Annotated in this window: 38 protein-coding genes; 21 read left to right on the forward strand and 17 right to left on the reverse strand. The window is 43.9% G+C overall.

From position 1 onward, the window contains the following. The first annotated feature begins 171 nt into the window (after positions 1-171). Positions 172-1,071 carry a DMT family transporter gene (locus tag HGJ91_RS03680; RefSeq protein ID WP_291346346.1) on the forward strand — a complete coding sequence of 300 codons (900 nt, stop codon included), beginning with the start codon at positions 172-174 and terminating at the stop codon, positions 1,069-1,071. A 183-nt stretch (positions 1,072-1,254) separates the two neighbouring features. On the opposite strand, the gene HGJ91_RS03685 is transcribed toward HGJ91_RS03680, so the two are convergent. From HGJ91_RS03685 to HGJ91_RS03705, 5 genes are all read right to left on the reverse strand, one after another. Then, a complete protein-coding gene (locus HGJ91_RS03685; protein ID WP_291346347.1) occupies positions 1,255-2,055 on the reverse strand; it encodes a dihydropteroate synthase in 801 nt (266 codons plus the stop codon). 29 nt (positions 2,056-2,084) lie between these two features. After that, a complete protein-coding gene (locus HGJ91_RS03690; protein ID WP_291346348.1) occupies positions 2,085-2,717 on the reverse strand; it encodes a corrinoid protein in 633 nt (210 codons plus the stop codon). An 11-nt stretch (positions 2,718-2,728) separates the two neighbouring features. After that, positions 2,729-4,150, reverse strand: coding sequence for a trimethylamine methyltransferase family protein (locus HGJ91_RS03695; protein WP_291346349.1), 1,422 nt, complete (start codon positions 4,148-4,150; stop codon positions 2,729-2,731). Positions 4,151-4,237: 87 nt separating this feature from the next. Beyond that, complete coding sequence (locus tag HGJ91_RS03700) at positions 4,238-5,743, reverse strand: BCCT family transporter (RefSeq protein ID WP_291346350.1); 1,506 nt, start codon at positions 5,741-5,743, stop codon at positions 4,238-4,240. A gap of 276 nt (positions 5,744-6,019) precedes the next feature. Next, positions 6,020-7,519 (reverse strand): sigma 54-interacting transcriptional regulator, encoded by a 1,500-nt coding sequence (locus tag HGJ91_RS03705; RefSeq protein ID WP_291346351.1) that lies wholly within the window; start codon positions 7,517-7,519, stop codon positions 6,020-6,022. A 187-nt stretch (positions 7,520-7,706) separates the two neighbouring features. Between HGJ91_RS03705 and HGJ91_RS03710 the strand changes: the two genes are divergently transcribed. Next, complete coding sequence (locus HGJ91_RS03710) at positions 7,707-8,498, forward strand: hypothetical protein (protein WP_291346352.1); 792 nt, start codon at positions 7,707-7,709, stop codon at positions 8,496-8,498. A 21-nt stretch (positions 8,499-8,519) separates the two neighbouring features. Here HGJ91_RS03710 and betA read toward each other — a convergent pair whose 3' ends face one another. Genes betA through HGJ91_RS03730 form a run of 4 tightly spaced genes read right to left on the reverse strand, consistent with a single transcriptional unit; the run spans position 8,520 to position 12,956 of the window. After that, on the reverse strand, positions 8,520-10,172 hold the full coding sequence (gene betA / locus HGJ91_RS03715) for a choline dehydrogenase (protein ID WP_291346353.1): 1,653 nt from the start codon (positions 10,170-10,172) through the stop codon (positions 8,520-8,522). A 21-nt stretch (positions 10,173-10,193) separates the two neighbouring features. Then, the gene (locus HGJ91_RS03720; protein ID WP_291346354.1) at positions 10,194-10,784 is read right to left on the reverse strand and encodes a TetR/AcrR family transcriptional regulator; all 591 of its coding nucleotides are present in this window, start codon (positions 10,782-10,784) and stop codon (positions 10,194-10,196) included. Further along, entirely contained in the window at positions 10,765-12,609 is a 1,845-nt protein-coding gene (locus HGJ91_RS03725; protein WP_291346355.1) for an aldehyde ferredoxin oxidoreductase family protein, read from the reverse strand. Before HGJ91_RS03725 ends, HGJ91_RS03720 begins: the two co-directional genes overlap by 20 nt. After that, entirely contained in the window at positions 12,606-12,956 is a 351-nt protein-coding gene (locus HGJ91_RS03730; RefSeq protein ID WP_291346356.1) for a 4Fe-4S dicluster domain-containing protein, read from the reverse strand. Before HGJ91_RS03730 ends, HGJ91_RS03725 begins: the two co-directional genes overlap by 4 nt. 404 nt (positions 12,957-13,360) lie before the next feature. On the opposite strand from HGJ91_RS03730, the gene HGJ91_RS03735 reads away from it, so the two are divergent. The 7 genes from HGJ91_RS03735 (at position 13,361) to HGJ91_RS03765 (ending at position 19,867) form a co-directional block, all read left to right on the forward strand. Next, a complete protein-coding gene (locus HGJ91_RS03735) occupies positions 13,361-14,074 on the forward strand; it encodes an ABC transporter ATP-binding protein (protein ID WP_291346357.1) in 714 nt (237 codons plus the stop codon). After that, positions 14,064-14,771 carry an ABC transporter ATP-binding protein gene (locus tag HGJ91_RS03740; RefSeq protein WP_291346358.1) on the forward strand — a complete coding sequence of 236 codons (708 nt, stop codon included), beginning with the start codon at positions 14,064-14,066 and terminating at the stop codon, positions 14,769-14,771. Before HGJ91_RS03735 ends, HGJ91_RS03740 begins: the two co-directional genes overlap by 11 nt. 72 nt (positions 14,772-14,843) lie before the next feature. Next, complete coding sequence (locus tag HGJ91_RS03745) at positions 14,844-15,716, forward strand: branched-chain amino acid ABC transporter permease (RefSeq protein WP_291346359.1); 873 nt, start codon at positions 14,844-14,846, stop codon at positions 15,714-15,716. Between the two features lie 4 nt (positions 15,717-15,720). Next, positions 15,721-16,722, forward strand: a complete 1,002-nt coding sequence (locus HGJ91_RS03750) for a branched-chain amino acid ABC transporter permease (RefSeq protein WP_291346360.1) — start codon at positions 15,721-15,723, stop codon at positions 16,720-16,722. A gap of 61 nt (positions 16,723-16,783) precedes the next feature. Then, positions 16,784-18,004 carry an ABC transporter substrate-binding protein gene (locus HGJ91_RS03755; protein ID WP_291346361.1) on the forward strand — a complete coding sequence of 407 codons (1,221 nt, stop codon included), beginning with the start codon at positions 16,784-16,786 and terminating at the stop codon, positions 18,002-18,004. A 108-nt stretch (positions 18,005-18,112) separates the two neighbouring features. Beyond that, a complete protein-coding gene (locus HGJ91_RS03760; RefSeq protein ID WP_291346362.1) occupies positions 18,113-18,307 on the forward strand; it encodes a hypothetical protein in 195 nt (64 codons plus the stop codon). Between the two features lie 39 nt (positions 18,308-18,346). Further along, positions 18,347-19,867, forward strand: coding sequence for a DHA2 family efflux MFS transporter permease subunit (locus HGJ91_RS03765; RefSeq protein WP_291346363.1), 1,521 nt, complete (start codon positions 18,347-18,349; stop codon positions 19,865-19,867). A gap of 21 nt (positions 19,868-19,888) precedes the next feature. Here the strand turns inward: HGJ91_RS03765 and nadE are convergent, their stop codons facing one another. Genes nadE through HGJ91_RS03780 form a run of 3 tightly spaced genes read right to left on the reverse strand, consistent with a single transcriptional unit; the run spans position 19,889 to position 21,806 of the window. Then, on the reverse strand, positions 19,889-20,668 hold the full coding sequence (gene nadE / locus HGJ91_RS03770) for an NAD(+) synthase (RefSeq protein WP_291346364.1): 780 nt from the start codon (positions 20,666-20,668) through the stop codon (positions 19,889-19,891). Positions 20,669-20,728: 60 nt separating this feature from the next. After that, a complete protein-coding gene (locus HGJ91_RS03775; RefSeq protein ID WP_291346365.1) occupies positions 20,729-21,304 on the reverse strand; it encodes a TrmH family RNA methyltransferase in 576 nt (191 codons plus the stop codon). A gap of 4 nt (positions 21,305-21,308) precedes the next feature. Then, positions 21,309-21,806: a MarR family winged helix-turn-helix transcriptional regulator gene (locus tag HGJ91_RS03780; protein WP_291346366.1), complete on the reverse strand. Its 498-nt coding sequence runs from the start codon at positions 21,804-21,806 to the stop codon at positions 21,309-21,311. A 223-nt stretch (positions 21,807-22,029) separates the two neighbouring features. Here HGJ91_RS03780 and HGJ91_RS03785 point away from each other — a divergent pair, with 223 nt between their 5' ends. The 5 genes from HGJ91_RS03785 to HGJ91_RS03805 all read left to right on the forward strand — a co-directional run bounded on the left by HGJ91_RS03785 (position 22,030) and on the right by HGJ91_RS03805 (position 27,469). Next, positions 22,030-22,989: an ABC transporter permease gene (locus tag HGJ91_RS03785; protein ID WP_291346367.1), complete on the forward strand. Its 960-nt coding sequence runs from the start codon at positions 22,030-22,032 to the stop codon at positions 22,987-22,989. Between the two features lie 13 nt (positions 22,990-23,002). After that, positions 23,003-23,821, forward strand: coding sequence for an ABC transporter permease (locus HGJ91_RS03790; protein ID WP_291346368.1), 819 nt, complete (start codon positions 23,003-23,005; stop codon positions 23,819-23,821). A gap of 14 nt (positions 23,822-23,835) precedes the next feature. Continuing rightward, positions 23,836-25,452 carry an ABC transporter ATP-binding protein gene (locus HGJ91_RS03795; protein WP_291346369.1) on the forward strand — a complete coding sequence of 539 codons (1,617 nt, stop codon included), beginning with the start codon at positions 23,836-23,838 and terminating at the stop codon, positions 25,450-25,452. A 42-nt stretch (positions 25,453-25,494) separates the two neighbouring features. Beyond that, positions 25,495-27,087 (forward strand): ABC transporter substrate-binding protein, encoded by a 1,593-nt coding sequence (locus HGJ91_RS03800; protein WP_291346370.1) that lies wholly within the window; start codon positions 25,495-25,497, stop codon positions 27,085-27,087. Between the two features lie 85 nt (positions 27,088-27,172). Next, the gene (locus tag HGJ91_RS03805; protein ID WP_291346371.1) at positions 27,173-27,469 is read left to right on the forward strand and encodes an MTH1187 family thiamine-binding protein; all 297 of its coding nucleotides are present in this window, start codon (positions 27,173-27,175) and stop codon (positions 27,467-27,469) included. Here the strand turns inward: HGJ91_RS03805 and HGJ91_RS03810 are convergent. Continuing rightward, positions 27,466-28,365 (reverse strand): exopolyphosphatase, encoded by a 900-nt coding sequence (locus HGJ91_RS03810; protein ID WP_291346372.1) that lies wholly within the window; start codon positions 28,363-28,365, stop codon positions 27,466-27,468. The two genes, HGJ91_RS03805 and HGJ91_RS03810, sit on opposite strands and share 4 nt — an antisense overlap. 262 nt (positions 28,366-28,627) lie before the next feature. Here HGJ91_RS03810 and HGJ91_RS03815 point away from each other — a divergent pair, with 262 nt between their 5' ends. The 5 genes from HGJ91_RS03815 to leuD all read left to right on the forward strand — a co-directional run bounded on the left by HGJ91_RS03815 (position 28,628) and on the right by leuD (position 34,093). Beyond that, complete coding sequence (locus HGJ91_RS03815; protein WP_291346373.1) at positions 28,628-30,913, forward strand: ATP-binding protein; 2,286 nt, start codon at positions 28,628-28,630, stop codon at positions 30,911-30,913. 34 nt (positions 30,914-30,947) lie between these two features. Continuing rightward, positions 30,948-31,598, forward strand: a complete 651-nt coding sequence (locus HGJ91_RS03820; protein ID WP_291346374.1) for a YigZ family protein — start codon at positions 30,948-30,950, stop codon at positions 31,596-31,598. Positions 31,599-31,670: 72 nt separating this feature from the next. Then, the gene (locus HGJ91_RS03825; RefSeq protein ID WP_291346375.1) at positions 31,671-32,255 is read left to right on the forward strand and encodes an XRE family transcriptional regulator; all 585 of its coding nucleotides are present in this window, start codon (positions 31,671-31,673) and stop codon (positions 32,253-32,255) included. A 15-nt stretch (positions 32,256-32,270) separates the two neighbouring features. Then, positions 32,271-33,566 (forward strand): 3-isopropylmalate dehydratase large subunit, encoded by a 1,296-nt coding sequence (locus HGJ91_RS03830; RefSeq protein WP_291346376.1) that lies wholly within the window; start codon positions 32,271-32,273, stop codon positions 33,564-33,566. Between the two features lie 2 nt (positions 33,567-33,568). Continuing rightward, the gene (gene leuD / locus HGJ91_RS03835) at positions 33,569-34,093 is read left to right on the forward strand and encodes a 3-isopropylmalate dehydratase small subunit (RefSeq protein WP_291346377.1); all 525 of its coding nucleotides are present in this window, start codon (positions 33,569-33,571) and stop codon (positions 34,091-34,093) included. Between the two features lies 1 nt (position 34,094). On the opposite strand, the gene HGJ91_RS03840 is transcribed toward leuD, so the two are convergent. The 3 genes from HGJ91_RS03840 to polA form a co-directional block, all read right to left on the reverse strand. Next, entirely contained in the window at positions 34,095-34,922 is an 828-nt protein-coding gene (locus tag HGJ91_RS03840) for an NAD(+)/NADH kinase (protein WP_291346378.1), read from the reverse strand. 143 nt (positions 34,923-35,065) lie between these two features. After that, the gene (locus HGJ91_RS03845; RefSeq protein WP_291346379.1) at positions 35,066-36,961 is read right to left on the reverse strand and encodes a PAS domain-containing sensor histidine kinase; all 1,896 of its coding nucleotides are present in this window, start codon (positions 36,959-36,961) and stop codon (positions 35,066-35,068) included. Positions 36,962-37,027: 66 nt separating this feature from the next. Then, positions 37,028-39,709, reverse strand: coding sequence for a DNA polymerase I (gene polA, locus HGJ91_RS03850; RefSeq protein ID WP_291346380.1), 2,682 nt, complete (start codon positions 39,707-39,709; stop codon positions 37,028-37,030). 85 nt (positions 39,710-39,794) lie between these two features. Between polA and HGJ91_RS03855 the strand changes: the two genes are divergently transcribed. Together HGJ91_RS03855 and purN are read left to right on the forward strand one after the other, a co-directional pair. Further along, positions 39,795-40,016, forward strand: coding sequence for a hypothetical protein (locus tag HGJ91_RS03855; RefSeq protein WP_291346381.1), 222 nt, complete (start codon positions 39,795-39,797; stop codon positions 40,014-40,016). A gap of 21 nt (positions 40,017-40,037) precedes the next feature. Then, positions 40,038-40,757, forward strand: a complete 720-nt coding sequence (gene purN / locus HGJ91_RS03860; protein WP_291346382.1) for a phosphoribosylglycinamide formyltransferase — start codon at positions 40,038-40,040, stop codon at positions 40,755-40,757. Positions 40,758-40,813: 56 nt separating this feature from the next. On the opposite strand, the gene HGJ91_RS03865 is transcribed toward purN, so the two are convergent. Continuing rightward, a complete protein-coding gene (locus HGJ91_RS03865) occupies positions 40,814-41,968 on the reverse strand; it encodes a TraB/GumN family protein (protein WP_291346383.1) in 1,155 nt (384 codons plus the stop codon). Positions 41,969-42,124: the final 156 nt, after the last annotated feature.

Genomic DNA, 42,124 nt, shown 5'->3' on the forward strand with positions numbered 1-42,124 from the left:
GTTCAGCATTTTGCCGGCATGAAGACGTCTAAGGTTATTGTGGCCATTAATGAAGACAAGGATGCCCCTATTTTTTCCAAGTGTGATTATGGCATTGTGGGAGATATTTTTGATGTTGTTCCGGTGCTGACTGAAAAACTTTAATAATGTGAAATCTTAATGACGCTGCAGATGAATGAACGGCTCGGACGAATAAACGGATCAGCTGCCGGCGCTGCTTTGGTTGTCGCAGCTGCGGCTTTCTGGGGTATGTCCGGCATCTTTGTGACCATTATTCTGGAAAACTCGAACGGTACTTCAGTCTCCCTGGCTTTCTGGCGGGACACGGCAGCATTTGCCACCCTGTTTTTGTTCACCCTTTTGACCCGTCCGCAGAATCTGAAAATAGAGAGAAAGGATTTGCCCTGGCTTGTGGGCATGGGATTTTTTCTGGGCGGATTCCACATTTTTTACAATGAAAGTGTTGTGCTCAACGGTGCTGCCGTTACCACAGTGATGCAGGCAGCCATGCCTGCTGTGGTGACAGTGGCGGCTTTTTACCTTTGGAAAGAAGAATTAACCCGGGAAAAGATCGGGTCCATGATGATTATTTTCATGGGGACTGCCATGGCCTCGGGCATAAATATTTTTTCTTTGGAACAGACAAATACGGCCGGACTGATGGCGGGGTTTACCGTGCCGTTTTTCTATGCCGGCTGGAGTCTTTGCGGTAAAAACATGGTGTCAAAATACGGAGCAACTGCCTGTCTTTCCATTGCCTTTGGCGTTGCATCCATTATGCTGCTGCCCCTCCAGCCCTTTACAAACCAGCCGTTTCCATTGAATTCGACAATGGCCTTTGCATTTTGTGGATTGATCGCCATCTCCACCTTTGGCGCTTTTACCCTGTATCTTCTGGGAATGAAATATATCCAGGCCGGGATTGCCAGTATCCTTGTCATGTCCGAGATTCTTTTTGCAGGGGTCTATGCCTGGTTTCTTCTGGGAGAACGGCTCACGCCTGTTCAACTGGTGGGAACCCTTCTTGTGATCGCAGGTGTTGTCTGGCTTTCATACCGCCAGAGCAAATAGCAGAAAGGCTGAATTCTTAGTAAAGTTGTAGCCCTACTCTTTGGATTCCATAGGGCTTTGGATTGTTTTTTTAATTAAAAATTCGAATGCTTTTCGATAACCAGGGCCAGCACATGTATAAAAAATCCCGCTGAGCAGAACCAGCGGGATTTTTTATACAACTATCTTTAATAAGTTGGAGAGTTAGCTTTCAATGACCCCGGAACGAACCCCCTTAAGAAAGTTCATGCAGAAATCATCATGGGACAGGAGCATATCTGCGGTTCTGATGGTGGCCATGATTTTTTTGTCCAAGGGATCAATAATGGCGGAATCCATACCTGCATCCATCATAAGGCTGACAAAGGTCCGGTTGATGATGTGGCGCTGGGGCAGGCCGTAGGAAATATTGGACAGGCCACCAGTGATGTGGACATCCGGGAATTCAGCTTTGATGGACCGGACTGCATCCAGAACCATGACGCCTTTGTTGGAGTCGGTGCTGATGGGCTGGACCAGGGGATCCACATAGATGGAGGCTGTGGGGATGCCGATCTTGTTGAGTTCTTCCACCAGGCCTCTGGCACGGCCCAGGATGTCATCGGAAGACGAAGGCATGCCGGCATCATCCATGCAAAGGGCAATGACCTTGCAGTCTTTTCCTTCAAGGAACGGCATCATAGCCTCAAACCGTTCTTTCTCCAGACTGATGGAGTTGATCATGGGGGTTTTCCCCACCATCTTAAACGCCATTTCCAGGACAGCTGGGTCCGGGCTGTCCAGAGTAAGGGGAACGGTGGCAATGGGCTGGATGGTGTCCAGAAGCCATTTCATATCTTCGGTTTCATGACCGATGCGGGCTCCGGCATTGACATCAATATAGTTGGCGCCTGCTTCCTGCTGTTTTTTTATATCATCAATGATATAGTCAGCATCCCTTTCTGCCACGGCTGCCTGAACAAATTTTCTGGAGGTATTGATTCTTTCACCTATTACTTCAAACATGGTTTTTCTCCTGTGTTTATACGTCCAGCTTAGCTGACAAATGATTTGGCAAGTTTTGAAGCAGAGCCTGCATCAGCTGCAAACCCGTCTGCCCCGATTTCATCGGCAAAGGTCTGGGTGACAGGTGCACCGCCCACAAGAATTTTGACCTGGTCCCGCAGGCCGCTTTCCACAATGGCATCCACAGTTTGTTTCATCATGGGCATGGTGGTGGTCAAAAGAGCTGACAGGCAGACAATCTGTGCATTTTTTTCTTTGATCTGGGCCACAAAATTTTCAGGCGCAATATCCACCCCGATATTGTGAACTTCCATGCCGGCGCTTCCCATCATCATGGCCACGAGATTTTTACCGATATCATGGAGGTCGCCTTTAACCGTTCCAATGATCACGCTGGCACTGGTGGCGGATTCATCTTCTCCCAACAGGGGCTTTAGGATGGTGACGCAGTCTCCCATGGACTTGGCTGCCATGAGGACTTCGGGGATAAACATATCACCGCTTTCCATTTTTTCGCCCACAATGTCCATACCGGCAATCAGGCCTTTGTTGAGAATATCACCGGCCGGGGTATTCTGGGCCAGGGCGTCGTTTACAAGGTCTGTCAGTTTGGCGCCGTCACAGGAAACCAGGGCATCTGTCATTGCATTAAAATCAGTCATTTTTCTCTCCTTTAAGGGTTTTTACGTTTTTCAACATATTGGGTTAATTGTTTTTCAATTTCCGGGTCAATGTCAGGTTTTTCATAGGAAGCCAGCCGCTGTGCTACCTTGTCTTCTGCAATCTGGTTAATGTGTTTTTTTCCATCCTTTGCCCAGGCATCCGGGTTCTTGCGGCTCATAAGAGTGGGCATGAAAAATTCGGTCCGGCACAGTTTAAAGGTCTTGGGATGGGTCAGGTACTGGCCGCCGATGCCCACCTCCTTGATCACGTCAATATCAATTGAATCATCGGTGAGGGCAAGGGGTTTGAGCATGTTCAATATCATGCCGCAGGCTTCCTCGTCAACAAGGAATTTCTCAAAACTCATGGCAATATAGGAACCCAGAATACCGCAGGAATGGAGAATGAAATTGATCCCGCTCCTGGCTGCAGTGGAAAGGGCCAGGGCAGATTCCACACCGGCCTGGGCATCGGCACACAAGGCATCGGTCAGACCACCGCCGGACCTTGAGGGGAGATTGTAGAACCGTGCCATCTGAGCCACCAGGTGAATGTTTTTAGACAGCTCGGGTGCACCAATGGAGAGAGCGCCTGTTTTCATGTCCATGGCAGAAGAGGTGGATCCATAGATTACAGGGGCTCCCGGTCTGACCAGCTGGGCCAGGGTGATACCGGCCAGGATTTCAGCATTCTGGAGGGCCAGTACTCCGTCCAGGGTCACGGGGCCGGAGCCGCCGGCCATGATAAGGGAGGCCACCACACAGGCCTGGTTGTGACGGGCAAGTTCAATGAGTGATCCAATCATTTCATCGGCAAACTGCAAAGGGGACAAAGAGTTGATCAGAGAGACAGATACGGTCTTGTCCATAATGTTTTTCTTGCCGCCCCAGAGGATACCGGCCATTTCAATTCCGTCCAGGGCGCCCTGTCGGGATACCGGGCTTCCCATAAAGGGTTTGTCGCACAAAAGCATATTGGACAGGTTCAGGTCCAGGTGGACCGTCTCATGGGGCATATCAGCCGGTTCCACCATCATCCAGCCGTTCATGTTGATGTACGGAGATGTCTGGATCAGTTTGCAAAAATTGTCATAATCTTCCATGGTGGCCTGGCGTTGATTGCCCTGGACGTCCATGACAAAGGGAGCGCCGTATCCGGGCAGGAAGACAAAATCATCTTCCCCGATTTCCACATTTTTTTCCGGGTTCCTGGCATGGACGGTGAAACGTCTGGGTGCGGTTTTCAAAGCCTTTTGAATGTCGGATTCTTCAAAAAATACTGTGGCACCTTTCACCCTGTGTCCGTTTGCCTTGAAAATTTTGAGCGCCTCTTCTTCATTAAAGGAAACACCGGTGTTTTTTAGAAGATCCATGGCGGCATCATGGATTTTTTCCATGTTTTGGATACTCAGTTCCTGCATTCTATCATACATTGTTTCTTCTCCTTTAAGAGGGGTAGTTCCTCTTTTTTAGATAGATAATCCCTGTGGCCCCTAAATACAGGGCCACAGACAGATTGCTTATTTGTTGTTTTCTTTTTTATATTGGTTCAATCCCTTGAATGTGCCGTAAAGTACCAGCAGCAGCAGGAACATGAGGGGAAATGCCGTTGCAATGGAGGCGGTCTGGATGGCTTTGAGGCTGCCGCTTCCGGCCAGCACGGCTGCCACGGCACCCAGAGCAATGCCCCAGAAGGCTCGCAGATTTCGTCCGGGATTTTCATGACCGGATACAAACATGGCAAGGGACAGGGCTGCGGAATTGGCAGAAGTCAAAAAGAAGGTGCCGATTAAAAAGATCAGGGCAACGGCCAGAAGCCCTGTCATTGGAAGGTTCTGGGCAATAGCGAATATAGCACTTTCCATTCCGTGTTCCTTCATGGTGGCACTGACGTCAAAATGAATTCCGGCCCCGCCTACGACTCCGTACCAGAGAAAATTCCCCAGAGTGGGGAGAATCAGGGTGGCGGCAACGGTTTCACGGATAGTTCTTCCCTTGGAGATCCTGGCGATAAATACGGCCACAAAGGGCGCCCAGCTCATCCACCATGCCCAGTAGAACACGGTCCAGGAGCCGATCCAGTTACCTTCAAATCCCGGAGCGGTAAAAAGGCTCATGGGAATAAAATGCAGAAGATACTGGCCCATGGAATTTATGGTAAGGTTGATCAGGAAAATACTGGGGCCGAATATCAGGACAAAAAACCAGACTAGGACAAAGATCCACATGTTGATATCTCCGATGAGCTTTACCCCTTTTTGAAGTCCTGTGTAAACCGACAGGGTGAAAATGGCGGTGAGGATAGTGATGATGATATAAGTGCTGGAAGAGCCCAGCTGCATACCGTACTGGAATTTCAGTCCGGAAGAGAGCTGGAGGGCCACAAAGCCCGTGGTGGTGGCAAGGCCGCCCAGGGTGGCAAACACGGCAAAGATGTCCAATATTTTTCCCCAGGTGCCGTGGATCTTGTCGCCGATAACATAGTAAAAAGCACTGGAAAATTTTAAAGGCAGGTTATGGGTAAAGCAGGCATGACCTATGGCAATGGTCAGCATGGCATAGATAGACCAGGCACTCAACCCCCAGTGGAAAAAGGAATAGGTCATGGCATTGGAACCTGCGGCCGGGGTGTTTGCCTCTCCGCCAAAATAGGGAGGTGGGCTCATATAATGGTAGGCCGGCTCGGCAGGGCCCCAGAATACAATGCCTGCGGCAATGGCAGAGCCAAAGAGCATGGCAAACCAGGAAAAATTGGAAAACTCGGGTTTGTCACTGGGAAGCCCCAGTTTCATGCTGCCGTATTTTTGTCCCATGAGAACAAAACAGCCAATGACCAGCATGAAGACAGTCAATAGATAGAGCCATGCCCATTTGGTGGTGGTCCAGCTGAAAACCGCATTGATGACCGCAGTCATATTTTCGGGAAAGAGAATGGACCAGAGGACAAAAAGGACGGTTACAGAGGCAGAAACCCAGAACACAAATGGATCAAAAGGTTTTGTTGATGTTGTTGTTGTATTATTCAAAATATAACTCCTGCAAAATTGGTTTATATTCTATTCACCTTTGCGGTACTTTGTACGGTTAGGCCAGTGGACTTTTATTCGATAAAATGCAGGTTGTGTGCCAGAGTTCTATACAGGCAGTTTTTCTGTAAATAAATAATTTAAGTGATTGATATTATATATAAATTTTATCTGATACTATGGATAACATTTTTTTAGTTCAGTCGGATAGAAAATTTTTTGTCACTTGGTTCAAATGTGAATAGAAAAAAAAATTTTCACTTGAAAAAAAATTGACTAAATGGTCGGACGGCGGATAAAATCCAGGCGGTACAATCTGTGTTTTTTGATCTTATAATGGAGTAGCTGTCTTGAAATTCCCAGGTGTTTTGCCGCCTTTGTCACATTACCGCCAGCAGCGGAAAGGGCGGATTTGATGGCTGATTTTTCCCGGTCTTCCTGGGTCTGGGCAAGGTTGTGGGGCCGGGTCAGATCAAGGGCTTCGACCGGTTCTTCAACCCGGGGACTGTCAGGATTTCCGGGTATGGAAAAGGGAGTTTCCAGGCAGGTAAAATCAATCTGTTCCAGGCAATCCAGACCCGGCGTGAAATGCTCTATTCCAATAGTTTCTTCCCTGCCTGCCATGTTCATGGCACCCTCTATCAGGTGTTCAAGTTCCCTTACATTTCCTGGCCATTGATAGGTGGTGAATAAGTCAAGAACTTCCTCTGAAATATAGGTTACATTGGTGCCCAGACTGTTATTGTATTTTTCAATAAAATGGCTGATCAGTTCATTCATGTTGTCCTGCCTTTCACGAAGGGGTGGCAGCTTGACCATAACCACCGCCAGTCGGTAAAACAGGTCTGTGCGCAGACGATTTTTCCGGATGTCGGTTCGGGGATCCTGGCTCACCGAACTGATGATTTTGACATCCACTGGGGTTTCTTTGGCAGAACCCACCCTTCGGACACGTTTTTCCTGCACAACTCTTAACAGCTTTGCCTGGAGGTCTATGGGCATGGCCAGCAGTTCGTCCAGGAACAGGGTGCCGTCATGGGCAATTTCAAAAAGGCCGGGCTTGTCTATTGCACCAGTAAAGGCTCCCCGGGCAGTGCCAAAAAGAATGCCTTCCAGAAGATCATGGGGAATGGCCCCACAATTGATGCCGATAAATTTTTGTTCCCGCCGCTGGCTGTGATTGTGAATGGATTGGGCAAAGAGTTCCTTGCCTGTGCCTGTTTCCCCCTGGATCATGATGGGGGAGGATGAAGAAGCCGCTTTTCTGGCCATTCCCACCACCCGCTGGAAATTCGGGTCGTTGCCGATGAGGTCGGCAAAGGTGTATTGGGTACCGTTGCCAAGGTCTGGCCTGGATTCAGTGATGGCTGATGAAGGAGTGGAGCGGTACAGGAGTTCATAATCCTTGACAAAGCAGATCACCCCATTGATGGTTTCTCCATTAAAAAGGGGGTAAACACTGGTAATGGTGTTGGCAACTTTTCCTGAGCGGGTCCTGTAGAAAAACGCCTTGTTTTTAATGGCCGCATGTCGGAAAATGACTTGCATGATCATGCTGGTACGGTTGTTGAGTTCATAAATATCTGTCACCTTGAGCCCGATCACGTCCTTGGGCACTAATCCATCTATCTTGGATTGAGCAGTATTGTAAAAAAGGATGGTCCCGTTAACGTCGGCAATAATCACCCCGTCATCCAGGTGGTTCAACACAGATAAAAAATCAATGCTTTTCATATCCAGCAGGCCGGAAAGATTAAAATTTTCAGGAAAAGGCATTGGTGAATCCCTTGCAATATCATTGTTAAAACACCCTGTTTTCGATTTGTGATCTATACCATATCCGGAATGGAATATCAAAGCGCCTGGTTTTTTTTAAAGGGGATACAGCCATATTGTTTTTAAGTAATTTATGATAGGTTAATATTTTTTGGACTGTTTTAATAAATGATAATTAGAGGTGATTATGACTGCACCTGTTACATCCGGTGACTTAAGAGAATTGATTGAAAAATATGTAGCAGATTATCCAAAGGCCGCAGGTGGAAAGAATTTCTGGCGGACACCCCTTGCAGTCACAGCAAAGGCGGACGAACGCTTTGATATTTTGCCCAAAATTGCAGCAGATGACCATATTCTTCCAAAAGATCTTCTGGCCACGGGTAAGTCTGTGATCGTTTTTTTTATTCCTTTTATCAAAGACCTGGCCAGGGAAAATCATAAAGGGGATATCCCCTGCCGGAACTGGGGACTGGCATATGAATCCACCAATACATTGATTAACAAACTGTGTGAGCAGATCAAGCTTTTCCTTGAAGATGCCGGATACCATTCTGCCCTGGTCCCGGCAACGCATAATTTTGATCATAAGAAATTGATGGCCCGCTGGTCCCATAAACATCTGGGATATGTAGCAGGCCTGGGCCGCTTTGGTGTTAATGCTCAGTTCATCACGCCATCAGGCTGTACCGGTCGTTTGGGCAGCCTGGTCACCCAGGCTGATCTCGGTGACAGCCCTCTGGTGATTGAAAAAGAGCTTTGCCTTCATAAAAATGGTCATAAATGTTTGGTCTGTGTCAAACGCTGTCCTGTAGGAGCCGTATCTGCCGAGACAGGAATAGACCGGAAAAAATGCTGGGCCAGACTCAACTCCAATCTTCATGATACAGAAGAAATGGCAGGCCTGGAGAAAACCACCCATGTTTGCGGGAAGTGCCAGGTTATCGTTCCCTGCAGTTTTAAAATTCCAAAAGCATAAATTAAATATTGATCCGATTTTTCAGGCGTTGTGCCGATAAAATCCTGCCGTTGAAGGTGGCTCCAAAGTATTGCCCAGTATGAGGTCACAGGCTTTTTCCGCCACCATCATGACCGGAGCATAGATATTTCCGTTGGTCACATAGGGCATGACCGAGGCATCCACCACACGCAGGTTTTCCACGCCGTGAACCTTCATGGTATCCGGGTCCACCACAGCCATATCATCTTTTCCCATTTTGCAGGTGCAGGAAGGGTGAAGCGCAGTTTCTGCGTCCTTTGCCACCCAGTCCAGAATATCATTGTCTGTCTGAATATGGTTGCCCGGAGAGGTTTCCCCATCGTTAAATTCGTTAAAGGCCGGCTGGTTCATGATCTTTCTGGCACACCTTATGGCTTCTACCCATTCTTTGCGGTCCTGGTTCGTGGATAAATAGTTGAAGTGCAGGGCCGGGTGGTGCCGGGGGTCCGTAGATTTGATTTTAACCGATCCCTTGGAATTGGAATACATGGGGCCCACATGGACCTGATAGCCGTGGTCATGGCTGGGCTGGCTGCCGTCGTAACGAATGGCCAGGGGCAGGAAATGGAATTGGATATTCGGATATTCTACATCATTATTGCTTCTGATAAATCCACCTGCCTCAAAATGGTTGGTGGCGGCTGCACCAGATCTGTGGAAGAGCCATTGGTAGCCGATAAAGGGTTTTTTCCACCACTTGAGGGACGGGTTCAAGGATATAGGTTTTTTGCATTTATACTGGACATAGACTTCCAGGTGGTCCTGCATGTTTTCTCCCACTCCGGGAAGATCATGGACTGGCTTGATGCCGAGTTTTTCAAGCTGTCCGGCATTTCCAATGCCTGATAACTGGAGGATTTGTGGGGAGTTTATAGCGCCGCCACAGCAGATGACTTCTCCTGAATGGACGGTTTTTGGGCTGCCTTTCCTGCCTTTGATAAATTCCACACCAATGGCTTTTTTGTTGTCAAACAGGATTCGGGTGGTAAGAGCCCGGCAGATTACATCCAGATTGGGCCGTTTTTTCAGGACGGGGTGAAGATAAGCCCTTGCCGCAGAAAGACGGCGGCCCCGGCTGATATTTCGGTCAAAGGCGCCAAATCCTTCCTGCTGGTATCCATTGACATCTCTGGTCAGGGGGTAACCCGCCTGTTTGGTCGAATCGAGAAATGCCTGGAATAGCGGGTTCTTACAGGGTCCTGTTTCAAGTATGAGGGGACCGTCCGTGCCATGGTAGTCATCTCTTCCTTTAAGACGATTTTCAGCTCTTTTAAAATAGGGCAGGTTATGAGCATAATCCCAGCTTTCCATACCTGCATCTCTGGCCCATTTTTCATAATCCATGGCATTGCCCCTAATGTAGATCATGCCATTGATACTGGAGGAACCACCAAGGACCTTGCCCCGGCCATGGGAAACTTTTCGGTTGTGCATATGGGGTTCAGGTTCGGATTCGTAACACCAGTCATAATATTTATTACCCAAAGGATAGGTCAGGCCAGCCGGCATGTGAATGAAAATATCCCAGATATAATCCGGCCTGCCAGCCTCTATAACCAATACTTTATTAGCCGGGTCCTGACTGAGTCTGTTGGCCAGAACACAACCGGCAGAGCCGCCGCCTATAATGAGATAATCATATTTTTCTTTCATTATTTTAACTCCTTTTCAGTATTACCGGTTTTCAGACACCAGGCTGATAAATCCAGCCACCAGGTCATCAATATCCATTTCATCGTCCCTGACAAGGGCCTGGAGTGCAACGCCCTGTAGGCCTGAAATAAAACAGACTGCCGCAGCCCGGTTGGTTTTATTTTGGGAAACCCGGTTCAGGGCATCTTCAAAGGCATCCACAAATTTATCATAGGCAGCCTGGATTTTTATAATTACAGGCCCCCTGATACCGCTGAATTCAGCTGCCAGGGAAGCCAAGGCAATGATTGTGTCAGGATGGTCTTGAAACCGGCCCATAAAAATATCCATCATGCCGCTGACCATTTTTTTATAATCTGTATGGTCTTGGCTCAGATACTCAATATATTGGTCAAAGCTATGGTCAAGCTCTTCCACCACTTCTTTAAGGATATCAGGTTTTGAATTGTAGTGGTGAAACACAGCTCCCGTGGTCATGCCAATGTGATAGGCGATATCTTGAATCGTGGTTTTATGGTACCCCAGCCGGGCAAATAAATGGGTTGCGGTTTCAAGAATCAGCCTTTTTGTGGCAATCCGTTTGGCTTCTTTTTTATTGATGGGGACCGACATACTTTATTCCCAAACGGTTCAGGGTTTTATCAAGGGGGACGCCTTTTTTGTTCCATCCCCGCAATTGATAATATTCCTGCCGCATATAGTCCATATCATCCCTTGAAATCCTGTGGCCCTTTGAAGGACCGTCGGGAAGAGGTTCCTCTACAAACCTGCGGGGAAGGATATCTTTTTGGGCAGTAAGACCCTGGGCCAGGTTAAAATACCTGACAAGGTTCCAGATCCGCTCACCTGTTTCCATGAGGGTATTGGTATCTGCTTTTTGTCCCGTTGCCGCACTGAGAAGTTCGGCATAGGTGTCGGCAGGTATGCCGTAACTGCCAAAGTCACAATTCACCAGGGTGTCACGACCAGCGGAATAATTCTGCAGCGCTACCACCATTTGCGCTTTGTCCTCGGGCGAGAGCGGATCAAGGGGGTGTCCTTCCCATTCTCCTGACAATTCATAGGACACGGGAAATCCCCTCTGGTGACATCCGCCCCGGTCCGTTGTCATATATGCCAGGCCCATGCCCGAGACCCCTCTGGGACCCCATGCAGGAGCTTCAAGTCCTTTGGTGTGTACGGCCAGTTCCTCTGCCGTTCCCGCGATTTTTTGGGCAGCCTTCTGTACGCCCTGGGACAAAAGTTTTCCCAATTCACCTTTTTTGTTTGCAATGGCATGGATCAGGTGTTCAGCTGCCGCCACGTTACCGAATTTTAGATCAATACCTTTGGGAGAAGGGATCAAGCCTTTTTCACAGGCCTCCATGGCAAAACCGATAATATTGCCCGTGGACATTGAATCCATTCCGTAAAGGTCACAGAGCTTGACCAGGTGGGCCACAGCCCTGATATCGGAAATGTCCAGGTTGGCCCCCATGAGGGCGACAGATTCATACTCTATAATATCTGTAATAATACCTTTATATTTTCCGGTCCGGACCGCTCCGATTTTGGAACATCTGATGGGGCACCCCATACAGGCAGAGCTGCCCAGCCACAAATGTTTAGACTGGCCCTTATCCCCCAGATCAGATGCCTTTGAAAAGGTTCCATTTTGATAATTTTTATGGGGCAAAAGACCGGTCTCATTGGCAAATTCAACGGAAGCGGCTGTGCCGGCCTGACGGAAGGATTCTACGTCCGGACTTTCTTCAAGTTCTTTGAAAGCCCTGGCACAGGCTGTTATAAATCGCTGCGGGTCATGAACTAGGACCGGTTTGGTACCCTTTATGGCAATGGCCTTAAGATTTTTGGAGCCCATGACGGCACCGGCGCCGCCCCTACCTGCCTGGCGGTTGTACTCACCGCAAATCAGAGCGAAAGGAATCCGGGCCTCACCTGCCTGGCCGATAGTGGCAATTTTGATAGTTTTATCCTTGAGTTCGGTTTTGATCAGCCTATTGGCTTCCAGAGTATTGGTTCCCCATAAGTGCCGGGCATCCCGGATTTCCACATGATCATCATTAATCCATATAAAGACCGGCTTTTTGGCCTGGCCTTTGATGATGATGCCGTCATATCCGGCATATTTGATTTCAGGAGAGAAACTGCCGCCAAAATAGGAATCCAGGAAAATACCGGTCAGAGGAGATTTGGTGACCACACACCCCCGCATGGCTGGGGCCATGGTACCAGTTAAGGGCCCTGTCATAAATATGAGCGGATTATCTTTGCTCAAAGGATCAGTACCCGGGGAAACCATGTCACAGAGAAGTTTTGCTCCAAATCCTTTTCCGCCGATAAAGTTTGTCTTAAGGGCATCAGGGACCGGGAGAATTTCAAAAGACGCATGGGACAAATCAATCATCATCAGTTTGTTTGTGTAGGCAGAACTCATTGATCTTTCCTTAGTTGAACCAGTTCAAGGGCTCCAGTGGGGCAGGCTTCAACACACAGAGGCTTCCCCTGGCACAATTCGCATTTAACCGCTTTTTTTGTATCAGGATCCAATGATACCATTCCCATGGGGCAGTATTGGGCACATAAACCGCAGTTGATACATTTATCCGGATCAATACAGACAATGCCGTCATCATTTCGATGGATGGCTTTAACAGGACAGGCAGTCATGCAATAGGCATTTCCGCACTGACTGCAGACCACAGGCATATGATATAGGTTTTCATTTTTGTTTTGAATTAAAAGACGGGCCCGTCTCGGGTTATAGCCCCCTATCAGGTCCATGCTGCATGCCAGCTGACAGATACAGCATCCCGTGCATCTGTCAAAATGTGTGTGGATAAAGGCTTTGATGGCATTCTCCTAAATATATTATCTATCTTTAAAAAAAGAAAATATCACGTATTATGTACTATGTAAATAAGTTTCATTATTGTTTTTAAAAAAAATATATGGTATGCCTTGGATCACATATCACATATCACATATCACATATTATGTGATAGAAAAAATGCGCTAAACTTGAAGGAAGGAACAGGGGCAGTCTCAGGGAAAATATTTGATAGTGGGAATTGTTGGTTTTTTTTCTTTTGTTGATAAAAAGCAAGCTCTTATCTAATATATAGCTTTTGCTATTAATGCTTGGAATAAATTTTGGATAGGGATTCAGAGAATCGGAGGAATGTAAGATGCTCAAGGCGACCCATATTACCAAAAAGTTTGGAGCGTTGGCAGCTGTCGATGACCTAAGTTTTGAGGTGAAAGAAGGGCAGGTATTTGGAATAGCCGGTCCAAACGGTGCGGGTAAATCCACTTTATACAACCTCATCACGGGATTTTACAAATATGAAGGCAAAATAGAGTTTGACGGTAAGAATATAACCGGATTTCCCACGCACAAAATTGCTCGTCTTGGGATTTCAAGAACGTTTCAAATTCCTCAAATTTTTGAAAGCCTGACAGTGGAAGAAAGCGTGAATTTGGGCTGCCGTTTCGGCAACCCCGGCAAATACCACCCCGGCTATTCCGATGAGATGATCTCTTTTACCAGTCTTAAAGAAGAGCGCAGCAATAAAACTGATCTTCTAAACTTGTTGGGCAAAAAAAGATTGATGATAGCGGCTGCTCTGGCAACAAAGCCAAAAATATTGATGGTTGATGAGCCCATGGCAGGGCTTAACGCTTTGGAGATTAAGCAAATGACAAATCTCATACAAAAAATCAATCAAGATCTTAAAATCACCGTCATCATTATTGAACATTTTATGAAGGTTTTAACAGAGCTTGCCAATCCTATCTTAGTTATAGAAAACGGGAGCGAGATCTGTACCGGGACGCCTGAAGAAATAACCTCAAATCCCGAAGTTATTGCCTGCTACCTGGGAGATACACATGATGCTTAGTATTGAAAACCTGAACGCGTATTACGGACAAGCCCACGTACTCAAAGATGTGTCTATTAATGTTAACAAAGGAGAAGTAGTGGTGATGCTGGGACCTAATGGTCACGGCAAAAGCACTTTGTTAAAAAGCCTTTGCGGCATGGTGGATTATAGGCGGGGCAAAATAGTTTATAAAGATCAGGATATTATTAAATTCTCATCTGAGAAGATCGTCAACCTGGGAATTACATATATTGCTGAAAATCGGGAACTGTTTCCCTATATGTCAGTCATGGAAAATCTTAAATTAGGGGCGTATTCAAGAAATGCCCGCAAATATGAAAAACAAAATCTGGAAAAAGTTTTTTCACTGTTTCCTCGCTTGGCCGAAAGAAAGAAACAATATGCTAGCACCATGAGCGGTGGCGAAGCCAAAATGTTGGCTATTGCCCGTGGATTGATGTCAAATGCTGATTTTCTGGCCATTGACGAACCAGCTTTGGGGTTACAGCCAAATTTAAGGGTGGAGGTGACCAAGATTATTAAGGAGATTAACAAGCAGGGTAAAACAATTCTGGTGGTCGAACAGAACATCCCCCAGATAACCGATCTGGCTGACAAGCTATATGTTTTGGAAGAAGGGCGCATAACGTTTTCGGGGAGTAAAGACGATGCCTTAAGTAACGAGGATCTAAAGGAAATTTTTTTGGGGATGTGACAGTGCTGGGGAATAGGGATTGGGGTGAATATATTGCAGGTTGAACTCGCTTATCGGGGGAGAAAACACTAGATGTTTATAGAGATTCTTGACGTTATTATCAGCGGTTTATTGAATGGGTCAGTTTATGCCCTTATGGCTATTGGCCTCGCACTTGTCTACGGTGTAACAAAAGCCTTTAATTTTGCATATGGATCTTTTTATACTATGGGCGGTTATTTTGCCTGGGTGCTTCTGGTCTCTCTGGGAATAAAAGGCGGATACTATACGGTTTTTCTTGCAGCTATCCCCTTTCTCTTTGTTGTGGGGTTCTTCCTGGAGAAAGCCTTGATATCTCCCTTACGAAAACGGTCTGACTGGCAGATGAAAGCCATGATGTTAACCCTGGGGTTGTCACTCTTTCTGGATATCGGATATATCTCCGTGTTTGGTCCGCGGCTCAAATCATTACCCGATATCGTGGAAGGTACCCTTACCATTGGCCCGTTTGTATTTATGAACCAGGATATGGTTATCTTCATATTATCCATCACAGGCTTACTTTGCTTTGCCTGGCTATTAAACAATACCCGTGTGGGAATGGCGGTACAGGCCGTTGCCCAAAACCCGGTGGGTGCTCAGATTGTCGGCATTCCCAAGGACCGTGTTTTTGCCGCCACCTTTGCCATCTCAACCATCATGGTGGGGATTGGCGGGATTTTACTGAGCCAGAAAAATTTTGTTAATCCACAGGCCAGCACAGGCATTATGATCAAGGCCTGGGTTATTACCGCTTTTGGCGGTATGGGGTCTATCAAGGGCAGTCTTTATGCCGCGCTTATTATCGGAATGCTGGAGGCGTTTGTTGGTTATTATCTGGGAATGATACACATTGAGATCGCTGTTTTAACATTACTTTTAATCACCCTGGCATTTCGTCCCCAGGGTCTGATGGGAAGAGAATAAGATTATGAATACTAAAAGTATGGTCACAATTCTTGCGGTTACATATGGTTTTCTTGGCATCCTGCCTTTGTTCCTGGGCGGCAGCTCAATTTATATGAGGATACTGACCATGATTTTGATATGGTCTGTTGTGGCCTCATGCTGGGATCTTATCATGGGGTATGCCGGTATATTTTCTTTTGGGCAGGTGGCGTTTTATGTCATCGGCGCCTATTCATCTGCCATATTTTCAGTATCCTTAAACGTGACGCCTATTGTATCCATATTCATGGCCGGAACGATTACCGCAATTATTGGTGTCATTATAGGGTTACCCTGTCTTAAACTCGCAGGACCCTACATTGCTCTGGTTACATTTGCATTTCAACTGGCTCTGGAGCCTTTCCTTAAAGGTCCCCTTGGCAAAGCCATTGGTTCAGGAGGATCACGGGGCATTATCAGTGTTCCCCCGATTCATCTTTTTGGCATGGATTTTTCTTCCTCCGAGCTGGTGCCGTACTTCTATCTTACGCTTGTTCTGACCCTTATTTGCAGTGCTGTCATTGTGGTGATCTTAAAATCACACTGGGGCACGGCTTTTCTGGCGTTAAAGGATTCTGAAGATTTTGCAGCGAGTCTGGGTGTCAGTGCCTTCAAATACAAACTTCTGGTGTTTGCCATTACCTCTTTTATAACCGGTTTGTTTGGCGCCCTTTATGTCCACTATGTCGGTATTTTGTCGACGCGGATGCTGAGTATGGAAGTATTTACCGTTTTGCTGATCATGATTGTAGTGGGGGGTATCGGCCAATATCCGGGTGTTGTCCTGGGCGCGGTGGTCACGGTCACCATGAACGAGCTTCTTAGACCCATGGGTATTTACCGCCTCCTGATCATGGGCGGAATGGTGGTTGTCATCGTATTACTGCTTCCGGATGGTGTTACCGGTTTGATTCGGAAGTTTTCTTTTTCCAGGTGGACAAACAAAGAGAGCAGGTCCATTGAAACACATGAATCAAATCTTTAAGATGGAATGGATATTTATGTGATGTACAGATATTATTAACTTGTAAAATGGAGGGATTAAAATGAAAAAAATCGGTTTGATGTCGTTGGTTGTTGCAACCTTTATGGTACTGGGATCATGGGCTTTTGCAGCCGATACCATTAAGGTGGGTTGTGCGTTTTCTTTGACCGGAGATTATGCCGGTTCCGGAGATAACTATTTTAAAGGTGTTGAGATGGCCGTGGAAGAGCTCAATGCAGCAGGTGGTCTGTCAGGCAGACAGCTTGAGATTGTTATGTTTGATAATCAGGACTTTGCACCTGAAGTGGTTATGCAAGGTGCCGATTATCTGTGTGCCCAAAAAAAGGTTGCAGTTGTGGTTGCAGGCTGGGCAGGTGCTGGAGCGGATGTCAGGGCTTATGGGAAATATGATGCCCCCTTTTTCATTGATGATGGTTCCCAGGCCTCGGTTGATGTGTACAAGGAAGACCCGAAAAAATATTATAATGCTTACTTTATGACCGATGTCGCAGCGGATCAGGGGGGCAGTGTGTTTAAAGCATTGCAAAAATTGCCCTATGATTATCCCAACAAAAAAGTCGTGCTCATCAATACGGATGATGCCTGGGGTGGGGAAATTGGGGCAGTTATGTCAAAAAGATTTAAAGAAATCGGCTGGGATATAGCGCTGCATGAAGTTGTTCCCTATGGTACCAATGAGTGGGGTCCGATTTTAACCAAAATAAGAAGGATCAAACCAGCAGTTATTCATTTTGAAATAGCAGCATCACAGGAACCCATCACTTTTGTTCGACAATTTCTTAAAAAACCGACCAATACAATTATCAGTCTGGGCTGGAGTATTACTCCTCTTGAGGTAGTAGGTACCCTGGGTAAAAAAGCTGATGGTGTTCTGGGTCAGATGCCTGCGGGTGTGCCGACACCTGCAGCACCCACTGCCGAAGCACAGGCATGGTTGGACAAGTACGAAAAACGGTACAAACATAGTCTTGGGGTAGGCTCCTTTATCACCTATACGAGCTTTATGGCCTGGGCTGAGGCTGCTAAAGTTGCAGGCGATCCCTATGATTTCAAGGCAGTAAATAAGCATCTCAAAGAAGTCCCTTATAAGGGATTAATGGGGGGCATAAGCTGGGGTGAAAATAATACCCTGCATGCACAACCAGGCGCTCCCATAGTTCACTACCAGGTACAAGACGGTGAACTGGTAACCCTGTTTGCCGATCCACCGCTAACACCTTACAAGGATAGTAAGTTCATTAAACCGCAGTGGATTAAGTAGAATGTATAAGAAGTTTATAAGATAATTAATTTGTAAATGCCAAACTCCCTGGCTGATTCTGTCAGTCAGGGAGTTTCTTTTGATATACCTTAATAAATAAGGGGGACCATGACAGGCTCGAGATTATCCTTTGAGAGAAAATACCAGATATGGGGGTGGGCACTTTTTATCGTATCATCTCTTTTTTATGGGGCAGCCAGCATCCGGGCCGGTGATCTGCTTGGCGTTCTGGGCAGCCTGTTTTTTCTGGTTGCCTGCATTGTTTTTCTTGTCCCCTTTCTCTTTCCAGGCAGGCCCGGTTAAAAGTTTTGATTTAAAAGGGTTATAAACAATAAGATGGGAATGAATCAAAACATAAAAACCAGGCGAATATACATCATTGGCGCGGCACTTTTAGCACTTTTTCTGGGTGCCATGGATGCCCTTGTCATGTCTGCTGCAATGCCGACCATTGTCACTGAGCTTGGGGGTCTTCACCTTTATGCCTGGGTCTATTCTGCATACTTTCTTGCCAGGGCAGTTGCCTTGCCTGTATTTGGGAAGCTGTGCGATTTGTTAAATACAAAAAAGTTATTTTTGTTTTCCATAGGACTCTTTGTTTTGAGCAGCGTGGCAGCAGGCGCATCCCCATCCATGTCTTTTCTTATTGCAGCCCGGGTATTCCAGGGAATCGGGGCAGGAGGGGTGTTTGCATTGGTCTATATCGTACTTTCAGATGTCTCCCTGCCCGGGCAGAGGGCAAAGACCCTGTCCCTTGCAAGTTCGATCTGGGGGATTTCAAGCGTGATCGGGCCGACTCTGGGTGGGTTTATTGTTACCTACTTTTCATGGAGATGGATTTTTTATATTAATGTACCCTTGGGGGTTCTTTCATTTATCGGGATTGGTGTTTACTTAAAGGAATTCAGGGAAAAAAGAAAAACTATTTATCTCGATATTGCCGGGGTAACCTTTTTATCCGGATTTATTCTCTCTCTGTTAACCCTGTTTATTACCGGTGGCAGGGAGTTTGAATGGAATTCCTGGCCGATTATGACCTTATCTTTTACAACCCTGATTTTTGCAGCAGGATTTTATCTGGCTGAAAAAAGGGCCAAAGACCCGATTCTTGATCTTAGGTTTTTTAAGTATAAAAGATTTGCCTATGGTAATCTGGCGGTTTTTTTCAGCAGCTTATCCATTTTTTCCCTGTTTGCATATGCGCCGCTCTTCCTCCAGGGGGCATTGGAACAGACCCCTATGCAGGTGGGCTGGGCCATGTTGTCATTGAGCCTTGGCTGGTCTTTGGGGTCTCTTGTGCTGGGCAGGATCATGGGCAGAATCGATGCGAAACCAGCCGCTCTGGCCGGTGGTTTGATGATGGTGACCGGCAGTGCCATGACCCTTGGATTTAGTCTGACAACTACCATGGTTCAAAGTTTTATCGTATTCCAGGTGGTGGGGCTTGGCATGGGATTTATTACCCTCGCGACCTTGATTCTGGTCCAGGAAAGCCTGCCGGAAAAAGATTTGGGTGTAGCAACTTCTTTTCATCAGTTTTCCCGGACGCTTGGTGGAACCATCGGCGTTGGGATTTGCGGAGGTCTTGCAACCTCAGGTCTCTTAAACCGCCTGGAAGAGACATCAACGTTATTGAATCCGCAACTTTTAGCCCGGCTCCGTGAGAGTGTGGAGAGTCTGTTTAAACCTGAATTTGCAGTTATGCTGACCCAGAGTGCAAGGGAAATTCTTCAGGAAGCTGTCCTAAAAGGGGTCTCATCCATTTTTTGGGTCGGTTGTATATCCTCCATACTGGGTTTTTTATGTTGCATTCTGCTTCCTGGCGGATTTGGACAGAAAAATAAAAAATCTCTTGAAGTATGAATAACAACAGAGGATTGTCGATTATTTTTTAAAATTCTCAGGAATACGGCATACCGGTATGGGGTCCATTTTATGCTTGTTGGTGGTATGAAGTTTTTCATAGATGGCAAGAATTTTTTCTTGTCGCTCACTCAAGGATTCTTTTTGGGGAGACTCCAGATACTGCATCCCCCATTCCAACTCTGCATAGGTGGCACCGATCTGGCTTTCGTCTGTTCTATTATCTTCCCAAAGGCCATCTGTTGGGGGTGCTGTCAGAATATCTTTAATGATTTTTAAGTTTTTACCCAGGGCATAAATTTGAGTTTTCATGAGATCTGCAATAGGGGACAGGTCCACGCCGCCATCCCCATACTTGGTATAAAACCCCACACCAAAGTCTTCAACTTTATTGCCCGTTCCTACAACCAGCATTTTATGGCTGGAAGCAAAAGCATACAAGGCGAGCATGCGAAGCCTTGCCCGGGTGTTGGCCATTGTCATGCCGTCTTGAATATGATTGGGAAGGCTTTTTTTAATTTGATCAAAAACAGGCGAAAGCTCCACATCAATGCCATTGACATTATCAAAGTTTTTTTCAAGCCATGCAATATGGGCCGAAGATCTGGATACCTGGTCTTTTGCTTGGTGGATGGGCATGTTAAGCGTCAGAACAGGGTTGCCGGTTTTGGCACATAAAGTCGATGTAACAGCAGAATCAATGCCCCCTGAAACACCAATGACAAATCCTGTTAAACCTGACTTGTCAAGATAGGTATCAAGCCATTGGACAATATGATCAATTACTTTTTTTGTTTTCATAAATAGTGTTCCTGTTCTTTTATTATTGTCTGCAACAACACCTTATGTTTATCGATGATATTAAGAACCCGGGTTATTTTTGTCAATTATTCCATATTGTCTGGTATATTCATATAAAATAATTGAAGCTGCAACACTCACATTCAGGCTTTGGGATTTTCCAAACTGGGGAATGGTCAGGCGCTTGATATGGGGGAACAAGTCCGGTTCAAAGCTGATTCCAAACTCTTCATGCCCGAAGATAAAGGCACTTTTTAGGGGCAGCACTGTTCCTGTGACGGGCTTACCTTTTCCGGGTTCCAGGATAAACGGCATATAACCTTGACTGATCAGGCTTGTATAACAGGAATAAAAGTTGCGGTGAAATATGGCTGGAACCCATTTAAAGGCCCCCATGCCCGGGGCTGGATCAAAAAAATCAATATCGACCAGGTGGATTTCATGGACCCCAAAGGCATCGGCACTTCTAAAAATTTTTCCGATATTATAGGTTGGCTTTAAATGATCCAATACGATTACACATTCATGGATGCCGGGTTTGGCAAGATAGTTTTTATTCCTTTGCCTTCTGAACCGTCTTTTGGCCATATCTCTTTCGGCCTTCATCATCTGTCTGACTTTATGAGGTCCTCCCATACGATTATGATGACTCTATTGGACCGACTGAACCGGTTATCATGATTGGGGAGGCGTCAATATTTTCTGCAGACATCATAGCTACAACACGTTCAAATGCACTTTCAATCATTAATTGCTCCCAGCGTTCCAGTTTGGAGAATCGATCTGTGAATTGTTTCTGGAGAAGCGGAGGCACTGTATTCAGTATTGTTTTTCCTTTTTCCGCAAGCGCTATATTTGTTTTGCGTTTATCATACAGGCTTCTTTCCCTTGTAATATACCCCTTTTTTTCAAGGCGTTTTGTAATATCCGTCACTGTGGCCTGGCTTAAGCTGACTTTTTTTGAAAGCTGTGTCACAGAAATTTGACCATCTGTGGATATTGACTGCAGGATAATAAGCTGAGGCCCGGTCAACCCAAATTTTTTTTTCAGGGTTATTGAATGCTGGTCTATGGCTTGGATAATTTTTCGCAGAGCGATTAAAAAATTTTTGCATGGGTCGTCATTTGTGTTCTGCATGAAAAGCCCTTTTTTATATCATCAAATTTAAGGTTATTGGCGCTATTAAAATAAATACTAAAAACATAGAACACTATGATTTTTAATCCTGAAAATATAATGTCTTATATATTGTATGTCAATTAAAATAAAGGATTAGCATAAAAAACGCATTTGACAAATTAGTTAGAGTTCGATATGTTTTTTATGGGAAATAGCGATAATAACAAAGACGGATTCATTTATGAAAAATGTTTTGATCTTAATTTTGAAACGCAGCGGTGCAAGTCTGATAACTGTATTTATTATCTCTGTGATTATTTTTATTGGTGTAGAATTGCTGCCAGGTGACGTGGCACAGACCGTTCTGGGACAATCTGCCACCCCTGAAACAGTCGAGGCATTTCGAAAAGAACTTAAACTTGATCTGCCCCCGCATATCCGATATGGTGCATGGCTCAATGACTTTATCCATGGTGATTTTGGCAATTCCCTTGCCAATGGCAGGCCTGTTTCCGAATTAATCGGCTGGCGGTTTGCCAATACGTTGTTTTTAGCCCTGTCCACTGCCGCAATTGCCATTCCTCTGGCAATTCTTTTAGGTATGCTGGCAGCATTTTATCGGAATACCTTGTTTGACAAGCTGATTTCAACCACCACCCTTTCGTTTATTTCTTTTCCGGAATTTTTTGTAGCCTATATTTTGATCAGTCTTTTGTCTGTAAAATTCAATATTTTCCCCAGTCTGGCAATCATTGACGAAGACATGGGCTTGGGCAGCAAACTATATGCAATCTTACTGCCTTCTTTAACCTTGACCTGTGTGGTGACAGCACACATGATGCGGCAGACAAGGGCGGCCATAATCAATGTGCTGGCCAGTGCCTATATTGAAATGGCCGAAATAAAAGGGATAAAACGATTGAGAATAATTGTGCATCACGCATTTCCCAATTCATTGTCACCAGTGATCAATGTGATTGCCATCAACCTGGCATATCTTGTTGTGGGCGTTGTCATTGTTGAAGTGGTGTTTGTATACCCGGGACTGGGGCAATTATTGGTTGATTCGGTTGCCAAGAGGGATCTTCCTGTGGTTCAGGCGTCAGGATTGATTTTTTCCATTGCTTATATTTTTCTAAACCTCTCGGCTGATATCCTGTCCATGCTTTCCAACCCGAAACTGAGACAATCTCAAATTTAAAGGGAGTTCCTTTGTGCTGAAATTATTAAGACAATCCCCTCTCTCCGCTCGAATTGGTATGGGCATCGTTCTTTTAAATTGTCTGGTAGCTATTTTTGCACCCTTGATCGCCCCTTATGGAGAAACCAGTGTGGTCGGGGATGTATGGGAAGGTTTTTGTGCCCAGTTTTATTTTGGTACCGATCATATTGGAAGAGATCTTTTTACCCGGATGGTCTTTGGTGCAAGGAATACAATAGTGCTTGCATTTATCACAACGGTTCTTTCATTTGGGTTTGGATCATTCCTGGGGTTTATTGCAGCGGTTAAAGGCGGGTGGACCGACCAGATAGTAAGCCGGGTTGTTGATATCATCATGGCATTTCCAACATTAATTTTTGCTTTGATGATTTTATCCGTGCTGGGATCATCCATCCCCACCTTGATTTTTACCATAGCCCTTCTGGACTCCACACGGGTTTACCGCCTTTCCAGGGCCGTTGCCATGGATATTGAGGTAATGGAATTTGTAGAAGCAGCCAAATTGAGAGGAGAGGGGCTTTGGTGGATCATACGACATGAAATTCTGCCCAATGCCATGCCGCCGCTTGTGGCCGAATTTGGTTTAAGGTTTTGTTTTGTATTTCTTTTTATCGCTTCTTTAAGTTTTCTTGGATTAGGCCTGCAGCCGCCTCTGGCAGACTGGGGAGGAATGGTCAAAGAAAATGCCGGGGCCATAACATTCGGCATCTATACCCCTTTAATCCCGGCCGCTGCCATTGCTTTTTTAACAGTGGGCGTCAATTTAATTGTTGACTGGTTTTTACATTTATCAAGCGGTTTGCATGAATAGAAAAGGAAGATAGCATGAATAATCTGCTCGAAATAAAAAATTTGTATATTGAAGGGTTTTATGAAGAACGATGGCATCCCATTGTCCGTGATATCAGTCTTGATCTGAAAAGAGGAGAAGTCCTTGGTCTTATCGGTGAATCCGGTGCCGGCAAATCCACCATTGGCCTGGCTGCCATGGGATATGCACGCCAGGGGTGCAGGATCGTATCCGGATCTATCAACCTTGAAGGAATCCAATTGTTTGATGCGACTGAGGAGGATTTAAGACTGGTCAGGGGATCCAAGATTGCCTATGTGGCTCAGAGTGCGGCGGCTTCCTTTAATCCGTCCCATCGTGTCATAAAGCAGTATGTAGAAGCACCCGTCCACCATGGGGTTATGAGCTATAAAGAGGCTGAAAAAGAGGCCATAGAAATCTATCGACGCCTGTTTTTACCCACACCTGAAAAAATCGGATACCGGTATCCCCACGAACTTTCAGGGGGTCAGCTCCAAAGAGCCATGGTGGCCATGGCCATGTCCTGCAAACCGGATATCATTGTGTTTGACGAACCCACAACTGCCTTGGATGTCACCACCCAGATTGAAGTTCTGGCCGCTGTTAAGGAAATCACTGAAAAAATGAACAAGGCAGCTCTCTATATTACCCATGATCTGGCGGTGGTAGCCCAGGTAGCTCACCGGATTATGGTGTTACGGAACGGCCGGCTTGTTGAAGAGGGCGAAACCAGGACATTGATTAAAAAGCCCAAAGAAAAATATACCAGGGAGTTGTTAAATGTCAGAGCGTTAAGGGAAACAAAAGCCATAACAGATAAAATGGATGTGATTCTGGAGGTCGAAGATGTGGCGGCAACCTATACGGGCCATGAAAATGTTCTTGAAGATATCGATCTTGTCGTTAGAAAAGGAAGGACGGTTGCGCTGGTTGGAGAATCCGGCAGTGGAAAAAGTACCCTGGCACGGGTGATTACAGGTCTTCTTCCTGCTATTCATGGATCCATAACGTTTCTTGGCAAAGAACTTCCCGGTTCATTGAAAAAGAGAAAAAAAGAAGATTTAAGAAAAATGCAGATGATCTATCAAATGCCGGATACGGCATTAAACCCAAAACAGACGGTTAGAAAGGTGATTGGCAGGCCCCTCCAATTTTATTTTGGTATAAAGGGTAAAAAAGCCGAGGAACGGATAAAGGATTTGTTACGGAAAATCGAACTTGATCCGGATATCTATATTGACCGCCTGACCACAGAGCTTTCCGGCGGGGAAAAACAGCGGATCTGCATTGCCAGAGCTCTGGCAGCAGAACCGGACCTGGTCATCTGCGATGAAGTCACGTCAGCTTTGGATCAGCTTGTGGCAGAAGGCATACTGGATCTTTTGCAGGACCTGCAAAATAAAACTGACATGGCGTACCTGTTTATCACCCATGATCTTGCAACGGTCAAGGCCATTGCAGATAAGATTGTGATTATGCTGGAAGGCAAAATCATTGAACAGGGTGAGAAGAAGAAAGTTCTGGCTCCCCCTTATCACGAATATACAGACAAGCTTTTGGCATCCGTACCTGAAATGGACCCGGACTGGCTGGACAACCTTCTGAACGAGCGGGCCTCAACCTTTATTTGATCAATCACTTAACTTCAATACTTTAATGAAGAGGAGAGAATTATGACTGACTTATCATTTTTAACACAGATGTTTAACCAGAAAAAAATTACCCGCAGGCAGTTTATCAGCGGCCTCTCTGCCCTGGGGCTTGCCGCAGCCGTGTCGCCCACCCTTTTGTCGGGTAATGCCATGGCAGCAACTCCCCAAAAAGGCGGACGGTTTATAATGGGCTGCACTGGTGGGTCAACCACTGATTCCATGGACCCTGGAACGCTGACGTCCAACATGAACCAGAACCTCAACTGGCAAATAAGAAACAATCTTGTGGAAATCGACCACAATTTTAATGTCATCCCTGAACTGGCTGAGTCCTGGGGCGCGACTCCGGACGCAAAAGTGTGGACGTTTAAGCTGCGCAAGGGCATAGAATTTCACAATGGCAAAACAATGACAGCAGAGGATGTGATTTTTTCCATAAACCATCACCGTGGTGAAGAATCCAAATCTGCAGCTAAAGCATATTTAAAAAGTATTGAAAATATTAAAACTGACGGAAAATATGAGATTATTTTTGAACTTTCCGGCGGCAGTGCTGATTTTCCGTTTATCTTGGGCGATTATCACTTAGGCATTTGTCCGGCTGGAACTAAAGGCCCGGAATGGGAAAAAGGCGTAGGTACCGGAGGTTATATCCTGGAGAAATGGGAACCGGGTGTCAGAGCTTTTGCAAAACGTAATCCTAATTACTGGAAAGAGGGAAGAGCTCACTTTGATGAAGTTGAGACCCTGTCTATAGTTGATACCAATGCCAGAACAAATGCTTTAAAGACAGGCCAGATAAATTACATGGATCGCACTGAACTTAAAACAGTCCATCTTTTGAAAAAGATGCCCGGGATAAATGTCTTAGCTACAACAGGAACAGCACATTACACTATACCAATGCTTGTAGATAAAAGTCCTTATAATGACAATAATGTTCGCATGGCTTTAAAGCTTGCTGTTGACCGTGAGGCACTAGTGAAACAAATTTTGCGGGGTTATGGCCAGGTTGGCAATGACCACCCCATTGCACCCGTAAATAAATATCATGCAAAAAATCTGGAGCAAAGAAAATATGATCCGGAAAAAGCCAAATTTTATATGAAAAAAGCGGGCAAGCTTGACCATGTTTTTAATCTGCATGCTGCAGATGCTGCATTTGCCGGAGCCGTGGACGCTGCCGTCCTCATCAAAGAACAGGCAAAAAAAGCCGGCATCAACATAAATGTTGTCCGAGAGCCGGATGACGGATATTGGAGCAATGTCTGGATTAAAAAAGAGTGGGTTATGTGTTATTGGGGCGGACGTCCCATTGAAGACATGATGTTCTCAGTTGCATACGCAGCCGATGCCCCTTGGAATGATACCCACTGGAAAAATGCTCCTTTTAACAAGCTGCTGGTTGCTGCAAGAGCAGAACTGGATACAGATAAACGCAGAAAGATGTACGAGGATATGCAGGAAATATGCAGAAATGATGGCGGAACTGTTGTTCCCATGTACAACCAGATGGTTGAAGCTAGTTCAGATAAGCTGGAACATGGACCAATGTCAGGACACATGGCTATGGATGGCATGAGAAATGCCGAACGTTGGTGGTTCAAATCATAATTCCATAAGTTTTATTAAACCTAAAATAGGCCGGAGTTTATCCCTCCGGCCTATTTATTTGGATGAAAGCAAAAGGAGTTTGAGAATGAATGTGATCATAGATCTGTGTGTGGTACCCATCGGGGTCGGCCTTTCCGTATCAAAGTATGTGGCGGTCTGCCATGAAATTATCAATAAAGCCGGACTTGAATCTCAGCTTCATGCGTATGGCACTAATATAGAAGGGGACTGGGACAAAGTATTTGATGTGGTAAAAAAATGCCATGAAAGAATCCATGAAATGGGAGCTCCCAGAATAACGACCACAATAAAGGCTGGCACAAGGATTGACAGAGAACAGACCATGGCAGACAAAATTGCCAGTGTTAAAAGTAAACTTTAACATTCTTTTTTATTTTGAAACAGGATTTCAAGAATCTGTTCAATGGCATTATCGGCGACCTCTGCTTTCAATGAACAGCCCCCGGCACCGGCATGACCGCCACCCCCAAATCGGGCTAGAAGGTTTCCAATGTTGACATGACACTGCGGGTTAAAAATACTGTGACCGATACTGAGCTGCACATGTTCGCGTTCAGGGCCGTCAAATCTGATTTTTACACTGGCAATACTTTCCGGAAAGAGTGAATAGGTCAGAAACCGGTTCCCATCGGCCACGGTATCAAGGAATCTGAAATCAGTAATTGATATGTTGTGAAGTATTTTTGTATGTTGTAATAAATATTTTTCATAGGCTGCATTTTCTACAACGACTCTGCTACATCGCTTCTTGACTTCCAAGTCCTCAAGGACATGCTCAATGTCTGTTTCCATCAAGAGGGTAACCAATTTGTTCCAATAGGGCACATCTTTATAATCCTGGTTTCTGATGGTCATGGATAAAATAATATACGGGTAATTTTCAGGATATCTTACCTGGTCCTGATTCAGATCAGCAGAGTCAATGATATCCGTATGAAAGATCAGTTCATCAAAATGGTCATCCAGTTTTCCCAGGCTTTTATAGTAGTTATAAACAACACCGGCAGCAGAAGGCGCAATTTCAAATGCGCCCTTAAATTTTTTTTTGGGTTTATTAGAAACATGGTGGTCAAACCATAGGGAACAATTGGGTGAATAGGGGAGATTTGCAAGGATATCGCCTTTTAGGATACTGGCTTTCCCGGCTTGAATTTCACTGGGTTCAACCCAATAAATATCCGTATCAATATTTTCAGCCTGATAAAGCAGGACAGCACATACAATTCCGTCAAAATCAGGCCGGGTGACGATTCTCATAGATTAACTCTTTCCGGGTCAAATATAGCACCCGCTGATATTATTTTATTCCTCATCAGGTCACTAGTGTTTATTGATAATGCATAAAAAAGGACTTTTCAAGAATGTTTTTTGTAAAGCTCTTGACGGAACCTTTTTAATTTTTACCTTTCATACTGTCATTAAAGTTTTCTGCTTGACCCATACCGGGTTTTCTGGTTTTATTGTTGTCGGTGAACTATCTGGTTTCATTTTCATTTTTTTTATATGAGAGATTAAGATTGTGGCAAAAATAGAAATAGATATTGAAGAGATCGAAAAGAATTTTTTTAAAAGAGGAAATTCCTTAAAAAAGCTTTTAAAAGCATCCCTTGATCTTTTTGAAGCCAGGCACACCGGTATTTTATATGGTACAAATCAGACAAAGCTTAAATTTTTACCCACCAGCATGTGGGACCGGGGAATCATGGACAAATTTGATGGCAGAGGGATCAAAGGCCTGATTCTAAAGATATTTGGGAGCAGTATCGTCACTGCCAGAAAATTGAGTCCTGTATTTTTTTTTAAAACAGATCAAAATGGTGAGGTTAAAGATAATGACGGTATTATTTCATACGTACTTCGAAATTGTGCAGATTATTATAAAAAGGGTATCGGCGTTATTATCTGTCCGGATACGGACAAGTATGTGTATAAGAAGAGTGAAAAATATTTGCAAATTCCTTTTTTCAGCTATGCCGGAAACGGCATAGAAAAATCTGAAGACACGATTCTTGTAGATACAAGAATCGTCAAACACTTTAATTCCAGTAATTCTATCTATATTTATCTGCCGGATTACGGCATCCTGGTTATCAACACTGCTGATGTGGCCCTGCTTGAAACAAAAGGATCAAAATTCATAAGAGAAAAAGAGTTGACGCAGCGGCTGGATGTGTTGATTAAGCTGGTTAACACCTCTTCTCTGGCATCTCTTGGACAACTCAAAGGAGAAAAAGGGTCCCAGCTTTTGTGGAGAAAAGAAAGGCATCTCCGCAAAACTTCCCTGGAATTGATTGAAAATGAAAAGAAGTATCGCGATTTGTATGAAAATGCACCCGTTGCCTATTTTTCCATGGATAATCAGGGGATAATTATTAAATGTAATTATACCACCTCAAAACTTTCAGGCTATGAAAAAGAAGAACTAACAGGCCGGTATGTAATGGAGTTCTCTGTGTATGATGGAGGGCTCATTCCTGACCAGGTCTGGGCAATTTTTGCCCAGGGCGAATCTGTTCGGGATGTTGAAATGAAATTCAAACATAAAAATCAGGGAAATATCTGGATCAGCCTTTCCCTGGATGCTATCAGGGATAAAGATGGAGACATTTTTGAAATCCGGGCCACGGCCATTGATATATCGAAGCGTAAAGCGCTTGAAAAACAATTGCTTCAAGCCCAGAAGATGGAAGCGATAGGGACGTTTGCCGGTGGCATCGCCCATGATTTTAACGATATTATCGCCCCTGTCTCCGGTTATACGGAAATGCTTTTAATGGATACCAGGGAAGGTGATCCTGAAATAAAATATCTGGATATTATACTGGAGTGTGCGAAGCATGCAAAAGGGCTTGTTAATCAAATCCTTACTTTCAGCAGACAGAAAGAGCATGACTTAAAGCCTTTAAGCATAGGGGATGCCGTCCGGGAGTCAGTGATACTTGTTCGAGCATTCTTACCGGCAACGATAAAGGTAAATACAAATATTGATAAAACTTGCAGGTATATTCTGGCAGATCCCGTTCAGATTCACCAGGTCATTATGAATCTTGTAACCAATGCATATCATGCAATGCAAGAAAAGGGCGGCACTCTTGATATATCCCTGAAGGTGGAGAAGAATCTTGAACAGATTTTTTCAGAACTGGCTGCTGAGGTACGAGAATATGTCCGACTGACGATAAAGGATACGGGTACAGGAATCGATCCTGATATTTTCAACAAAATATTTGATCCTTATTTTTCCACAAAAAAGGAGGGTAAAGGATCAGGCATAGGCCTTTCTGTGGTACATGGGATTGTCGAAAATCATGACGGGTATATCAGAGTTGAAAGCAGTAAAGAAAAAGGAACCTGTTTTGATATTTATTTTCCAATGTGTCAGAAATGTCTGGATGTTGAACAAGCAGACCCGGAAGAGATATCAATCCAGGCAGGAACCGAAAGAATTCTTCTGGTTGATGATGATAAAAAAGTGGCGGTTATGGGAACTCAGATGCTTGAAAAATTGGGATATACGGTTACCTGTTTTACCAGCAGTCTGGATGCGCTCACTGTTTTTAGAAGTAACCCGGATATGTTTGATGCCATTGTGACAGATTTGATCATGCCGGATTTAACAGGGGATCAGCTTGCCGGTAAAATCTATGATATCAGGCCTGATGTGCCGGTCATCCTTTGTACGGGATTCGGCGATACCGTTGACAGACATAGACTTGAGTCGCCATCTATCAAAGGATTTTTAAAGAAACCTGTTCCTATTAAAGAATTGTCTTATGCGTTGAGGCAGATTCTGGATAAAAATTAATCCCGGATGAAAAGAGGTATATCCATTGTTGAGTATGAATAAAGACATGATGGATGAAAATTATTTTTACTCAATTGACCATCGACGGACAACAACCATAAAAATCAAACGATCCATTTTCATTTGCACTCTGGAATATGTAGAATCCATTGAAAAAGCAAAAAACGTTATTTCCCGGATTGCAAAAGAGAATAAAACTGCTACCCATAACTGCTGGGCATATATTTTGGGAGAAAAAGGGGATATTTTTCATTGTTCTGATGCAGGAGAACCCTCGGGAACTGCTGGAAAACCTATCCTGAACACAATGCAAAGCTATAACATGGCCCATATTGCAGCTGTTGTGACCCGGCATTTCGGTGGCGTCAAGCTGGGTGTAAGGGGATTGATTGATGCCTATGGTGCTTCTGTGAAAAATACCATAGAGCTGAAAAAACTTAAAAAACTGGTTCAGACTGTCAGCATGCTTATCGAGGTTTCTTATGAATTTAATGATACCCTTCTCAATCAGATAAAAAATGATTTAACTCAGATTAAAGATACGACCTATACCGATAAAATTGTTCATACGGTTGAAATTGAACTTAAAAATTTTGCCAGGGTGGACAGACTTCTCTCTGAATATCAATCCCGGGGAAAATTGAAATTCAGCAGGATACCGCAAGCGGATAAAATTTCAGTTTAAAAAGATATTGACAATCATTTTTATTTAAGTATTATTAAATTTAAATTAATTATACTTAAAAATGGTAAGTCTATGAAAACAAAACTCGGTGCACTTCTCAGAGCCATCAGAACTTCAAGGCAACTGACGATTAAAGAAGTTGCAGCAAAGGCCGGTGTCAGTTCCAGTTTGTTGTCGCAAATAGAAAGAAACCGGATATCTCCTTCCCTGGATACCCTGTTACAGATTTTGGAAGTATATGGTGTTCCACCGAATAAATTTTTTAAAGACTATGAAACCAATTCCCGGGTTGAGATTATCAGAAGGGATGACCGAAAGATTTATCAACGAAAAGGCTTTAAATATGAAAAGCTTTGCGGTGATAGTCAGGCCAGGGGGAATCATTCTTTTAATGCCTTTTTTATGGAGCTTTCGCCTGGCCAGCAAAGAGGTGATGCAAGTGACGGACACCTTGGACGTGAGCTGGGGATTGTTGTTGAGGGATCTGCACAGCTTGTTTATGGTGAAGAGATATATGAAATTCATAAAGGCGACTCCGTTTCCTTTTTTTCGGAAATACCTCATGTAATTAAAAATTCATCCGATCAGATTTTCCAGGCATACTGGGTGGTTACCCCAGCTGATGGAGAAGATTATTTTGGAGATAAAACATTATAATATTTGGAGAGAATAATGGGAAAAACCATTGCCGAAAAAATTTTTAAAGCCCATTTAGCAGATGAGCCTTTTGGAGATGTCAGTGTTTTGAAACTGGACAGGGTTTTTTGTCATGAAATCACAACTCCGACAGCCATTCTGGACCTTGTGTCAAGGGGAAAAGACCGGGTGTTTGATCCGGATAAAATTAAAGTGGTTATTGATCATGTGAGCCCTGCAAAGGATTCTAAAACTGCCCTGCAGGGTAAAATCCTGCGGGAATGGGCAAACCGGCATGGGGTCAAAGATTTTTTTGATATTGGCCATAACGGCGTCTGCCATGCCATATTTCCCGAGAAGGGATTTGTCCATCCCGGATTCACCATTATCATGGGAGATTCCCATACCTGCACACATGGGGCTTTTGGGGCTTTTGCCGCCGGTGTCGGAACCACCGATCTTGAAGTGGGTATTTTAAAAGGCGTCTGTACGTTTAAACCCCCGCAAACCTATAAGATTGAGATTATTGGAACGCTGCCAAAAGGTGTATTTGCCAAAGATATTATCCTTAAGGTTATTAAAGAAATAACCGTAAACGGGGCCACCAATATGGTCATTGAATTCAGAGGAAGTATTGTAGATGAGATGACCATGGATCAGCGGATGACCCTTTCCAACATGGCGGTTGAAGCAGGTGCGACAAGCGGGATATGCCTTCCTGATATGACAACGGTTGAATACCTCTGGGAGTTTATTAAAGACGACTATTCGAGCAGGCAGGCTGCGCTGGATACATTTTCCAGGTTTAGATCGGATGATGATGCTGTTTATGCAAAACATAAAACAATTGATGTGAGTGATCTTGAACCGTTAACAACCTTTGGATATAAGCCGGACAATGTAAAACCCGTATCCCAAATGAAAGGGATACGGCTCGATCAGGTCTATATCGGTTCATGTACCAATGGCCGGCTTGAAGATTTAAGAATTGCCGCAAAAGTGCTTGACGGCCATACCATCAACGACCATGTCCGGGGGATTGTATCTCCTGCCACCCCTAAAATATTTTCACAGGCCATGGAAGAAGGCATTCTTAAAATTTTCATGGATTCAGGCTTTTGCGTGACAAATCCCACTTGCGGCGCCTGTCTTGGCATGAGCAATGGAGTTCTTGCAGATGGTGAAGTGGCGGCTGCCACAACCAATAGAAATTTCAACGGTCGCATGGGCAAGGGCGGCATGGTTCATCTGATGAGCCCGGCAACAGCAGTAGCCAGTGCGATTAAAGGCGAAATTTTTAACTCCAGTCTTTATTGTGAACAAGGAAGATAATAATGAAAGAATTTAAAGGAAAAGGGTTGTTTCTGGATCGTTCAGATATCAATACAGATGAAATCATTCCGGCCAAATACCTCACTGAAATTGAAAAAGCAGCCATGAAACCGCATTTGCTTGAAGATTTAAAATTAGATGGCTTTCATCCAAAAACAGATATTAAAGACAGGGCTGTGATTGTTACACAAGACAATTTCGGATGCGGATCATCAAGGGAACATGCCCCCTGGGCACTTGAAGTAAACGGTATCAATGTTGTGATTGCCCCAAGTTTTGCCAGAATATTCAGGCAGAACATGTTCAATTGCGGACTGCTTGCCATTGAACTTTCCAAAGACCGGATCAATACTATTTTTAAAGAATTTGGAAAGAGCAATGTCCAGATCACAGTGGATATTGAAACGTCTGTGATCATGGTTCAATCAAAAAATCAAACAAAAAAAATTGAATTTCAAATTTCAGAGTTTGACAGAGCCCTTATTAAGACCGGTGGATGGGTAGAGTACGCAGATAAATATTATTAACCTATCTTCCGCCGCTCCATTTAAGACGGGTTTTTAAAACTTTAAAATAGGACTGCTCTTCAAAAGAGAGCATCTTTATGTCATCCTTGCTTTTTTTGATAAAGATTTTATCCTTTGGATCCATTTCAAATCCCTCCTGGCCGTCAAGGGTGAGGATTATATCTTCAGGACTGCCTTCCAGACGGATTTCAATTTTTGTCGAGTCCGGTATGATCAATGGTCTGTTCGTCAGTGTAAACGGGCAGATCGGGGTCAGGATAATGGAGGGAACTTGTGGGTTCACCACAGGTCCGCCAGCTGCCAGAGAATAAGCAGTTGAGCCGGTCGGAGTTCCGACAATCAGGCCATCAGCCCTGTAAGTTGTCAAATAGGTTGAATCAAGATATACTGCACACGAAGCCAGCCTTGACAGGGCTGATTTGTTAATCACCGCATCATTGAGGACATCCACATCAATAATTTGTTCATTGTCACGCACAACTTTGATATTAAGACGGGTTCTTTTTTGGATGAGATATTTTCCTTCAAGCAGTGAAGCGACTGCTTTAAAAAGATCGTCTTCAGTGGTCTCGGCCAGAAATCCGACTTCACCGAATTTGACGCCCATCAGGGGAATTCCCCGGTTTTCTATGAATCGCGCAGCACTCAAAAAAGTGCCGTCTCCACCCAGAACAATCATGCACAAAAGATCATCAGGAATGTCTTTGTTCTTTGACTGTTGGATATCGATGATAACACACTGGTTTCCCAGTCTTTTTTTAAGCTCACGGGCCTTTTTTTCAGCATGGGCATCATTTTTTATAACAAGCCCGATCCGTTTAGTATTCATGATTTGTTCACTGCCTCCATCATGTAATCTGCAACGTTTATTGCCGTATATACACCATAAAGTCAAGTTTAAAGGCGAGTGATCGCAGTAGATTTGAAAAATTATATATACCATATGTGGTATTGGGAAAACGTGTTTAAAGACTATTTTTCAAGTTCTTCTTTGATCACAAGGCCGACTTTTTCAACGGAATATGGTTTTTTTATATATTGGCCTGCCCCCAGTCTCTGGGCCTCTTTTACCCTCTCGCTTTCTGAGAAGCCACTTGCAATGACAACCTTTTGGCTGGATTTTAGTTTTCTAATTCTCCTATAGGTTTCAAGCCCGTCAATACCGGGGTCCATTATCATATCCAATAACAAAAGATCACAAGGATAATTTTCCAAATATTCAATAGCCTCCTCTCCGCTAGACACAGTTTCAACTGTGTAGTTCAGTCGGGTCAAAATAATTTTTGCAATCTGCCTTTGTTCTTTTACATCGTCCACAACCAGGATGGTTTCTTTGTTTCCCGCATATTCTTCGATAGGGAGTGGTTTGCTTCTCTTTGCAATTTTCTGTCTTAAAATTGGAAAGTACAGACAAAATTTCGTGCCTTTGTTTTCGATACTTTCAATATTAATATAACCGTAATGATCCTGAACAGTTCCCCACACGACTGCCATGCCAAGCCCAGTTCCACTGCGGCCCATTATTTTTTTTGTATAAAATGGTTCAAATATCCTTTGCAGATCTTTACCATTGATCCCGACCCCCTTGTCTTCAATGGTAACAACGGCAAACTCTCCTTTTTTTATCGATTCATATCCTTGTATGGGTTTATCAATATGCTGATTCCCGGTAGAAATTATAATTTTTCCTCCAGACGGTTGGGCTTCAGCAGCATTGGAGACCAGGTTCATGATTGTTGTTCGCAAGTGGATCTCGGACCCGTCTATGTTAACCAGGTTTTGGGCAAGGTTGGTTTCTATCCTAATATTAGTATAATAGGATAACAGGTTATGATGCTCGGGAGACTTTAAGTAATCCACAATAATGTTATTCAGGTTTATTACTTCGGTAGCCATCACCCCTCGCCGTGCAAGAGTCAAAAGATCGCTAACTATGGCAGATGCCTTTAACCCGGAGGTGTGAATCAAATCCAAAGGTTTTCTAAAACGATGATCTTTGGGAAGGCCTATCAACAAAATTTCGGGATAAGAGACAATCCCCGAAAGAACATTATTCAAATCATGAGCAACACCACCAGCCAGAAGACCCAAGGCCTCCATTTTTTCCATGCGGACAAGTCGCTTCTCCAATTTTTCTTTTTCTTTTTCAGCTTTTTTTCTTTCACCGATATCAAGGATTGCCGTCTGGGTAGCAGGCTTACCTTCCCATGAAATCAAAGAAGACCTTAACTCGCAGTTTATCTCTTCCCCACCTGGCTTTACCAACCTTACTTCATAGGCATCCGCCATTTTTTCCCCTTTTATCCGCCGTTGGTATCTGTCGAGTATATTTGCCATATCATCAGGATGTATAAAGTCTAAAAAAGAAGTTCCAACAATGCTTTCCATCGGGAATCCCAGTTTGTCTCTTAACGTTTTGTTGATAAAACAAATTTCTCCCTCTCTTACTACGACGATGCCTTCAGCAAGATTTTCCACTAGCTCCCGATATCTTTCCTCACTTTTTTTTAATGATTCCTCATGTATTTTGTTTTGAGTTTCATCAATCAGAAATGAAATCAGGGCCGGCTTTCCACAGTATTCAACAACCCTAGATCTGATTCTGATCCAAAATATATCTCCTTTTTTGCCTATGATTCTATACCTGAGTTTCTTAGGGTGGTACTGGCCTGTCATTATATCATTGTCTCTGGTGGTAAGTTTTTTATGGTCTTCAGGGTGAACCAAGTCAAGAAAAGATTTGTTTTCGACTTCTGTAACTGAATATCCTGTAAATTGGTATGCCCATTCGTTCATATGACAAATTTTGCCATCCTGTGTCAAAATTACTCCCAGAGGAATATTTTGGGCGATTAGATCACTTAACATTCTTACCTTTTAAAAAATTGGATGATTAAAAAAAACATTAGCTTTCCGTAAAGTGTGATTACCCTGTTAATGTGCTTGGGCCCAGTTTTCACCGGTTCCGAAATTGACTTCTAATGGGACTTTAAGGGGATGAACATTTTCCATGACATTTTTTGCAAGCTCAATCAATTGGTCTTTTTCTTCAAACGGGGTTTCAAATATGATTTCATCATGGACGGACAGGAGCATTTTTGAGGCCATGTTGTTTTTTTGTAAGGCAGCCTCCATTTTTATCATGGCCAGTTTGATTAAATCGGCAGCACTGCCCTGAATAGGAGTGTTGACGGCTGCCCGCTGTGCGAAGTTTCGAATGTGGACATTGGAAGAATTGATATCATCCAGGCGCCGCTTTCTGCCAAAGATCGTATGGACCTCACAGGTTTTTTTAGTCTCTTCTATGGTGTCATCAATGAATTTCTTTACACCGGAATACCGTTTGAAATAATTATCAATATAGGTATTGGCCATTTTACGACTGATATCCAGATCATTGGCTAGTCTGAATCCGCTCATGCCGTATATAATGCCGAAATTAATGGTTTTGGCCTGGTTCCTTAAATCCTGAGTGACAAATTCGGGCAAAACCTGGAAGATTTCCAGGGCAGTCCTGGTGTGAATATCTTCACCATTGTTAAATGCTTCAATGAGGATTTCATCTTGGGCGCAATGGGCCAGGATTCGAAGTTCTATTTGGGAATAGTCTGCTGAAATCAGCACATGGCCACTTTTGGGGATAAAGGCTTTCCGGATTTTTTTACCTTCCTTTTTCCGGATGGGAATATTTTGAAGATTTGGCGTGGAACTGCTTAGACGGCCTGTCACGGTAATGGTTTGATTAAATGAGGTATGGATTCTCCCCGTCTTTTTATTGATGAGTTTTTGCAAGGCATCTACATAGGTTGATTTGAGCTTGCCAAGGGTCCTGTATCTTAAAAGTTTTTCAGGCAGTTCATGGCTTTGGGAAAGCTTGGTAAGGACTTCCACATCCGTTGAATAGCCGGTCTTCTTTTTTGTTTTTTTAATGACTTTTAAGTGTAGTTTTTCAAACAGGATGACGCCCAGCTGCTGGGAAGAATTGATATTAAATTCTTCCCCGGCAAGGGAATAGATTTCTTTTTTAAGGTTTTTCAGTTCCAAATTAAAGGTGTTGGAAAGATGCTTTAAAGCATTCTTATCCACTTTAATTCCTTCCATTTCCATGTTGCCTAAAACCGTGATAAGGGGTACCTCGATCTTCTCCATCAGATCGGAAAAGCCCTGATCCTTTATTTCTTTTTTAAACTGCTGATAAGCCATAAAAGTGATGTCAGCATCTTCACTGGCATAATTCACTGCTTCGGAAATAGGGACTTCCTGGAAACCGATCTGGTTTTTACCTTTACCTGCTACCTCTTCATAGGAAATGGTTTTATAGCCAAAAAGGTTCATAGCAATACTGTCAAGACTGTGACCCCTTACAGACGGATTTAAAAGATAAGATGCAATCATGGTATCAAAGGCAATACCCTGCATGACAATACCGAATTTTGACAGGACAATATAATCATACTTGATGTTTTGTCCGACTTTTTTAATTTCCTGGTTTTCAAGGACAGGTTTGAAAATTCTCAATATGTCGTCTTTGTCAGGTTGCTCGAATTCGTCGGGAAAGGTGTGTCCGATGGGAATGTAAAACCCCTGGTTTTCCCTGAAAGAAAAGGAGATCCCCACGAGCTGCGCCTTCATTGGATGCTTGGAAGTGGTTTCCGTATCAATGGCAAAAATCTCTTTGTTTTCAAGAACCTGGGCTAGTTTTTCAAGCTCTTTGGTTGCTGTTATCAGTTTATATATTTTTTCGGATTTATCTGCATTTTGTGCAAATTGGGTGGCAAGGGCTTTGAATTCAAGTTCCTGGAATAATTCGAATGCTTTTTTCCTGTCAAACGCTTTCAACTTGAAATCTTTAAGGTCTTTTTTTACGATAACAGATGTATCAATGGTGGCAAGCTTACGGCTTAAGAATACAATATGTTTGCTGTTGAAAAGATTTTCATATAATTTTTTCTTCTTTTTAAGGCTGTCAAGATTTTCATAGATATTTTCAATGGAGCCAAATTGGGAAATCAGCTTTATCGCCGTTTTGGGTCCAATTCCCTGGACACCGGGAATATTGTCCGCACTGTCTCCGGCAAGCCCCAGAACATCGATAAACTGCCCGGGTTCTATTCCCATATCTTCTTTTATTTGTTCCACATCTTTTATGGTGTCTTTCATGGGGTCCCACAGGGTGCATTTTTCGGTAATCAGCTGGATAAAGTCTTTATCACCGGTCACCATGACCACCTCAAACCCTTTTTTCTGTGCAAGTTTTGAATATGTCCCCACAAGATCGTCTGCTTCAAACCCCTGTTTTTCAACAATGGGAATATTTAATGCTTCGATGATTCGTTTGATATCAGGAATCTGAGCTGCCAGTTCTTCGGGCATGGGTGGGCGGTTGGCCTTGTATTGATCATACATTTTATGTCTGAATGTAGGACCTTTAACATCAAACAGAACAACGGCATATTCAGGACTGTTATCCTTTAGTAATTTTAACAGGATTCTGGTAAAACCAAATGTGGCATTGGTCGGATGCCCTTTAGATGTGGAAAGACTTCTGATGGCATGAAATGCGCGATACAAGAAAGCACTGCCGTCGATGAGGAATATTTTTTTTGGATCTACCATAGTAACATCCTTTTTTAGATATTGAATTTTTATTCAATCAAAGGCATATATACTATCTTTTTTATTAAAGGAGAAGTATATTTGTATGATGAATCAAAAAGTTAAAACAAGAAAAGAAAAAAGGCGTGAGAAAAAGTCAAAACAATGTCATTGTTGTGATCAGGAATTTATGTTTTGCTGGAATTGCAGGTGCGGATTCTCTATGTGCCAGGAATGCATGTATGAGAATCTTTGGGGCATGACCTGCAACGGGATTACCTGGAAATGCCCTGATTGTGGAGAACAGAATGGGTATGGCAATCAATAAGAATTCTTAAAAGGAGATACTATGGCAAAGAAAATTAGTGTTGGGACTTTGATATCAGGCGGTGGGACAAACCTTCAGGCAATTATCGATGCATGCCTTAACAACTCGATTGATGCCAATATTCTTTTTACAGGTTCTGACAGTCCCGGTGTGAAGGGGCTGGAACGTGCTCAAAAAGCCAATATTGATACCTTTGTAGTGGATTATTCTCAAATTATTCAGTCCTGTAAAAAAGGAATAAATGACACAGATCTCCCAAAGGATTTCAATTTAGAAGAGATTCAGTCAAAACAACAACTGGTTGCAGGGGATGCATCAAAAGAACAGATTGCTTTTTTTTTAAAAAGCCGTGCCATCGCAGAAAGAAAGTTTCTGGATATAATTCTTGCTTATAATGTGGATCTTCTCGTCCTGGCAGGATTTATGCGGGTGTTGACACCCTATTTTATTGACAGGATCAACACAGATCCGGGGAGGTATAAAATAATGAATATTCATCCGGCGCTTCTTCCTTCTTTTCCGGGCACGGATGGATATGGAGACACCTTTGCTTACGGCTGTAAGGTGGGTGGCTGTACAGTCCACTTTATTGATTACGGGGAAGATACAGGTCCCATTATCGGTCAAAAAGCATTTGAAATCGAAGATGATGATACCCTTGATGATATAAAGAGAAAAGGCCTTAAAAAAGAGTGGAAACTTTACCCCCACTGTATTCAAAAATTTGCTGATTCCTTTTAACGAACGGATTTTTCACATCAAACCCCGGGGGCAAAAAGGGATCTGCCATTCGGCAGTCAGTTGATCAGTTTGAGCATCAATGGTACGGCTGTCATGGTTCCTATGGTCGACCCCAGGTTAGTAAAAATAACCACCAGAAGAATCCGGGTTACATTATTGCGCCAGAAGCCTTTTATGGATACGATATCTTCAGGGATTGCTTCAAGATCTTTTACTTTTGGTTTTCTGGAAAAGGCTTCTACAAGCCCGGATACCCAGCCAGCCGCAATCATAGGATTCAAAGAGGTTAAAGGGGCTGCAATGATTGATGAGATAATGGTAAGGGGATGAGCAAGCGCAAGAATAGCACCAATTCCCGCAAAAATACCATTTGCAGCGATCCAGATCCAGACCATATCAGTTCCTGCATTTTTGCCTTCCATTAGAAATCCTGCTGCGAACAGCAGGAAAATGGCTGCCGGGATAGCCCATTTTAAAATTTTCCCGGCCTTCCCCGAAGGGGGAATCTTATTGAGTTCATCAAGGTCTATCTTTTCATTGCCGGCAAGATATCTTTTAATTCCCGGGGCATGGGCAGCACCCACAACAGCAACGATTTTTTTACCCGGGGCAGACCTGATTTTTTCTGCCAGGAACTGGTCCCTTTCATTGATCAGGGATTTTTCAATAATAGGATGTGTCTTTTTCACATCAGCCAAAAGAGTTTGTAGGATATCTTCCTGTTTCATCTTTTCAATATCTTCCTCTTCAATGTCATCCGAAGCACCAAAAGAGAAGATAAGAGAGAACACGAGCTTTAATTTTTCCCACAGCCCCATTCCTCTCCAGACCCGTGAAAGGGTGATTTGGATTTCACGATCCGATGGAACGATCAAGGCATTGATTTCCTCCGCTGCCTTGATGGCATTGATCATTTCCTGGCCGGGTTTGATATCAAATTTGTCAGCCATTTTTTTCTGGAAAGAGGCCAAAAGAAGGTTTATGAACAACAGCAGTGCTTTTTTTTCTTTAATGACCTTTACAATATCCATGTTGCGCCATCTGTCCGCATCTTTGAGTGATGCAAGCCTTGTCCCACAAAGTTCAACACAGACTGTGTCCGGAGTTTGTTCGTGGATGGTATCTTCCACAAGCTTAGCGCTTTGTCTTGACACATGGGCAGTGCCGATTAGAATTATTTCTTTTCCATTGCAGGATATTTGATTTATCATGCTGTCTTTTTTTTTCTCTTTATTTACTTTATCCGGTTTACCCGATTTGCCCGATCTTTCTGGGGAGGAATTTTCCATGAACCTTATAAACCTTTTCAAATCAATTAAAATAGACTCGTATTATAACCATTATCTGATTCATGGCAATATAAAATC

The organism is Desulfobacula sp., assembly GCF_014237455.1.
Classification (GTDB): Bacteria; Desulfobacterota; Desulfobacteria; order Desulfobacterales; family Desulfobacteraceae; genus Desulfobacula.

What these genes read in the sequence shown, in the direction of transcription:
- betA (WP_291346353.1), bottom strand. Translation starts at nt 10,172, where the DNA reads ATGAAAGAAAAATATGATTATCTCATTATAGGCGGCGGCTCTGCCGGT.
- HGJ91_RS03745 (WP_291346359.1), top strand. Translation starts at nt 14,844, where the DNA reads ATGTTTATAGAGATTCTTGACGTTATTATCAGCGGTTTATTGAATGGG.
- HGJ91_RS03780 (WP_291346366.1), bottom strand. Translation starts at nt 21,806, where the DNA reads ATGCAGAACACAAATGACGACCCATGCAAAAATTTTTTAATCGCTCTG.
- HGJ91_RS03755 (WP_291346361.1), top strand. Translation starts at nt 16,784, where the DNA reads ATGAAAAAAATCGGTTTGATGTCGTTGGTTGTTGCAACCTTTATGGTA.
- HGJ91_RS03810 (WP_291346372.1), bottom strand. Translation starts at nt 28,365, where the DNA reads ATGAGAATCGTCACCCGGCCTGATTTTGACGGAATTGTATGTGCTGTC.
- HGJ91_RS03800 (WP_291346370.1), top strand. Translation starts at nt 25,495, where the DNA reads ATGACTGACTTATCATTTTTAACACAGATGTTTAACCAGAAAAAAATT.
- HGJ91_RS03720 (WP_291346354.1), bottom strand. Translation starts at nt 10,784, where the DNA reads ATGTCGGTCCCCATCAATAAAAAAGAAGCCAAACGGATTGCCACAAAA.
- purN (WP_291346382.1), top strand. Translation starts at nt 40,038, where the DNA reads ATGGCAAAGAAAATTAGTGTTGGGACTTTGATATCAGGCGGTGGGACA.
- HGJ91_RS03805 (WP_291346371.1), top strand. Translation starts at nt 27,173, where the DNA reads ATGAATGTGATCATAGATCTGTGTGTGGTACCCATCGGGGTCGGCCTT.
- leuD (WP_291346377.1), top strand. Translation starts at nt 33,569, where the DNA reads ATGAAAGAATTTAAAGGAAAAGGGTTGTTTCTGGATCGTTCAGATATC.
- HGJ91_RS03730 (WP_291346356.1), bottom strand. Translation starts at nt 12,956, where the DNA reads ATGGACCTGATAGGGGGCTATAACCCGAGACGGGCCCGTCTTTTAATT.
- HGJ91_RS03705 (WP_291346351.1), bottom strand. Translation starts at nt 7,519, where the DNA reads ATGCCTTTTCCTGAAAATTTTAATCTTTCCGGCCTGCTGGATATGAAA.
- HGJ91_RS03725 (WP_291346355.1), bottom strand. Translation starts at nt 12,609, where the DNA reads ATGAGTTCTGCCTACACAAACAAACTGATGATGATTGATTTGTCCCAT.
- HGJ91_RS03695 (WP_291346349.1), bottom strand. Translation starts at nt 4,150, where the DNA reads ATGTATGATAGAATGCAGGAACTGAGTATCCAAAACATGGAAAAAATC.
- HGJ91_RS03775 (WP_291346365.1), bottom strand. Translation starts at nt 21,304, where the DNA reads ATGGGAGGACCTCATAAAGTCAGACAGATGATGAAGGCCGAAAGAGAT.
- nadE (WP_291346364.1), bottom strand. Translation starts at nt 20,668, where the DNA reads ATGAAAACAAAAAAAGTAATTGATCATATTGTCCAATGGCTTGATACC.
- HGJ91_RS03680 (WP_291346346.1), top strand. Translation starts at nt 172, where the DNA reads ATGAATGAACGGCTCGGACGAATAAACGGATCAGCTGCCGGCGCTGCT.
- HGJ91_RS03825 (WP_291346375.1), top strand. Translation starts at nt 31,671, where the DNA reads ATGAAAACAAAACTCGGTGCACTTCTCAGAGCCATCAGAACTTCAAGG.
- HGJ91_RS03750 (WP_291346360.1), top strand. Translation starts at nt 15,721, where the DNA reads ATGAATACTAAAAGTATGGTCACAATTCTTGCGGTTACATATGGTTTT.
- HGJ91_RS03685 (WP_291346347.1), bottom strand. Translation starts at nt 2,055, where the DNA reads ATGTTTGAAGTAATAGGTGAAAGAATCAATACCTCCAGAAAATTTGTT.
- HGJ91_RS03785 (WP_291346367.1), top strand. Translation starts at nt 22,030, where the DNA reads ATGAAAAATGTTTTGATCTTAATTTTGAAACGCAGCGGTGCAAGTCTG.
- HGJ91_RS03865 (WP_291346383.1), bottom strand. Translation starts at nt 41,968, where the DNA reads ATGATAAATCAAATATCCTGCAATGGAAAAGAAATAATTCTAATCGGC.
- HGJ91_RS03795 (WP_291346369.1), top strand. Translation starts at nt 23,836, where the DNA reads ATGAATAATCTGCTCGAAATAAAAAATTTGTATATTGAAGGGTTTTAT.
- HGJ91_RS03855 (WP_291346381.1), top strand. Translation starts at nt 39,795, where the DNA reads ATGATGAATCAAAAAGTTAAAACAAGAAAAGAAAAAAGGCGTGAGAAA.
- HGJ91_RS03735 (WP_291346357.1), top strand. Translation starts at nt 13,361, where the DNA reads ATGCTCAAGGCGACCCATATTACCAAAAAGTTTGGAGCGTTGGCAGCT.
- HGJ91_RS03765 (WP_291346363.1), top strand. Translation starts at nt 18,347, where the DNA reads ATGAATCAAAACATAAAAACCAGGCGAATATACATCATTGGCGCGGCA.
- HGJ91_RS03830 (WP_291346376.1), top strand. Translation starts at nt 32,271, where the DNA reads ATGGGAAAAACCATTGCCGAAAAAATTTTTAAAGCCCATTTAGCAGAT.
- HGJ91_RS03845 (WP_291346379.1), bottom strand. Translation starts at nt 36,961, where the DNA reads ATGTTAAGTGATCTAATCGCCCAAAATATTCCTCTGGGAGTAATTTTG.
- HGJ91_RS03760 (WP_291346362.1), top strand. Translation starts at nt 18,113, where the DNA reads ATGACAGGCTCGAGATTATCCTTTGAGAGAAAATACCAGATATGGGGG.
- polA (WP_291346380.1), bottom strand. Translation starts at nt 39,709, where the DNA reads ATGGTAGATCCAAAAAAAATATTCCTCATCGACGGCAGTGCTTTCTTG.
- HGJ91_RS03740 (WP_291346358.1), top strand. Translation starts at nt 14,064, where the DNA reads ATGATGCTTAGTATTGAAAACCTGAACGCGTATTACGGACAAGCCCAC.
- HGJ91_RS03690 (WP_291346348.1), bottom strand. Translation starts at nt 2,717, where the DNA reads ATGACTGATTTTAATGCAATGACAGATGCCCTGGTTTCCTGTGACGGC.
- HGJ91_RS03710 (WP_291346352.1), top strand. Translation starts at nt 7,707, where the DNA reads ATGACTGCACCTGTTACATCCGGTGACTTAAGAGAATTGATTGAAAAA.
- HGJ91_RS03840 (WP_291346378.1), bottom strand. Translation starts at nt 34,922, where the DNA reads ATGAATACTAAACGGATCGGGCTTGTTATAAAAAATGATGCCCATGCT.
- HGJ91_RS03820 (WP_291346374.1), top strand. Translation starts at nt 30,948, where the DNA reads ATGAATAAAGACATGATGGATGAAAATTATTTTTACTCAATTGACCAT.